Below are 41,002 nucleotides of genomic sequence, written 5' to 3'. Positions count from 1 at the left end.
CAAGTGTCCCAAGGAAAAGACAGTCAAAAACAGTACCGATCAAGCAGCGCTGAAACCTTGTCCAGCACACTCAATCAGCCCGCACGCTGACCATCCAAACACCCTGTTGAGTTCTCAAACAACACGCACTAATCAGATCTGAAACTTCTTGGAAGTTCCTCTCCGACCGGAGCGGCTCCAGTAACTTACCAGACCGGTTTTCGGGCCGTTTTGGCCCCCCGATCGATTCGTTCGGAGTTTTACCCTTTTGGTTCTGGGCCAGGGCCTTTCGGCTTTCCTGTCCGTTTCCCCCTCGGGCAAAGACAAATTTACGGTACTTGGAAACGGGGTTCGCAAGGGGGGTGCGTGCTCGGCGCCACACCCTTGCGAACTCCACGTTTCCGCAGGTCAATCCGCAATCAGGGCTAGCGCTTGCGGCGTTTGCCCCTGGCTTCCTCTTCTTTCGCGACCCTTTCGAGCACTTCGGCGCGGCGTTCCCTGCGCTCGGCGAGGCGTTCGTCGGCGCCCTTGCGGTCGCTGATCTCGAAGCGGGCGTCCGTGCCGCGGGGCGCGACGGTCGCGACGATGTTCGGGTCAGTCGGCTGCCACTCGAATTCGTGGTCGGCGATGCGGACGAACGAGCCGGGCACCGCGCCTTCCTTCACGAGCGCGTCCTCGACGCCGATGGTCGCGAGACGGTCGGCGAGGTAGCCCACCGCTTCCTCGTTCTCGAAGTTGGTCTGGCCGATCCAGCGCTCGGGCTTGCTGCCGGTCACGATGAACTCGACGTCGCCCTCGAAGGCCGGCTTCACACGCTTCACCTTGAAGCCGGAGTCGTCGATGGCGGCCGGGCGGATCACGGTGCGGGTCGTCTCGACCGGCGGCTGCGCCTCGCGGAACTCCACCACTTCCTTGGCGAAGGCGAAGTTGAGCTCCTTCAGCCCTTCGCGGCTGACCGCGCTGACCGCGTAGACGGGCCACCCGTACTTCTCGAGATCGCCGCGCACGTAGTCGGCGAGCTCGCGTCCGTCCGGGACGTCGATCTTGTTGAGGACGATGATGCGGGGCCGGTCCGCGAGGCCGCCGTACTCGGCGAGCTCGTGCTCCAGGGCGTCGATGTCGGAGACCGGGTCGCGGTCGGACTCGAGGCTGGCGCAGTCGACGACGTGCGCGAGGACCGCGCAGCGCTCGATGTGCCGGAGGAACTGGAGGCCGAGGCCCTTGCCGGTCGCGGCACCCGGGATGAGGCCCGGGACGTCCGCGATCGTGTAGGTGGTCTCCCCCGCCGACACGACACCGAGGTTCGGGGTCAGCGTCGTGAAGGGGTAGTCGGCGATCTTCGGCCGGGCGGCCGACATCGCGGCGATGAGCGAGGACTTGCCCGCGGAGGGGAAGCCGACGAGGCCGACGTCGGCCACGCTCTTGAGTTCGAGCACGACCGAGAGCTCGTCGCCCGGCTCGCCGAGTTCGGCGAAGCCGGGGACCTTGCGCTTGGAACTGACGAGGGCGCGGTTGCCTCGGCCGCCGCGGCCGCCGTGGGCCACGGTCACCTCGGCGCCGGCCCCGGTGAGGTCGGCGAGGATCTCGCCCTCGGAGTAGATGACGGTGCCGTTGGGCACGGACACCCGGATGGAGTCGCCGTTGGCGCCGTCCCGGTTGGACCCGGCGCCCTGCCTCCCGTTGCCGCCCTGCAGGCGGGTCTGGAAGTGGAAGTCGAGCAGGGTGTGCACGTTCGGGTCTACGACGAAGACCACATCACCCCCGTGGCCGCCGTTGCCGCCGTCGGGTCCGCCGAGCGGCTTGAACTTCTCACGGTGGACCGACACACAGCCGTTGCCACCTTTACCGGCAATGACCTGGAGATTCACGCGGTCTACGAAACTTGTCACCGTCCAAGCGTAGCCACCTCGGGGACCCCGGGAGTCGGAGCCTGCGGCACATGCTAAAGTTTCTCCTCGTGCGAGGGACACCGGCGTGAAAGCGCGGTGAAGCCTCAAACATCATGCGCCGCTAGCTCAACTGGCAGAGCAGCTGACTCTTAATCAGCGGGTTCGGGGTTCGAGTCCCTGGCGGCGCACCACACAAGAGGTCCTGGTCACAGGGCCTCTTTTTGGTTCTCCGGAAAGCATGGAAAAGGGCCCGGCGGGCCTCTCGGCCGCCGGGCCCTGCTGCTTACGTCAAGTCGGCGAACAGGTCGCCGCTCTGGGTGACGAGGTCTTCCATCGCCGCCGTGGCAGCGGCCTCATCGACGTCCTCGCCCTCCCACAGCGTCGAGGAGACGTAGACGACGAGGCTGCCGACTGCGACGTTCAGGTAGAGGGATTTGGTGCCGCTGGTGGTGCTCGTGTAGAAGCTGCCGGCGTCGCCGTACTCGGTCCACTCGCTGAACTCGTAGTTGGAGTCGGTGCCGTAGTACTCGGCGTCCAGCTCGACCCAATCCACGGCGCCTGCGGCGTCCTCGTAGTCGTTGATCCGCATATTGACGCCGGTCACCGCTTCGTTGTAGAACGCGCAGGACAAGGAGCCGAGTCCGTTGGTGCTGGTCTCGGTCCGGGAGGTCTGATCGGGGTCGACCGGGCCAAAGGCCTCCTCGAAGGCGGTCATGTCGAAGGCGTCGCAGGCTTCCGAGACCAGCCCGGTGGCCGGGGCGTCGCCGCCGTCGTCACCACCGTTGTCGTCACCACCGTTGTCGTTGCCGCCGTCATCGCCGCCGGTGTCGCCGCCCTCGTCGGTGCCCTGGGTCGTGTCGGTGCCGTCGCCGCCGCTGCCCTCGTTGTTCGATCCCTGCGTGCGCTGCACCACGAGCAGGATCACGGTCATGATGATGATGAGGACCGTCAGCACCGCTCCGCCGATCAGCCACAGGTTGTTCTGCTGCGGCTGCGGCGGCTGGCCGCCGTACTGCGGCGTCGGATAGCCCGGCTGCGAGGGGTAGGTCATCTGCTCGGCTCCATAGGGATCGTTCGTGCGTCGACCTCACTCTAACGCCGCTCGTCCAGGCCTGTTCGCCCGGAGTTTGCCAGCGGGGGCGGCCTGCGGCGGTCCCCCGGTGCCTAGACTGGGCGCGTATCCGGCCCCGGCGATCCCGATTGGTCCACTATGGCGAATGTCTTCCACGTGCATCTCAACGAGCTCAACGAGCTTCTGGTCGAGATGGCCCGCAGGGTCGGCGACGCGGTCGAGCAGGCCGGCGCGGCGCTGCTCGAGACCGACGTCGCCGCGGCCGAGGCCGTGGTGGCTGCGGACGATCAGGTCAACGCGCTGCAGTTCCAGGTCGACGACCGGATCGTGGAGCTGATGACGCAGTACGACCCGGTGGCGACGGACCTGCGGTTCATTCTCGGGGCCGTGCGGATCTCGGTCGACCTGGAGCGGATGGGCGACCTGGCGAAGCACGTGGCGAAGTCGGTGTTGCTGCGCGCGCCCGTGCCGGTGATCCCCGATTCGCTGCGGGCGGACTTCGCGGCGATGGGGGCCGCGGCGGTGCACCTCTCGCAGAAGCTCGTGACGGTCCTCGAGGAGCGCGACCACCTCCAGGCCTCGCAGATGGGGCTCGACGACGACGAGCTCGACGCGATCCAGCAGCGCATCCACGACCAGTTGCCGAGCCTGGGCTACGGGCCGCAGACGGCGGTGGACGTGGCGCTCCTGGCGCGGTTCTTCGAGCGGTTCGGCGACCACGCGGTACGCATTTCGCACCAGGTGGTGTACCTCGTGACAGGGGATGTTCACCTGGACCGTTCATAACGGTCCGATCACAGCCGGGGTGATACCCGGTAAAACCGCCTGTTCAGAGGGGTGTCCCCCACAGGTCTCTCTTCACTGTTGCGAATCGCGCTCAGTCGTTCACCTTGAGTTCAACTCCAAGTCAGCGGGTGAACACCGGGTCTGGCTTTGATGGTTGCGGACAGTGAAGCAGTAGCCCGGCCGAGCGCCGGGAGACGGAGTAGAGACCAGCTGTGAACATGAAACTGAACCGCAGAGCCATCATCGGCGGCATCACCGCCGGCACCCTCGCGTTCGGCCTGGCGGCCTGCGGCGGCGGAGGCAGCGACGAAGAAGGCGGCTCGGGCGACCTGGCCTCGGGCGAGATCAACGCCTCTGGCGCGAGCTTCCCCGACGCCTTCTACGCTGCGGCCATCGAGGCCTACGCCGAGGTGAACCCCGACCTCATGGTGAGCTACAACTCGACGGGCTCCGGCACCGGCAAGTCCGAGTTCGGCGAGGGTCTGAACGACTTCGCGGGCACCGACTCCCTCGTCGGCGACGACGACGGCGTCGAGGCCGGGAGCTTCCAGTACATCCCGACCGTGGCCGCCCCGATCACGATCTCCTACAACCTGCCCGGCGTCGACGCGCTGCAGCTCCCCCAGGACGTCCTGGCCGGGATCTTCGTCGGCGCCATCACCACTTGGAACGACGCCGCGATCGCCGAGGCGAACCCGGACGCGACCCTCCCGGACACGGCGATCACCCTCGCGGTCCGCTCGGACGGCTCGGGCACCACGACGAACTTCTCGAAGTACCTCGAGGCCTCCGCCCCCGACGTCTGGACCCTCGGTTCGGGCGACACCATCGAATGGCCGGGCAACGCCGTCGCCGGTGAGAAGAACACCGGTGTCGCGCAGGTCATCCAGGACACCGAAGGCGCGATCGGCTACGTCGACCTCGCCGACGCCCTCGAGGTCGGCCTCGTGACCGCCTCCATCGAGAACGCCGACGGCGCCTTCGTCGCCCCGACCCTCGAAGGCGCGACCGCCGCGCTCGACGGCGCCCAGGTCGAAGCCGACCTCTCCTACAACCCGCTGAACGCGGCCGGCGCCGAGGCCTACCCGATCACCGCGCCGACGTACATCCTGATCCGCACCGAGTACGAGGACGCGAACGTCGCCGCCGGTGTCAAGGAGTTCGTCAACTACCTCCTGACCGACGGCCAGGCCCTGGCCGCCGAGAACGACTACGCGGCGCTGCCGACGAGCCTGCAGGAGCAGGCCCTCGAAGCGCTGAACTCGACGATTGCCGACTAGGAACCCCGGATCCGATCACCCCAACGGCCAGCGCGCCGCTGGGGTTTTCGGCCGTTCCACTGACGAGACCGGAGAGAGAACCTTGACCGCTACGGCAACCCCCGAAGCCCCCGCCGAGGTCGACCTCGGCGGCGAGGCCCGCTCCCGTCGGGCCGACTGGGGCTTCCGAACCCTGGTGACCGCGGCCGGGCTGACCGTCCTGGCCGTGCTGGGCCTGATCCTGGTCACGACCTCGCTGCGCGCGGCTCCCGCGTTCCAGGACGAGGGCGTGTTCGGCTTCATCACCGGCACCCGCTGGGCGCCCAACGACGACGTGTTCGGCACCTTCCCGATGCTGTACGGCACGCTGGTCACTTCGCTGATCGCGATGGTCATCGCGGTGCCGGTGTCGATCGGTATCGCGCTGTTCATCACCGAGGTGGCGCACCGCCGCTCCCGCAAGTACATCGTGACCGTGATCGACCTGCTCGCCACCGTGCCCTCGGTGGTGTTCGGCCTGGTCGCGGTGCTGGTCGTGGTGCCCGCGATCACCCCGGCGTACCAGTGGTTCGCCGATCTGGTGGCGCCGGTGCCCGGCCTGAACGCGATCTTCGACGAGTCGAACACGGGTCGCAACTACATCACCGCGAGCCTGGTGCTGGCGATCATGGCGATCCCGATCATCACCTCGATCGCGCGCGAGGTGTTCGCGACGGTGCCCGAGACCGACAAGCAGGCGGCGTACGCGCTGGGCGCGACGCGCTGGGAGATGGTCAAGGGCGCGATCCTGCCGCACTCCTTCGGGGGCCTGGTGGGCGCCTCGATGCTGGGCCTGGGCCGGGCGATGGGCGAGACCATCGCGGTGGCGCTGGTCATCGGCGGTTCGGTGTCCATCGCCGCCAACCTGTTCGAGCCCGGCAACACGATGGCCGCGATCATCGCGCAGCAGTGGGGCGAGTCGAGCGGTCTGCACCAGGACGCGCTCATCGCGATCGGCGTGGAGCTGTTCGCGATCACCGTGATCATCAACTTCCTCGCCCGCGTGGTGGTCCGCCGCGCCGAGATCAAGATGAAGGGGGCCCACTCATGACGAGCCTCAACACCGCCCCGGATCTGACGGGGCGCAACCTGTCGAAGCGGCGGGCGTTCGCCAACCGCACGGCGACGATCCTGATCGGCCTGTGCGTCCTCATCGCGGCGCTGCCGCTGGTGCTGGTCGCGTGGGAGGTCGTCACGCGCGGCGGTTCGGCGCTCAGCCTCGGCTTCCTGACCGAGGAGATCCCGCGGAACTACCGGACCGAGGGTCCGGGCATGGGCCCGGCGATCCTGGGGACGCTCGCGATCACGGGCATGGCGGCGCTCATCGCGATCCCGATCGGGGTGCTGGGTGCGGTCTACCTCAACGAGTACGGGAAGAACCGGCCGTTGGCGCGGTTCATCCGCACGATGGCGGACGTCATGACGGGCGTGCCGTCGATCGTGATGGGCCTGTTCATCTATGTGGCGTACGTGCTGGTGATCGGCGAGAAGGTCGGCTTCGGCGGTTCGCTGGCGCTGGCGTGCCTGATGCTGCCGATCGTGATCCGCTCGGCGGAGGAGATGCTGCGGCTGGTGCCGGACGAACTGCGGCAGGCTTCGGCGGGGCTGGGTGCGCGGAAGTGGCGCACGACGATGAGCGTGGTGCTGCCGTCGGCTTCGTCGGGGATCACCTCGGGGGCGCTGCTGGCGGTGGCTCGTGCGGCCGGCGAGACGGCGCCGATCATCGTGACGGTGGGCCTGACGTACATCTACAAGCCCGACCTGTTCTACGGCGAGAACACGACGCTGGCGGCGCAGATCTACCGGAACGCGACGCAGCCGTTCGCGGCTTCGCAGGAGCGGGCCTGGGGTGCGGCGCTGACATTGATCGCGATCGTCTTCCTGTTCACGGTGGTGTCGCGGATCATCGCGTCGCGGTTCGCCATCGACAAGCGATAGATCGAACACTGGTCTCTCGGCCCCCGCATCGACGATGCGGGGGCCGCTCTGCATGAAAAAGCCCGTCCCAGGTGGGACGGGCCGGGCCACCGGGGGCCCGTTGAGTGGAAATCTGACAAGGATCGTGAGGAGCTAGTACGACTGCGGAGCGGTACTTGCGACGAGGGATCCGCCGCTCAGATTTTCTCCTGCCGCGCCACGACGGCGCGAAAGCCCTACCCGAAGCGGCCGGTTACGTAGTTTTCGGTCCGCTCGTCGCGGGGGGTGGTGAAGATGCGCTGGGTGTCGTCGAACTCGACGAGGACGCCGGTGCGGGTGTCGCTCTGCTCGTTCACCTCGGTGGAGAAGAACGCGGTCTTGTCGGAGACGCGCGCGGCCTGCTGCATGTTGTGGGTGACGATGACGATGGTGAACTGCTTGGCCAGGTCGACCATGAGCTCTTCGATGCGGGCCGTGGCGATCGGGTCGAGGGCGGAGCAGGGCTCGTCCATGAGGACCACCTCGGGCGCCAGCGCGATGGTGCGGGCGATGCAGAGGCGCTGCTGCTGGCCGCCGGAGAGGGCGAGGGCGCTCTGCTTGAGCTTGTCCTTGACCTCGTCCCAGAGGGCGGCCTTCTTGAGGGAATCCTCGACGATGGCCTCGCGTTCGGCGCGGGGGACGCCGTGGATCCGGGGGCCGTAGGCGACGTTGTCGAAGATGGACTTGGGGAAGGGGTTGGCCTTCTGGAAGACCATGCCGATGCGGCGGCGGACCTCGACGGGGTCGACGCCGGCGGCGTAGACGTCCTTGCCGTGGTAGGCGACCGTGCCTTCGACGCGGGCGCCGGGGATGAGGTCGTTCATGCGGTTGAGGGAGCGCAGCAGGGTGGACTTGCCGCAGCCGGAGGGGCCGATGAGCGCGGTGATCTCGTTCTTGGCGACGGTGAAGTCAACGTCCTTGACGGCGTTGTAGGCGCCGTAGAAGACGTTGACGCCGCGGATTTCGAAGACGGTGGGGGCGCTCCGGCCGAGGGGCGCGTGCGGGGTGCCGGGCGCGGTGTTCGCGCCGATGCGGCGGGGGTCGACGGTGCGTCCGAGCGCCGAGTACGACGGGTCGCTCATGGTGTCTCCTTCTGCGCCGGGCAGGTGTGGAAGCGAATGGGCTGCGGCGACTGTAGGCCGGGCGGGTGGCGCGGGGTTCGATCCCGGGTGAACCGGGGGTGAATCCGCGGGCCCGTCTCGGTCTCGTCCGTGACGGTTCGTTTCCGCTCGTCTCGGCGGAAACTGGACGCGGAGCGACGCGGAAGGCGATACTGGCCGGATGAGATTCCTGGTGCGCTTGGTCCTGATGGCGCTGGCGCTGTGGCTGGCCGCGGTGATCGTCGACGGCATCCACTTGTACGGCGACTCGGTGCTGGAGCGGTTCTTCTCGCTGGTCGTGGTGGCGCTGGTGTTCGCGCTGGTGAACACGTTCGTGAAGCCGCTGATCATGCTGATCGGCTGCGCGCTGTACGTGCTGACGCTGGGCCTGTTCGGGCTGGTGGTGAACGCGCTGATGTTCTGGCTGACCGGCTGGGTCTCGGAGAAGCTCTCGCTGGGGTTCTACGTGGACGGTTTCTGGCCGGCGTTCTGGGGCGCGATCATCGTGTGGATCGTGATGTGGGTGATGGACCTGCTGTCGCCGCGGAAGCCGGTCGAGCAGCAGTCGTAGCGGGCATGGCGAACGGGGGCGGCCTGGGCCGCCCCCGTTGTCGCGTCTCGGCCCGTTAGAAGGGCAGTCCGGTCGACGGTCCTGTGGGGATGTCGCGGACGTTGGCGTCGCGCTTGGCGGCCTTGGTGGAGCTCGCGGCGTTGAAGGGCATGGGGCCCTGCGGTCCGGGTGCTTTGCCGAGGCGGCGGCGCATGATGTTGAGGTTGTGCAGTCCGGCGAGCGCGTAGGTGCGGATGCGGGCGAACTGCTTGGCCTTCTTGGCGGTCTTGAGTCGCTCGACCGCCTTGTAGTGGAGTTTCCTCGCGCGGTCGAGGGCCGCGGCGGCTTCGGTGTCGCCCACGGAGACCGGGGCGATCTTCAGCTGGCTGCCGAGGAGCTCGGTCCAGGCTTCCGCGTCGGTCTTGGCCCTGTTTTTTCGGCGGCGCTTGGTCTCGATGACCGATCGCAGGCCGAGGACGGCTGCGAAGATGAGGACGATCGCGACGATTGCGATGAACGCGATGGTAGAGGTTTCAATGGCGTCTTTCATCGTCACCCCCCGTGACCAGTGCTGATGATGTTGGTACGAATATTATTCCATTCCCGCTCCGCATTTGTGAAAGTCCCCCTGGTTCGGGCGTTTTCATGAGGGCCGCACAGAAAAGCCGCGGATCGGGCGTCCTGCGCGAGCGGATTTCCGGTTGAAGGTACCCGTTCCGTGCGAGGCTGAACCGACCCCGTCGCCATATATGCAATAGTGCGCATGTTAGCATTCGAAGGCGGCGGGGACCCCACCGCCGAGGCCCGGTCCGCCGTGCCGGCACCGAGACGAAGGAGACCGCCCTCCATGGGCCACGACCACTCGCACGCAGGAGCCGCGTCGCTCGGCGCACACCACAGGGGCCGGCTCTGGCTCGCGCTCGGCCTCGCCCTCGTGGTGGCGGCCGTCGAGGCGGTGGCCTCCTGGTACACCCATTCGCTCGCGCTGCTCTCGGACGCCGGACACGTCGCCGGCGACGCCCTGGGCATCGCCATGGCGCTGGCCGCGATCATCGCGGTGCGCCGCGCGGGCGGGCGGCCCCGCCGCACCTACGGGATGTACCGGCTCGAGGTGCTCGCGGCCCTGGCGAACACGGTGCTGCTCTTCGGCGTCGCCGGGTTCGTCATCGTGCAGGCCGTGCGCCGCCTCGGCGAGCAGCCCGAGGTGCAGTCCGGACCCATGCTCGCGGTCGCCCTCTTCGGCCTCGCCGCGAACGTGGCGTCCCTGCTCCTGCTGCGCTCGGCCGCCGCCGAGTCGATCAACGTGCGCGGCGCCTACACCGAAGTCCTCGGCGACGCGATCGCCTCGCTCGGCGTCATCGCCGCGGCCGCGGTCATCGCCTTCACCGGCTGGTACGCGGTCGACAGCCTGATCGCCGTCGGCGTCGGCCTGTTCATCCTGCCGCGCGCCTACCGCCTGGGGCGCGACGCGCTCCGGATTCTCCTCCAGCACGCCCCCGTCGGCGTCGACCCGAAGCGGGTCGAAAACGCGCTCGGTGCACTCGAAGGGGTGAAAGAAGTGCACGATCTCCATCTGTGGACTTTGACTTCGGGTATGGAGGTCGCGACCGTCCATCTCGCACTCGATCCGGGCGCCGACCCCGCGGCCGTGCTCGGCGACGCGCAGCGGACGCTGGCAGAACAATTCGACATCGCCCACGCGACGGTCCAGATCGAGCCCGGCAGCGCGGAGGCCTCCTGCGGCACACCGCATTGGTGAAGCGCGGCAGTGCTTCCGTCCGGTACCCGATATTGACGGATAGTCGACGTTTCTCTTGCCACGCAATGGTTAAGCTCTACATCGTCCTGGGGACTCGAATGCTCCTTGGAAGGAGGAGATCCATGTTGACCCACACATGGAGGAAGAGCAGCAGGTCAGGCCCCAACGGGGCCTGTGTCGAAGCCAGGCTCGCGGAAGCGGCCGTGGAGATCAGGGACACCAAGCTGACGGTGAGCCCTGTCCTGCGCGCCAGCCGAGCCGACTGGCGTTCGCTGCGGCGCCCAGCGGCCTTGTGTTTCCTTATGGCGGGGTCGGGGGGCGCCCCCCCCCCCCGGGCCGGCCCCCCCCCCTTGCGTATGCCCTAGAGCGTCTTGAGGTGCTGGGCCTGCTGCTCGATGAACTCCAGGCTCCGACCCGGGTCGAGCGCGGCCGACCGCAGGTAGCTGAAGATCTCGTGGAAGGGCTGCACGTCGGCGCCCTCCTCGTAGACGTCGCCGTTGTGGCCCTCGATGTAGACCACGTCGGGGTGGCGGTAACCCGGGTCGACCTCGCCCTCCAGCGGGCCGAAGCCGAGGATGGTGAACGAGGAGAGCATCCCCGGGTAGGCCCCGCCCTCGAAGGGCAGCACCTGGAGGTGCACGTTCGGGAGCGAGCCGAGCTCGAGCAGGTTCTGCAGCTGGTCGATCATGACCTTCGGCCCGCCGAGGACGCGGCGGATGGCGGCCTCGTCGATGACGTTCCAGATCTTCAGGTCCCCGCGCAGGCGCTGCTGGCGCTCCATGCGCAGGTCGATCCGCTCCTTCATGAACCGCTGCGACTGCTCCGGGACCATCCCGAAGGTGGCCGTTGCGTACTCGCGGGTCTGCAGGAGCCCGTTGATGATCAGGCCGTCGTAGACGTTCAGGCTGGAGGCGTCCTGCTCCAGGCCGATGTACGTGGCGTACGGCGGGGAGATGGTGTCGGAGTACCGCGCCCACCAGCCGCGCTTGCGGCCGTCGCGGGCCAGGCGCACGAGCTCGTCCACGAGTTCGGAGTCCTGGACCCCGTAGACCTCGACGAGGGCCTGGACGTCCCGGGGTTTGATCCCGACCCGGCCGAGTTCCATCCGGTAGATCGTGGAACTGGTGACTTCAAGGGCCGCAGCGGCGTCGTTGGCGTCCTTACCGGACTTCTCGCGCAGGTCCCGGAGGATCTTCCCGGCGCGGCGGCGGCGGACGGTGGGGCTACCGGTTGAAGGCATCGCCTTGCCTCCCAACTTCTTCGGCAGATCGCTCTCAGCGTTGTCGTTCGATGTACCCATTTGACACCCTGATCTCTCCGGATTCGGTGAGGACGCACCGAGTGGTGGGGGACTTCTGGGCCGCTCACCGGGTAACGTCAGCTGTTCTCAAGTGCGGCCCGCCGGCGTCGCCGAGACCGATCGTCCGGGTCTCGCCTGCGCGGCCGCGGGGCGGGAGGAATCGCCACCCGATCCGGTTATACCTCTTGCATCCAAATTCTGCATGTGCAATTCTACTGTACGGAGGGGCTATCCGCCTCCCCTCGACTGTACCGATTCGACACCGCGACTCGGCATCGACCAGGTCATACCGGAGTCGAACGCCCAGAAACCAAGGGCCACAAGCGATTCCAGCCCATCGAAAGACCGGAAAGGCAGCCCGCGTTGCGAAGCCCGTACACACTCGACAACCCCCCGCCGGATGAGCCGCCCAGCGAAGTGCTGGTGCCGAGCCTCTGGCGCGTGCAGGCGCGCTGGTGGAAACGCCACACCCCCGCCCTCGATCAGCGCAGCGCCAGGCACCCCGTGTGCGGGCACTGCAGCCAGTCCTGGCCGTGCCACTCGTGGGCGTGCTGGGACGGCCAGCTCGGCCAGGCCGTCGGCGGCCCGACCGCTCCCCGTTCACTGCCCGAGCCCGGTCCCGCGACCCCGGTCCGTCCCATCGGCGCCGTCGTCGCCGCGGCGAAGTCCTAGCTGCCGGCGCCGCGGGCGGACGCGGCGCCGAAAATCCTTCGATCGAGCCGAAGTTCGCCCCATCCAGCGCGTAGCCTCAGCCCCCGCCGTTCGTTAGACCCTCAGAACTGGTCCGACACCGGGCAGAGATGATGGCTCGCAAGCTTCGCCAAAGCTGCGGATCCACAGCTCGCGAGCTTCGCCAAGGCTGCGAAACCGCGGCTTGCGAGCTTCGCCGAGAAGGGGAAAGCCGCCGGATGCTGAGCACTCGCAACCTCAAGGCAGGCGTGGTCCTGGACGGGCGGTACCGGCTCGAGCGCCGGATCGGCGGCGGCGGCATGGGCGACGTCTGGGAGGGCGTCGACACCACCCTCTGGCGCACCGTCGCCGTCAAGGTCCTCCTCGCCGACCTCGTCGACGACCGGGGCTTCCGCGAGCGCTTCCGCCGCGAGGCCCGGGCCATCGCCGTGATGCAGGGGCCCGGGGTCGTCGAGGTCTACGACTACGGCGAGATCGAGGACGAGGACGCCCAGCTCGCGTACCTGATCATGGAGTACGTGGACGGCAAGCCGCTCTCGCGGCTGCTCGGCCTCTGGGGCAAGCTCAGCCCGGCCGACTCGCTGCGCGTCATCGGCGGCGTGGCCGAGGCCCTGCACGTGGCCCACTCCGCCGGGATCGTCCACCGCGACATCAAGCCCGGGAACATCCTCGTGCGCGCGGACGGCTCGGTGGTCCTGGTGGACTTCGGGATCGCCCGCGTCAGCCACAACCTGACCCTCACCACCACCGGCGTCGTGCTCGGCACCGTCACGTACATGTCCCCCGAGCAGGCCGCGGGCGAGAACCTCACGGCCGCTTCGGACCTGTACTCGCTCGGCGTCGTCGCCCACCAGTGCCTGGCCGGATCGCCGCCGTTCAAAGCCGACACCCCGCTCGGGGTGCTCTCGGCCCACCTGCGCAACGCCCCGCCGCCGCTGCCCGCCGAAATCCCGTACGAGATCGCCGAGATCGTGCGGCGCTCGCTCCAGAAGGACCCCGCGGCGCGCTGGACCGACGCCGCGGAGCTGGCCGAGGCCTGCAACGAGGTGCGCGCCGCGATGCTCGGCGGCCGCGCACCCGCCCTGGCCCGGACCCGCGTGCAGCCCGCGCGGGCGGCGATCGGCACGGGCACCGGATCCGGCGTCGTGGGCCCGCCTTCGGGTGCGCATCGGCGCCCGACCTTGGAGGGCGACACCGGCCTCCGCTCGTACCAGACCGGGCTGCAACCGGTCTCGCGCGCCGTGCCGCAGTCGCCGCCGCGCGAACCCCACCTGTCCTCACCGCCGCCGCACACGGACGGGCACACGCTGCCGCCGTTCACCGGCTCGCACACCGGGGCGCACGCGGCGGCCCCGCGCACCGGGCCGACCGGCCCGGCCCCGGTACCCGCCGCCGAGAGCCCGCGCGACCGCCCGCGGCGGCGCGGCCTGTGGGTCTCGCTCGCCGCCACACTCGCGGCCGTGGCGGCCATCAGCGCCATCGCGATCACGCTGCCGTGGAACGAGCCTGACCGGGGCGGCGCCCTGCCGAGCGGCGAGACCGGCCTCGACGGCGCCGAGGTCCAAGGCCAGGACGGCGACGGCGGCGACTGGGACGAGGACGGCTACGACGAGGGCGATTCGCCTTCGGCCGACCCGAGCGAGACCGCCTCGGACGCAGGGGCTTCCGAGCCTGTGGCGGGGACGGCCTCGGCCGGGCCCTCGCTGACGCCGAGCGGCACGCCGAGCGCCGCCGAGAGCTCGTCACCGCCGCCGCCCGCGACGACCGCCGTGCCGAACGTGGTCACGCAGACCGAGTCCGACGCCCGCATGCGCATCGAGGAGTCCGGCCTCACCCCGGCCGTGGACTACGAGGGCGAAGGCGAGGCCCGCTGCGGCGTGGTGCGCCAGTCCCCCAGCGCCGGAAGCGAAGTCGACCCGGGCTCGACGGTGCAGCTGACCGTGAAGCGCGCCGCGGACGCGGAAGGGTGCAAGCCCGAGACCGGCGAGACGGAAGCCCCCGCAGAGGAGCAGTAAGGCTCACCGGCGGTTCGGCGAGCGCCGAGAGCGGTGCCTCGCCCGGCGGGCGGGCTGCGCGTGCAGTGTGAGGAGCAGGTTCCCCGGCCGCATTGCGCCGGCCGAGTCGGCAGCCCGCTTGCGGAGCTGCCCGACGGCGAGGACGGTGGCGGAATGCGGACGAGTCGCCGCCGCTGGTGCCGCGCTCGAGACGGCGTTTTGGGGCGATGACGCTGCCGAGGTGAGGGCTGGGTGCGACAGTCGGGATCGCGTCATGTCGGCGATCAGCGCATGCGGCGGCCCCGGCCGCGATCACCGACGACTTGCGCGACGGTCCCGGCCGACTGGCCGCGACCCGCCGGTCGAGGTGTCGCGGCTGCGACCGGGTTCACAGCGGGGTCCTGTCACCAACTCGGCCGGGGAGCGCTCTAGGAGTCGACACAGTTCGACGCGAAGGGAACTCCCCCATGATCATCGTCATCGGCGCCACCGGCCCGGTCGGCCGCTCCGCCATCACCCTGCTCAACGAGGCCGGTCACGACGTCGCCGCCGTCACCCGCGACCCCGGGGCCGCGCGGTTCCCGGAGGGCGTGCGCGTCATCGGCGCGGACCCGTCCGCGCCCGGCTCGCTCGACGCCTATTGGGAAGGCGTCGATGGCGTCCTGCTCAGCCCGCGTGCGGCCGGGGCGGAGGCCGCGAACCTGCTGAAGTCCGCCGCAGCCCAAGGCGTGCGGCGGGTGGCCGTGATCTCCTCTGCCACCGTGGCCCACCCCGCGGGCGAACCGCGGTTCGCCGAAGGGTTCAAGGCCGCCGAGCGCGCGGCCGAGGACTCCGGTCTGGCCTGGACGCACCTGCGCTGCACCGACTTCGCGACGAACACGCTCGCCTGGGCGCCGCAGGTCCCCAGCGGCTCGGTGCGCGGCGCCTACGCGAACGCGGCCTCGTCCACGATCCACGAGCGCGACATCGCCGCCGTGGCGGTCAAGACCCTCACGGAGATCGGGCACGAGGGCCGGTCCTATGTCATCACCGGCCCTGAATCGCTGACGCAGACCCGGAAGGCGCAGTTGCTCGGCGAGGCGCTCGGCCGCGACCTCGCGTATGTCGAGCTCCCACCCGAGCAGGTGCGGGCCGCGATGCTCGCCCAAGGCCTGCCCGCGGAGATCCCCGCGCGCCTGCTCGGCTCGCTCGCCGACTTCGCCCGCGAGGCCGGGCCGCACACCGACACCGTCGAACGCCTGCTCGGACGCCCCGCACTGACGTACCGGGAGTGGGCGGTCGAGCACGCGGCAGCCTTCAGCCGATAGCGGCCAGCGGCCAGCGGCCAGCGGCCAGCGGCGGCAGCATCGCTTCGGCAGCCTGCAGACGCGAAAGCGCCCGGCGACCTTGTGGTCGCCGGGCGCTGCTCGCTTCAGTCGCAGGCCGTTACTGGCCCGCCGCCGCTCTGGCGGCCTCGAGCTCGTCGAGTGCCGCGAGCAGTGCGTCCAGGGCCGCGCCCTCCTGCTCGTTCGAGCCGGAGGCCTGCGCCTCCTCGTACGCCGCCTGCGCCTCGAGGACGCTGGTGATGGCGGCCTCGACTTCCGGCGGGTCGGCCGGTGGCGCCTCGGTCGAAGGCGTCTCGCTCGGGGTCTCCGACGGCGTCTCGGTCGGCTCCTCGCCGCCGTCCGTCTCGCCCTCGTTCTGCTCGGCCTCGCTCGGCGCGCCGGACACGTACTTCTCGACCACCATCGCCACGGCCTCTTCGAACGTCGGCGCGAAGCCGACGTAGCCGCCGTAGCTGATCGCGACGTTCGTCAATCGAGGCAGGTCCTCGCCCTGGCCGCCCGCCTGCCGTCGCAGGTACATCGGCTCGAGGTACAGGATGCCGTCGCCGACCGGCAGCGCGAGCAGGTTGCCCCACTCGACCGTGGTGCCGGCCTGCGTGGCGTCCCTGAGCGTCGTCACCACCTCCGATGTGGACGTGATGATCTGGTGTATCTGCCGCACCGATTGATCGTCGCCGCCGACGACGTCGTAGATCTGGAGCTTCGGATCGCCGTTCTCGTCGTAGTAGCCCGACATGAGGCTCGCCAGCGCGTTCTCGCGGTTCCTCGGCGTGAAGGTGCTGGTGAGCTGGAAGTACGGCTGCGTCTGCTCCGGGTAGGTCGCGTACACGTAGTAGGCCGGCTGGATGACCGGCGACTGCTGCGACGGGTCCTCGGGGGTCGCCCAGGCCTCGCTGCCCTCGATGAAGGTGCGGGACTCGTCGACGTGGTAGCGCTGGAGCAGGTTGCGCTGGATCTTGAACAGGTCCTGCGGGTAGCGGAAGTGCGCCTCGAGGGACTCGGGGGTCTCCTCCTTCGGGGTGACGAGGTCGCCGCCGTAGATCTCGTTCCAGGCCTTGAGGATCGGGTCCTCGTCGTCGAACTCGTAGAGCTCGACGGAGCCGTCGTAGGCGTTCACGACGGCCTTGACCGAGGAGCGGATGTAGTTGATCTCCTCGGAGGGCTGGTTCGCGACGCCCTGGCCGGAGTAGGTGTCGTTCGTGGCCTCGGCGAGGTTGACCCGGTCGGAGTAGGGGAAGTCGTTGGTCGTCGTGTAGCCGTCGACGATCCAGACGATCTCGCCGTCGACGACGGCCGGGTACGGGTCGGCCTCGACGGTGAGGAACGGAGCGACCTGCTGGACGCGGTCGCGCACGTTGCGGTTGTAGAGCAGCTGCGACTCGTCGTTGATCTGGTCGGAGAGCAGGAAGCGGGGCTCCTGGAACTCCCAGGCGTAGAGGAGCCGGCGGCCGACGGAGCCGATGTCGATGCCGCCGTCGCCTTCGAAGGTGGTGTACCGGTCGGCGCCGATCTCCTCGGCGTCCTCTTCAGAGGAGTCCTCGTCGGCGACCGCGACGTCGATCGGCCGGTCGTACTCGCGCGGCGTCTCGTTGTCGGGGACGCCGACGATCGCGTACTCGTTGTTCAAGAGCCCGTAGTAGATCTGGGGCTTCTCGACGTCGATGATGTCGTTGCCGATCTGGCAGTTGCCGGGGTCGTCGGAGAGGACGCCCGAGGTGAAGCAGGGCGCGCCCGAGTCGCTCTCGGTGGTCGACGCGGAGACGAAGCCCCAGCCGTGCGTGTAGACGGTGTGGGCGACGGTCCAGTCCTGCTGCTCGTCGGCGAGCTGGCCGGGGTTGAGTTCGCGCAGGCCCACGACGAAGTCCTGGGTGACCTCTTCGCCGTTCTCGTCGGTGTAGGTGTAGCGGTCGATGTCGAGCTTCTCGTTGAAGTCGTAGAAGCTGCGCGGCTGCTGCGCCTGGGTGAACGCGTCGGAGACGACGAACGGGTCGATGAGGCGCACGAACGGGACCGTGGACTGGTCGGCGGCCATGGACTCGGCGTTGGGCTGGGAGGCGACCGGGTAGGTGGTGGTCTCCAGGTCCTCCATGCCGTACGCGTACCGGGTGCCGTCGATGGTGTGCTGGGCGTAGGGGCCTTCGCGCTGGGGGCGGTTGGGCTCGACCTGGAAGTTGCGGACGACGGCGGGGTAGATGCCGCCGGCGGCGATCGCGGTGACCACGACGAGGCCGAGGGCCGCGGCGGGAAGAGCAAGTGATCTTGTGAAGCCCCAGGAGAAGACGAGGATGACGACGGCCGCGATGAGGGAGACCCAGATGAGCGCCTCTTTGGCGTTCATGAGGGCGGTCATCTCGGTGTAGCCGCCGCCGACGATGCCGGTGACCTGGTTGTCCTGGGTGGTGAAGTCGTAGCGGTCGAACCAGTAGGCGACGGCCTTGAGCCCCAGGAAGAGCGCCACGAGCACCGAGAGGTGGATGCGGGCGACGTTGGTCATGCGGTCGCCGGTGCCGGAGAACCGGAGGGCGCCGTACAGGTAGTAGGCGCTGAGGGAGGCGAGGATGCCGACGACGACCGCGGCGAAGCCGAAGCCGATGAGGAACTGCCAGAACGGGAGTTCGAAGACGTAGAAGCCGGCGTCCATGTGCAGGACGGGGTCGGACTCGCCGAAGCTGCCGCCCTGGCGGAACAGCAGCCAGGTCTCCCAGCGGCTCTGCGCGGACATGCCGGCGAAGATGCCGACGATGACGGCGACGCCGCCGATCCACCAGCCGGCCTTGGGGGAGATGAGCTCGCGGTACCGTTCCAGGCCCTCCTGCTCGCTCGTGGCGGGCCAGGTGTCGGGGCGGAACCTGAAGGCGAGGTAGAGGTTGAGGCCGCACCAGGCGGCCATCGCCAGGGTGAAGACCCCGAAGAGCCCCAGGCGGGTCCACATCATGGTGGAGAACACGGCGGTGTAGCCGACCGAGTCGTACCAGAGGTAGTCGGTGCGCAGGCCGACGATCCAGCCCAGTACCGACAAGAGGACTATCGCCCCCACCAGGAGTATCAGGACGTAGCGTCCTCGTCGGCTCATCCGTGGGGGGGTGGGCGTCCGGTTCGCCACTGCAGCAACTCCTTCACGTCTTGCGGTGCAGGCTCGTGATGCTTGCGAGCCGTGGACTGGCAGGTCAGCAGGTGGTGACTTCTCCGCCGGCCGCTAGGGACTCGAGCGCCGAGACCGCGTCTGCGAGCGTCTCGACTCTGACAATAGTCATGTCTTCGGGGGCGACGGTGACGGCGTCCGAACAGTTCGAAGCCGGTGAGAGGAAGACTTCGGCGCCGGCTTCGTCCGCTCCGTGGATCTTCTGCTGGATGCCGCCGATGCCGCCGACGTTCCCTTCGGGGTCGATCTCGCCGGTGCCGGCGACGACCTTCCCGTCGGTCAGATCGCCCTCGGTGACCCGGTCGACGATGCCGAGCGCGAAGATCAGGCCGGCCGAGGGGCCGCCGATGTCGAGGGCCTCGGTGTCGATCTCGATGCCGTACGGATCGTCGTGCGTGGACTGCAGATCGGCGTCGCCGAGCGTCACTCCGGGGACTTCGACGCTTGCTCCGGCGCGCGTGACGGTCACCGTGGTTTCGCTCTCGGCGTAATCGGCGAGCCCTTGGAGCGAGGTGACGGCGGTGCCGTCGACGGCGGTGATGACGTCACCGGCGAGCAGGCCCCCGGAGTCGGCCACGACCTCGATGACGGCGGGCTCGCCCAGGTACCCGAGGGCGGCCTGCTCGGCGTTCGACTGGGACTCGGCCCAGTCGGCCTCCTGCTCCTCGGCGATCTCCTCCTCGGACTCGCCGGGAGGGTAGACCAGGTCGCGCGGGACGATCGCGTACTCATTGGACGTCCAGTAGCGCAGGGCCTGAACGAGGGTCACCGACTGCTTGACGCGCACCGTGGTGAGGCGCAGCTGCCCCTCGGAGGGGTATTCGGTGTCGGCCGTGATGATCTGGTGCTCGACGCCGTCGACCTCGCCGGCGCCGAGGACGTCCTCGGTGGGACCGTCGCTGAAGACCACGTAGGCGACGTCCATCATCAGGGCCTGCCAGGTCAGCACGGCCACCAGGACCGCACCCAACAGGACGGTGATTCCTCGCCTTCGCATGCGCGGAAGCCTACATGCCCTAGCCCACAGGCGCGTTCGGCCCGCAGCGAACAGGGCGCTTCAGTTCGGCGGGCCGTGGCCCGGGACCCCTACTCTGACGTACGGTTGGCCCATGGGCTCCGACATTCCTTTCGGCTTCGGCAACCTGGGCGGCGATCTGCCCGACCCGAACGACCCGCGGGTGCAGCAGATGATGCAGCAGCTGCAGCAGATGATGGCGCAGTCGCTGTCCTCCGGTCCGGTCAACTGGCAGCTGGCCAAGCAGCTCGCCGAGTCCGAGCTGAAGGCCGAGAACACCGTCGGCCCCGCCGAGCAGGCGCAGGTCGCCGAGGCCGTGCGCCTCGCCGACCTCTGGCTCGACTCGGCCGTGAACTGGCCCTCGGGCGTCACGGCCACTGACGCGTGGACCCGCAAGCAGTGGATCGCGCAGACCGAGAACTCCTGGAAGCAGCTCGCCGAGCCGCTCGCCGCCCAGATGGGCGAGGCGATGCAGACGCTCGTGCCCGAGGAGATGGCCGGGATGCTCGGCCCCATGGCCGACGTCATGAAGGGCGTCGGCTCGGCCCTGTTCGGGGCGCAGATGGGCCAGGCGCTCGCCAAGCTCGCCGGGGAGGTGCTGTCCTCTTCCGAGGTCGGCCTGCCGCTGGGCAAGACGGGCGTGGCCGCGCTGCTGCCGGGGAACCTCGCCGCTTACGCCGAGGGCCTGGAGCTGCCGGTCGAAGAGGTGCGGCTGTACGTGGCGTTGCGCGAAGCCGCGACGCACCGGCTGTTCACGCACGCGCCGTGGCTGCGCGCGCACCTGCTGGGGGCGCTGGAGGCGTACGCGCGGGAGATCCGCATCGACGAGTCCGCGATCGAAGAGGCCATGTCGGGCATGGACCCGATGGACCCCGAGGCCGCGGCGACCCTCGACCTGAGCGAGGTCTTCAAGACCGAGGACACCGAGCAGCAGAAGGCCGCCCTGTCGCGCCTGGGCACGACGCTGGCGCTCATCGCCGGCTGGGTGAACACGGTCGTGGCCGAGGCCGTGGGCGACCGGCTGCCGACGATCGACCGGCTCATGGAGGCCGCACGGCGGCGCCGGGCCACCGGCGGGCCCGCCGAACAGACGTTCGAGGCGCTGGTCGGGCTCGAGCTCGACCCGGCGAAGGTGCGGGCGGCGACCCGGCTGTGGCACTCGCTCACCGAGGCGCGCGGCATCGAGGGCCGCGAGGCGGTCTGGGCGCACCCCGACCTCATGCCGAGCGCGGGCGACCTGGAGCACCCCGAGGGGTTCGCGACGGTCTCCGAGGCGCTCGAGGACCTCGACATGTCGATGTTCGACCAGCTCGCGGTCAACGACCCGAAGGACGAGGACGACGAGGAGCCCGGCGAGAAGTAGCCCCGGCACGGCGCCGGCTCGCGCCTACCGCGGGTCGCTCGCCTCGGCGTCCGCGATGCCCTCGAGGTAGCCGCGGGCCCGCTCGGCCTTGGAGTAGCGGGCCACCATGTCCCAGAACGGGCGCGAGTGGTCGGGGTGGACCAAGTGCGCGAGTTCATGGAGCAGGACGTAGTCGATCACCCATGAGGGCATCATCATGATCCGCCGGGAGATGCGGATCGTGCCGTCCGAGGGGGTGCACGAACCCCACCGGCGCTGCTGGTTGTCGACCCATCGAACGCTCCTGGGGGCGGCGCATTCGGGGTGCTCGGGGTAGTACCGGCGGGCGAGCCTGACGGCTCGGTCTCGCAGGGCGGTGTCGGACGCGCGGCCGTCACGGGCCTCTCGCTTCCGCAGCCTTGCGAGCATGTGGTCGATCCACTCCTGCTCCTCCGTCTCGGAGAAGGCGTCAGGGATCATGACGACCACGCGGCCACGTTCTTCGTAGGCCGCTACGGTTGCCCGGCGTCGGGGAGAGCGCCGCACTTCAACGGGGGGATGCACTTTGCGCGCCATGAACGCACACTAAACCCGGGGGGTGACAATCGCATAACGCGGATGTCGCGATTGCGGTGAGAGCAGTGAAATGCCAAGAAAATCCCCTCGCCGATTTCCCGCAGAATGGGATCAGACGAGGGGGTGGGGCCGTCCGGCCCCGAGGTCACGATTCCTTGCCGAGAATCCGGTTCATCTTGGTGCCGCACACCGGGCAGGTGCCCTTCGCCATCCGGCGGCCCGAGTCGGAGACGACCACGGTGCCCTCGAAGTCACGCTTCTCGCGGCACTTGACGCAGTATCCGGTGTAGGTCTTCGTCGCTTGAGCCACTGGTTTCCCCCTGTTGTGCGCGAGTCTGTGATGCAGACCCTGTTGCCACGATCACTCTGTGCGATCGTTCGGCCTCAGAATGCCACAGATTTCACGCCTGTAAGCCCCGCCTCGCCGCTTCACCCGAGAGGGTGACGTCAGCACAGCACCCGAGAGGGTGACCTTGGCGCAGCACCCGAGAGGTGACGTTGCTGCAGTACCCGGTGGATGGCATGCAGCTCCGGGCCGGCAGGCGTAAGGGACGCCTGGGCCGTTACAGGGACGCCGGGCGGGAGCCGAGACGCGGCGACATGGCGTGCCTGTGCCGTCGCCAACTGCCGCTTCGCCGTGAGAGCATTGGGAACGTGAGCGACAGGCATGGACCGGCCCATTCGGGTGACGACCTCCCGCGCCGGGCGATCGTACGGGGAATGAAACTCGCCTCGCTGCCCCTGGGGCTGGCGGGCCGGGCGACCTTGGGCCTGGGCAAGCGGGTGACCGGGCTGGCCGACGAGATCCTGAGCGAGCAGGCGCAGCGGCGTACCGCCGAGCACGTGTTCAGCGTGCTCGGGCAGCTCAAGGGCGGGGCGATGAAGCTCGGCCAGGCCCTGTCGATCTTCGAGGCGGCCCTGCCCGAACACCTGGCCGCGCCGTACCGCCAGGCGCTGACGAAACTCCAGAACGCCGCTCCCCCGCTGCCGGTGGCCAGCGTCCACGGGGTGCTCGAACGGCAGATGGGCGCCGACTGGCGCGACCGCTTCGACGAGTTCGACGACGCGCCGGCCGCGGCCGCGAGCATCGGGCAGGTCCACCGCGCGGTGTGGCACGACGGCCGCCAGGTCGCCGTCAAGATCCAGTACCCGGGTGCGGGCGACGCGCTCCGCTCCGACCTGCGCCACCTCTCGCGCATGGCCCCCATGTTCAAAGTGCTGCAACCGAACTTCGACGTCAAGAAGATCACCGTGGAGCTGCGGGAGCGGCTCCTCGAAGAGCTCGACTACGAGCTGGAGGCGGCCACCCAGCGGCAGTTCGCCGAGGCGTTCCTGGACGACCCGCTCATCGTGGTGCCGCAAGTGGTGCACGCGAGCGGCGAAGTGCTGGTGACCGAGTGGATCGCCGGACGCCCGCTGTCCGAGGTCATCACCGAGGGCACGCAGGAGGAGCGGGACGCGGCCGGCCTGCGGTTGGCGACCCTGCACTTCTCGGCGCCCAAGCGCGCCGGGCTCCTGCACGCCGACCCGCACCCGGGGAACTTCGCGATAGGCGAGGACGGTCGACTCGTGGTCTACGACTTCGGCGCGGCGGCTCGCATGCCCGGCGGCATGCCGGTGCAGGTCGGGCGGTTGACGCGGCTCACCCTCGACGGGAAGGCCGACGACGTGGTCGCCGGGCTGCGCGGCGAGGGCTTCGTCCCGCCGGGCCTGGACATCGACGCGAAGGCGATGCTCGAACTGCTCCAGCCGATGCTCGAGCCGATCGCGGGCGAGGAGTTCCAGTTCTCGCGCGAGTGGCTGCGCAAGGAGAGCACCCGGCTGACCGGGCAGGGTTCCGAGACGGCGAAGCTGAACAAGCAGATGAGCTTCCCGCCCGCGTACCTGTTGATCCACCGCGTGACCATGGGCTCGATCGGGGTTCTCTGCCAGCTCGGCGCGACCGCGAAGTGGCGCTCGATCCTCGAGGAGTGGCTCCCCGGCTTCGCGGACCCGGAAGGCACCGACCCCAACCGCTGAGCACCGCTCGCATACGCGCACGTTGTCGTACCCGCGAGACACCCTTGGTTCAGGGGCCGTCACGAATGAGCATGCCTCGCATCTCCACTTGGTGTCGCACCCCTGCGAGACCATGGATTCGGGGGTGCCTCCACATGTCCGAATTGCACAGACCCTCCCAGACACTCCCGGTCGCAACCCTGGGCACAACCCTGAGCACAATCCTGGGCACAACAAAAGGGGCCCATCCCCTCTCAGGGATGGACCCCTTCAGCCAACGCGGTTAGTGCGTCGTCAAAGTCGGCCCCGGCGGCGGTGCCGTCCGGTGTGTCGCGGCGTCCGGGCGTAGCCGGCTTCCTTCCACAGGCTCCGCATCCGGAGTCGTCCGACCCCGCTGAACAGCGAGCCCGTCTCGGTCAGCGGCCGGACCGCTTCGATCTCCGCGTTCAGGAGGACTTCGAGTTCCGGCGCGCCGACATCCTTCTTGAGATGGCGGCTCAGGTAGTCGACCGTCATGACACCGTCACCCCCGCGAGCGCGAGTTCCCGGGTCCGCTGGGCGAGCTCCGCCTGGGCGGCCTGCTCGATGAGCGCGGCGTCCTTGCGGGGCCGGCCGCGGGGCCGCTTGCGGGCCACGACGTTCCCCTTCTCGAAGATCTCGCCGCCCCACACGCCCCAGGGCTCGTGGCGCTCGAGCGCGCCGGCCAGGCAGGCCAGCCGCACCGGGCAGTCGGTGCACAGGGACTTGGCGAACTCCAGTTCGGTGGGCTGCTCCGAGAACCACAGGTCCGCGTCGTACTCGCGGCAGGCCAGGTCGCCGCCGGTCTCGCGGGCCTGGTCTCGCAGCTCGGGTCCGATGAGGGTGTCGGTCATGAACTCGGTCTCCTCTCTCATCTCGATGGTCTTCTCGACGTTCGGTCGCATCAGTGCTGTCTGAGGACTCAATTGCTTCGCAATCTGTCTCGTCTGTCTTCTACTGGCGGGCCGCGACCTCGTCGATTGATCCGCAGACGTCTCCCGACGTGCGTTTCAGCCATACAAAAAGGCCGCGATCCCTGGGGCGGGATTCGCGGCCTCGAGAGTTCCGAGCGGGCTTAGCTGTAAGCCCTTTCGATGATCTCGAGGCGGTCTCCCGCGGGTGGCGCCGTGACGCTTCTCGGAGCCGTTGACCGGCTGCCAACCGAGGCCCGCGAATGCACGGCCACGTCCGAGCGCAACGTCAGCGCCCATATCGGTGTTGTCGATGGTCTTCACGGTGCTCAGCGTCGTGATCTGGACGGCGCCGGGCAGAGTGGTGCCACGAACCGGGGCGGAGACGGGCGCGATGTGCCGATAGACGTCGGCTGCGAACGCCACGCCGAGCGGCGTCGTGCTCTGGGTTTCGTTGAGCAGCTTCATCGTCTGTCCCCTCCCTTCGGGTTTCGTGGTCAACATGGTGTCTTCATCTCCTAGTCGCCGGGCGCGGTGACGGCTCGCAAGCTTTGCCGTATTCCGCCTTGAGGCGCACACCTCACCTGGCTCGAGCAACGCTACGCCCGTCTCGCGCGGGAGCGCAACGTCTTTTTCTGCGAGTCTCGCGAGAAAGTTTTTGCCGTGAGATTTACCGGTCAAGTACCGCTCAGGACTCGCTGTTGCACATCTCGATGGCCTCCGTCACCTCTCCGCCGTTGACCAGGTGCAACACCGCCGGACCGTATTTGTCGAGTTTGGACTTTCCGATGCCGTGGAGGGAGGCGAGCTCGCTGTCGGATCCCGGACACCGCTCGGCGATAGCGATCAACGTCACATCCGTGAAGACCGTGAAGGCGGGTTTACCGTCCTGCTTGGCCACGCTGACCCGCCATTCGCGCAGCCGCTCGAACAAGCCCTCGTCCATAGTGGCGGGACAATCGTCGCAATGCCCCAGCTTGCGGTCGCGCGCGTCGGTGAGCGGCTTGCCGCAGCCGGAGCAGTCGAGGACCTTGGCCTTCCTGCGCTCGCGCGGTTTCGGCGCGGCCGCACCGGGGTCGGTCGGGCGCGGGAAGCCGCCGAGGCCGAGCGGCGCGAGGAAGCGGCAGAGCCGCCGCTCGCGCCCGCCCGCGTTGCGGGCGAGCCCGTAGGAGAGCTGCAGGCGCTCGCGGGCGCGGGTGATGCCGACGTACAGCAGGCGGCGCTCCTCCTCCAGCGCGGTCTCGGTGCGGGCGAAGGTGGTCGGCAGCGTGCCGTCGGCCAGGCCGACCAGGAACACCGCGTCCCACTCGAGGCCCTTGGCGGCGTGGAGGCTCGCGAGGGTGACGCCCTCGACGGCCGGCGCGTGCTGCTCGGCGGCCCGCCGGGAGAGCTCGGCGCAGAACGCCTCGAGGTCCGGGTCCGGGCCTTCCTCGTCGGGATTCGCCCGGTGGTGCTCCAAGAACTGTTCAGAAAGGGCCGCGATCGCCGCGACCGCTTCGTACGCTTCGCGTTGCGCCCCACCGGAAGGCGCGGCGTCAGGGCGCCAGCCGACCGCTTCGAGCGCGGCGGGCACCGCCTCGGACAGCGGCATCGCGCCGATCTCGGTCTTGGCGGCCGAGCGCAGGGCGACCACGGCCTGGCGCACCTCGGGCCGGTCGAAGAAGCGCGCGGCGCCGGTGATCACCGTGGGGACGCCGTAGGAGGCCAGCGCCTCTTCATAGGCCTGCGACTGGGCGTTGGTGCGGTAGAGGACCGCGATCTCCGACGGGCTCAGGCCGTCTGCGATGAACTTGGCGCAGCGGCGGGCGATCATGTCCGCCTCCTCGGCCTCGTCCGCGAAGACCTCGGCGGTGACGGCGGGGCCGTCGGGCCGCTGGCCGATGAGCTCGAGGCGCATCTTCGCTTCGCGCCCTTTGGACTCGCCGATGATCTGGTTGGCGAGGCCGACCACCTGCGGGGTGGAGCGGTAGTCGCGCACCAGGCGCACGAGCGAGGCGTTGCGGTACCGGCGGGTGAAGTCGAGGAGGTTCCGGGAGCTGGCGCCGGTGAAGGAGTAGATGGTCTGGCTGGCGTCGCCCACGACGGTGATGTCGTCGCGGTCGCCGACCCAGGCGTCGAGCAGCCGCTGCTGGAGCGGGGTGACGTCCTGGTACTCGTCGACGACGAAGAACCGGTACTGGCTGCGGATCTGGTCGGCGGTGGCGGCGTGGTCGGTGATGAGGTCGGCGGTGTACGCGAGCACGTCGGCGAAGTCCATGACGCCGGCGCGGCGCTTGGCCTCGATGTAGGCGGCGTAGACCTTGGCGACGTCCTCGGGGGCGGCGGGGGCGTCGCGGCCGAGGGCGGCGATGGCGCTCACGTAGTCGTCGGGGCCGATGAGGGATGAGGCGGCCCATTCGATCTCGGTGGTGAGGTCGAAGTTCTTGGCGCGGGAGGTCTGGAGTCCGGCGCGGGCGGCGGCGATGGCGGTGAACTTGAGGGTGGAGTCGACGAGTTCGGGGAGCTGGCCGCCGAAGCGGCGGGTGCCGAAGTAGCGGAGCTGGCGCAGGGCCGCGGAGTGGAAGGTGCGGGCGTTGACGCCGGCGACGCCGAGGCCGCGGAGGCGGTCGCGCATCTCCCCGGCCGCGCGGGCGGTGAAGGTGACGGCCGTGACGTGCTGGCCGCGCATGTCGCCGCGCAGGACCCGCCAGGCGATGCGGTGGGTGACGGCGCGGGTCTTGCCGGTGCCGGCGCCGGCGAGGATGCAGACCGGCCCGGGCGGGGCGGTCACCGCCTCGCGCTGTTCAGGGTCGAGTCCGGTGAGGAGTTGTTCGATGGCCTGATCGCGTGCGGTCATCCGACCAGTGTCCCAGAGGCGTCCGACAAGAACTGGCGGGCCGCTGTCGAAAGCTTTCGGCTCGCACGTCCCGCGGGACGTGAGGACCGCCACGATGATCTGCGTCGGGAAGGAATGCCCCTGGGCGGTACCGCGTTAGTGTCGATAGACGAAGGAGGATCGATGATCACCATGTACAGCACCACCTGGTGCGGTTACTGCAAGCGGCTGAAGTCGGCGTTCGACCGGGAGGGTGTGCTCTTCAAAGAGGTCAACATCGAGGAGGACCCCGAGGCCGCGGCGTTCGTCATGGGGGTCAACGGCGGCAACATGACCGTCCCGACCGTGCTGTTCGAGGACGGCAGCGCCCTCACCAATCCCTCTCTCGCGCAGGTGAAAGCGAAGATCAGCGCTTGACCTGTGCCACATACCGAGACTATGGTCACGTTTAGGACACAAAGCCGGTACGATGCCCTATAGTTGACTCGTCAAGCTTGCTTAGCGACTTCGAGGGGTGGTCGCTAAGCATTCAGGCCCGGGATGGATCCGTCCCGGGCCTTTTTTCATGTGCATTGTCGTTCGTGTGCACTGTCGTGAGCAATGGAGCCCCCATGTCGTCACCTCGCGCCGCCCTCGGCGTCACCCTCGTTCTGGCCGCGTCGCTGTTCTTCGGCGTCTGCGGCCCCTTCGGCAAGGTCGTGATCCAGGCCGGCCTCACCCCGATCCAGGTCACGTGGCTGCGCATCTGCGGTGTCGGCCTCATCGCGGTCGCCGCCGCCGTCGTGCCGCTCCTGCGGCTGCGCGGCAAGGACGAACGCCTCCCCTGGGGCGGGCTGGTCCTGTTCGGCCTCACCGCCATCGCCGCGGTGCAGGCCTTCTACTTCATCGCGGTCGAGCGCCTGCCCGTCGGCATCGCGCTCCTGCTGGAGTTCATGGGCCCGATCGTGGTCGTCGCCTGGGTGCGGTTCGTGCGGCGCACCGTGTTGCCGCGCGCCGCGGTGATCGGGACGCTCCTGAGCATCGCGGGCCTGTGCATCGTCGTCGAGGTCTGGTCGGGCCTGCGGCTCGATGCGGTGGGCCTGGTCGCCGGTTCGGCCGCGGCCGCCTGCCAGGCCACGTACTTCCTCTCGGGCGAGAAGCTCACCGCGAAGGTGGACGTGCGGGTGCTGCTCGCGGTCGGCTTCGCCGTCGGCGCGGTCGCGTTGGCGCCCTTCGCCGCTCCGTGGGCGCTGGACTGGTCGGCGCTGTCGTCGCAGGTCGCGCTCGGCGGCGTCGAGACGACCGGGATGGCGAGCGTGCTGCTGCTCATCGGCTGCACGGCGCTCGCGTACGGGCTGGGCCTGAGTGGGCTGCGCTTCATCACGGCGCCCGTCGCCGGCGGGATCGGGTACGCCGAGGTCGTGGTGGCCTCGATCTCCGCGTGGGCGCTGCTCGGCGAGGCGCTGACGGTGCCGCAGGTCATCGGCGGGTTCGTCGTGATCGCCGGGGTGTTCACCGCGCAGCGCGCCGTGTCCGCCAAGGCGGGAGTGCCGGACGAGACCGCCGAAGCGGCCGTCACGAAAGTCTTATGCTGCGGCGAGCCAGCCGTCGATCAGGAAGCGCGCGATGGAGATCCGCACGGCGCTCGGCGTCGTGTCCTCGGTGTCGACCCACATCTGCCGCACCTCGTCTCGTGTGAACCAGCGCGCGTCCGTGATCTCCTCCGCCTGGAGGAGCAGCTGCTGCGCGGGGTCGGCGGTGGCGCGGTAGCCGAGCATGAGCGACCGCGGGTAGGGCCACGGCTGGCTCGAGACGTACTCGAGCCGGTCGATCTTGATGCCGATCTCCTCGCCCACCTCGCGGTGCACGGCGGCCTCGGCGGACTCGCCGGGCTCGACGAACCCCGCGATGCACGCGTACCGGTTACCCCTCGTCGACGCTTGCGGAGACGTAAATTTGCTGGGCACCGCGGCCGGCCCGGTCTTCGGGGTGCCGGAGTAGCGGCGGTGCTGGGCGAGCAGCACGCGGTCGGCGCCGTCGTCGATGAGGACGATCACGGCCGGGTCGGTGCGCGGGAAGACCGGGCGGCCCGACACGGCTTCGAGCTCCCAGCCCGCCTGGCGGGCGCTGAGCGGCTCGCCGGTGGTCGGGTGGAACCGGTAGGTCGCGTGCCAGTGGCCGATCGCGATGGCCTGCACGGCGATCGCGAGGTCGCGGCGGTCCCAGTCGGGCCTGATCCAGCGGCCGGGGAGGCCGTCGGGCAGGTCGGCGAGGACGGTGAACACGGGCGGGCCGTCGCCGCCGAGGTAGATCCGCTGGCCTTCGGGCGCGGTCGCCGCGTCGAAGTAGTGCAGGCCGTCCTCGTCCGCCGCGATGCGCTCGTTCACCGGGTCGCAGACGACGATCTGCGCCTGCTCCCAAGCGGTGGTGAGCCATTCGTCGTCGCCGCGGTGCTCGCCGAACCGGTCGAGCACGTCGATCGCCAGGGGCGGGTGGCTCATGCGGTCTCGATCTCCCCGAACGCGTCGAGTGCTTCGCGGATCTCCCCGCCGTCGCCGAGCACGACCGTGACGGCGCGGTCGGGGTCGAGCCGCTCGGCCGCGACCCGCTGGATGTCGGCGGGCGTGACCTCGCGGATGCGCTCGGAGTGCTCCGAGAGCCAAGAGAGCGGCAGGCCCGAGGCGGCGAGCACGGAGATGTAGTTGGCGATGCCGGCCTGGGTCGCGGTGGCGAGCTTGACGGAGCCGAGCGCGTAGCGGCGGGCGAGGTCGAGTTCGTCGGCGGCGGGCGGTCGCTCGGCCATGCCGCGCAGTTCGGCGCGGACCTCGGCGAGCGCGGGGCCGGTGACCTCGGTGGCGACGTCGACGGCGGCGAGCTGGATCGAGCCGGCCGGCGAGTGGTCCACGCGCGAGCGCGGCGAGTAGCCGTAGCCCTTGGTCTCGCGCAGGTTCATGACCAGGCGCGAGGAGAAGTAGCCGCCGAAGACCATGTTCGCGAGGTGCTGCGCGGCGTTGTCGGCGTGGGTGCGCTCGACGGCCGGGTAGGCGACGCGGATCGCGGACTGGACCGAGCCGGGCCGGTCGACCAGGACGAGCGGTCCCGGGACGAGCACTGGCAGCGGCTCCATGAGGCGCGGCTCGCCCGCGCCGTTCCAGTCTCCGAGGGCCTTCTCGACGGCGGCGAAGGCCGCGTCGGTGTCGATGTCCCCCACGATGACCAGGCGCGCGCCGACCGGGTGCACGCGCGAGGCGTGCAGGGCGAGGACCGCGTCGCGTTCGACGGCCTCGACCTCGGCGGCGGTCGGCTGCTGGTGCCCGTACGGGTGGCCGCTCCACAGGCGCGCGTCGAGGACGCGGTTGACCTGGAAGTCCGGCTGCTGCTCGGCGACCGAGAGGCCGTCGATGATGCGCGAGCGCTCGACCGAGAGCGGGCCCTCGGGGTACTCGGCGGCCTTGAGGAGGTCGCCGAGGACCTCCAGGAGTTCGGGCAGGCCGGTGGCGAGGCTGTTGCCGGACACGGCGATCCGGTCCGGGTCGGCCCCGGCGCCGAGCGCGCCGCCGACGCCTTGGAGGCGCTGGGCGATCTCGGTCATCGAAGCGGTCTCGGTGCCGGAGAACAGGGCCGCGGAGAGCAGGTCGGCCGCGGCGAGGTCGGCGTGCGCGGCCGGGATCGAGAGGCGCACCTCGGCGAGCGGGACGCCCGGGCGGCGCGTGAGCAGCACCCGGAGCCCGTTCGGGAGGGTCCGCTCGACCGGGACCGGCAGGGACAGCGGGACTTCCGGCGCGAGACCGGGAATGACGTTGCTCACTGCGCTCCTCCAGGAATGACTTCGAGAACGGCTCGGCGGTTCGGCGTCAGCGCCGCCGCCGCTCGGGCGACGGCCTCGGCGGTGACCTCGCCGAGCAGGACGGGGAAGCGGGTGGACATCGCGGCGTCGCCGTGGAAGATCTCGGCGGTCGCGAAGCGGCGCGAACGGCCCATCACCGAGTCGTCGCCGCGCAGCAGCTGGGCTGCGACGCGGGCCTTGACTCGGTCGAGCTCGGCCTCGTCGACGCCTTCGGCGATGCGCGCGAGCTCCTCCTGGATCGTGCCGAGCACGGTGTCGACGGCGTTGCCCGGCGGCAGGAACGCCTGCACGAGCATCACCGTCGGCCCGCGGGACGCGAACGGCTCGGCCATGAACGTGGTGTGCGCGGCCACGGCCGTGGCGGTGCGGTCGGTGTGGATGAGCCGCTCGACCAGGCGCGAGGCGTCGCCGTCGGTGAGGAGCTCGCCCAGGACCACGTACGGCAGGAAGTCGTCGAGCTTGGTGACCGGGTCCGGTACGCGCCAGGCGACCGCTACGGCCGGGAGGGTCGCGCGCTCGTCGGTGTACGAGACGCGGCGTTCAGTGCTGAGGTCGGGTTCCGCGAACGACGGGAGCGCCGGCGCGGTGCGGGCCTCGACGCTGCCGAAGTGGCGCTCGACCAGCTCGCGGGCCTGCGCGGGATCGAAGTCGCCCGCGACCGAGAGGACCGCGTTCGAGGCCGGGTAGTAGGCGTTGAAGAACGACTGCGCGTCCTCCACCGTGGCGGCGTCGAGGTCGACGAACGAGCCGTAGCCGTCGTGCGAGTTCGCGAAGGTGTCGAACATGACCGGCGGGAGCTTGATCCACGGGAAGCCGCCGTAGGGGCGGTTGAGGACGTTGACCCGGATCTCCTCCTTCACCACGGAGACCTGGTTCGCCAGGTTCTCCTCGGTGATCGCCGGACCGCGCATGCGGTCGGCCTCCAGGAACAGCGCGAGTTCGAGGCCGTTGGACGGCAGGAGGTTGAAGTAGTCGGTGTAGTCGATGTGGGTGGAGCCGTTGAAGGTCCCGCCGGCGGACTGCACGTGCCGCATGTGCTCGGCCTTGCCGACGTTGTGCGAGCCCTGGAACATCATGTGCTCGAACAGGTGGGCGAAGCCGGTCCGGCCCTCGGGCTCGGAGCGCATCCCCACGTCGTACACCACCGCCACGCCGACCACCGGTGCCCCGGGGTCCGGCGCGAGGACCACCCGCAGCCCGTTGCCGAGCTTGAACCGCTCGATCGCGAACGCCGGAGCGGGAATCGTCGCAACAGTCATGGCCGAACCCTATCTCAGCTCGGCGTCCAGGCCCCGTCATGTTGCGGCCCGCCGGCCGCTTTGGCCGAGCCGGGGACCGCGCGGCCTTCGTCACAAGGACTTGGATTCGGCACGAATTCCTGCTTGACTTCTAGGCTATGAACTCGGAGCACCTCGAACGCCTCAGCGACGCCCACCGCGCCGCCGCGTCGTGCTGCCGAATGTGCGCCTGCTGAGGGCTCCTGCACCGCCGCGCCCCGAAGCGGCGATCTCCCCAGCGAAAGCGACCTTCCTTCCTCATGGAACCAAGACCCGGTATCCGCCTGTCCGGCGTGACCAAGCGCTTCGGCGACCTGGCCGCCCTTGACGGCGTCGACCTCGACGTCGCCCCCGGCGAGATCTTCGGCATCCTCGGCCGCTCCGGCGCGGGCAAGTCGACGCTCCTGCGCACCGTCAACCTCCTCACCAGGCCCGACGCGGGCACGGTCGAGGTCGACGGCGTCGAACTCACCGGCCTGCGCGGTCGCGAGCTGCGGGCGTCCCGGTCCAAGACCGCGATGATCTTCCAGCACTTCAACCTCCTGTCGAACCGCAACGCGGCATCCAATGTGGCCCTTCCGCTGCGGTTCCGGGGCGTGCCGCGCGCCGAGCGGCGCGAACGCGCCCTCGAACTCCTCGACCTCGTGGGCCTCTCCGACAAGGCCAAGGCCTACCCCGGGCAGCTCTCCGGCGGCCAGCGCCAGCGCCTGGCGATCGCCCGCGCACTGTCGACGGCGCCGGCCGTGCTGCTCTCCGATGAGGCCACGAGCGCGCTCGACACCGACACGACCGACGAGATCCTCGACCTCCTCTCGCGGCTCAACCGCGAGCTGGGGCTGACGATCCTGCTCATCACGCACGAACTCGAAGTGATCACCCGCATCTGCCACCGCGCCGCGGTGATGGAAGCGGGCCGGTTCGTCGAGATCGGCGCCGTTCCCGAACTCCTCGCGGACCCGGACTCCCGCCTCGGGGGTCAGGCCCGCCGCCTCGCGGCCCGCCTGCTCGGCGAGGAGGTGGCCCGATGACGGACCGACTCGTCGAACTGCTGACCGAGGCGTTCTGGGAGACCCTGCACATCGTGGCGGTCGCCGGCGTGTGGACGATGCTGGGCGGGCTGCTGCTCGGCACGATCCTGTACATCACGTCCAAGCCCGGCCCGAAGCCGATCGCGGTGGTGAACGCGCCGCTCGGCCTGATCGTGAACATCGGCCGGAGCGCCCCGTTCGTGCTGCTCATGGTCGCGGTCGTGCCGCTCACCCGGCTCATCACGGGGACGAGCATCGGCACGGAGGCGGCGATCGTGCCGCTCGCCGTGGCGTCCATCCCGTTCTTCGCGCGCCTCGTCGAGGGCGCGCTCCTCGAAGTCCAGCCGGGTCTCATCGAGGCGGCCCGCTCGATGGGCGCGGGGACTCCCGCGCTCGTGTGGCGCGTCGTGCTCCCCGAGGCCACGCCGGGCCTGATCCGCGGTTTCACCGTGACGCTCGTCGCGATCGTCTCGTACTCCGCGATGGCGGGCATCGTGGGCGGCGGCGGCCTCGGCGACCTCGCCTACCGCTACGGCTACCAGCGTTTCGAGACCGAGTACATGATCTGGCCGCTGGTCATCCTCGTCGTGCTCGTGCAGCTCTTCCAGATCCTCGGCGACCGGTGCGCCCGCACCCTCGACCGCCGCTGAAGTTATTTCCCTACCTTCCTTAGGAGCCACACCATGTTCAATCGTCGTACCCTCGTGGGCGCGTCCGTAGCGACCGCAGCCGCTTTGACCTTGGCCGCCTGCGGCGATGACGCCGGCTCGGAGGCCACCGAGACCAACGGCACGATCATCGTCGCGGCGACCTCCGTCCCTCACGCCCAGATCCTGCAGTTCGTGCAGGACGAGCTGGCCGATGAGGCGGGGCTGACGATCGAGATCGAGGAGTTCAGCGACTACCTCCAGATCAACCCGTCGACCGCCGACGGCTCGACCGATGCGAACTTCTTCCAGCACCTGCCTTACCTGGAGGAGGACAACGCGAAGAACGGCACCGACCTGGTCGAGATCGCCCCGGTCCACATCGAGCCGCTGGCCCTGTACGCCAACACCGCCGCCTCGATCGAGGACATCGCCGACGGCGCCCAGATCGCGATCCCGGCCGACCCGTCCAACGGCGGCCGCGCGCTGGCGCTGCTGCAGGACGCCGGCCTGATCACGCTCGCCGACGGGGTGGAAGTCACCACCGCCACCGAGGACGACATCGCCGACAACCCGCGCAACCTGGAGTTCGTGGCCGTCGAGGCCGCTCAGCTCCCCCGCACCCTCGAGGACGTCGACGCCGCCGTCATCAACGGCAACTACGCCCTCGAAGCCGAGCTGAGCCCGGCCGAGGACGCCATCGCGAGCGAGTCCGCCGAGAACAACCCGTACGCGAACTACCTGGTCACCACGTCCGCGAATGCTGAGAACGAGGACATCAAGAAGCTCGGCGAGCTCCTGCAGTCCGACGAGGTGAAGCAGTACATCCTCGAGACCTGGACCGACGGCTCCGTCATCCCGGCCTCCTAACCAGCGCGGATCCACGCCTCGGCAAGCCATCGCCGAGACTCGTTACACCCGGTCCAACCCGGTTGCACCGGCCCGGAGGCGACACGTAAGATAGTTGCGGCCAGGCCGGGCAACCGGACGGGTGAAGGAGTGTGGCGCAATTGGTAGCGCATCGGTCTCCAAAACCGAGGGTTGCAGGTTCGAGTCCTGTCACTCCTGCAGATGCATTTTGAGCGGCCCGGATCGAAGGATCCGGGCCGCTTCTTCGTTTTTCCGGGCTCACCAGATCGGCGGCGATCGGACGTCGAACAAGGGCGCTTTCTGGATTCGGTCCCAGTCACCGGCGATGAACTGCTGAACGGCAGACGGTTCCTACTGAGCTGCTGCCCGTCCCTTGGTCTTACGGAGTTTCGGCACGGTACTCCCCCACGACTTCGATGGGACCGTTGATGTGGCGGTTGAAGTCGCCGAGGTCTTCGGCGGGCACCCAGAGTTCGAGGATCGTGCTGCCACCGACTTGCTGGACCGGGTAGCGTTCGACGAAGGCGCCGTCGACTTCGAAGCGGGTCACGTACCCGACGCCGTCTCGGGGCGCATTCCAGTCTCGGGCGATCTTCACCGCGTAGTCCTCGTTGAGAACGGGGTAGAAGATCGGCTGATCGGGCAGGCGAGGAGGCCAAGCGGCCCACCCGGACTCGCGGACCAGCGCAAGCTCGGCCGGACCGCATGGGCGCCACAGGGTCAACGTCTTCAGGTCGGTCATCGCAGGTTCCATTCAGTGAGGGAGCGGTCCGACTCTGACATGCCCAGGTCTCGCCGCGCATCTGGTTTGTGCGTGGGGCGGGTCCTGGGCAAGGCCGATCGTGCGCGATCTACCGGTCCGGTTGCGTTCGGGCCGACTGTGTTCGCCCTGCTCGTCGCCCTCGCAGCGGGTCTCGCCGGATTCCCGCCGGTCGCCCGCCGGGATTCCGCCTGGTGACACGGGTCGCCCGCGAGAAGACTGTCCTGGAGGGGATGCGCGACGGCATCCACGACCCCAGCGCGAATCCGGCGGTGCAGCTCACGGCGGTTCGCGGCAAAAGGAGTGATATCCCAATGTCCCAAACCCTGAAGGGCCGCATACGGACCGCCTCGGCGACCATTGCCGCGCTCACACTCGCGCTCACGGGATTCGCCGTCTTCGGCACCGCCACGGCGGCATCGTCCCAGCCCGTCGACGACGCCGCGGTCACATCCGCCGAGGACGCTGGGATCCTGGGCATCCCCTGCGAAACGGGCACCGGCTGGAACGGGGACAACCCCACCTCACAGATGTACGCCTGGGCGAGCTGCGACGAGCCCGGCTCCGACGACATCAACCTGTGGGCGTTCAGAGTCAAGTACAGCTGCACCAGCGAGTCGTACTTCCGCTACAGCTACTGGTACAGGGCCGACGGCCGGACCATTCGCGGCTACTGCCCCAGGGGCAAGCGCGTCGACATCTCGTCGGTGGAGACGCTCTACAACGGTGGCCTGGACGCCGCGGGAACGCTCGACGGGACCCGGTAGGCAAGCACGTCACGCGATAGTGGGCCGGAGCTGCCACTCCGGCCCATGTCCTTGCGAGTTGTCCACGGGTGCATGCACCATGTGGACCTGGGCCCCGGCGACACCGTCGGCGCAACCGCGGAAGCCGCGCGGACGCCGTCCCAAGCGACCCAACTACAGGCGCCGACCTCCGCAGTGGTTGCCAAGCGTCAGAAGCGACAGCGGAACATCAAGGACCCTCGGGCACGGCATGTGGGTCACTGAGGGCCCGCCTGATCAGGGCACGATCGCACGGATTCGCGATCAGCCCAGTGTGGTGAAGAAGTCGCGGAGGTCGCCGGCTAGGACCTCCGGGACTTGGTGGGCGGCGTAGTGGCCGCCGGCGTCGTGGGTGCGCCATTGCGTGATGTTGGTGTAGTCGCGTTGGGCGAAGCGGCGGATGGATTGGAAGTCGCCGGCGAAGCTGGAGTTGGCGATCGGGAAGTCGGCCGGCGTGGTGTCGATCGGGTGGTGCTTGTTCTCGAAGTAGAAGCGCATCGAGGAGGCGATGGTGTCGTTGAGCCAGTGGATGATGACGTTGTCGATGACGAACCGGTCGTCGAGCTCGTCCCCCAGCAGCTGGTCCATCCAGGCGAGGAGGCCTCGGGGCGAGTCGGCCAGGGCGTGGGCGAGCGTCTGCGGCTGCTGGGATTGCAGCTGGTCGTAGGAGCTCTTGTTCTCGTAGAACCACTGCAGCACCTGCAGTGCACCCATCTCCTCCTCGGTCATGCCCTCCATCTCGGACGGGTCGCCCGAGGGGAACGAGAAGATCTGGTCGACATGGACGCCGATGACGTGCTCGCCGTCGATCCTGCCCAGTTCCGGGGCGATGAAGGCGCCGGCGTCGTTGCCGTGTGCGCCGTACCGCTCGTAGCCGAGGCGCGCCATGAGCGTCGCGAACGCCTTCGCCGTGCGGGCGGCGCCCCAGCCGGCCTCCGTGGTCGGGCCGGAGAAGCCGAACCCCGGCAGTGAGGGGATGACCAGGTGGAACGCGGGGCGGCCTTCGCCCGGCCGGGTGAGCGGCTCGATCAGGTCGACGAACTCCATGATCGTTCCGGGCCAGCCGTGGATCAGCAGCAGCGGCACCGCGGCGGGATCGGGTGACTCGATGTGGAGGAAGTGCAGGCGCTGGCCGTCGATCTCGGTGACGAACTGCGGGTATCCGTTGAGTCGGGATTCGGTCTCGCGCCAGTCGTACCGCTGGAGCCAGTAGTCGGTCAGCTTGTCGACGCGGGTGCCGCTCACGCCGTACTCATCGCCGGCGCCGGGGATCTCCTGGGCGCGGCGGGCTCGCGAGAGGCGGTTGTGGAGGTAGTCGAGCTCGGACTGCGGGATCTCGATCGTGAAGGGCTGGATCGTCTCGTGCTGGGCCATCGCCGTCATCCTCTCGCTGGTTCGGGAGCCGGTGCTCCTGAACTCACATAAGCATATCAGAACGGAATGATCTATTCCAGTGATGGGACGGATGAAGCCGTTGGATTTCTGGCGGAAGACCCGGAGTCTGGGTGAGGCGAGGCCCGGACCCTCAGGTCCGGGCCGTTCGTACGGTGCGTCGGGGCGGGGGTCACTCCTCGTCCGGGTAGCCCCAGTCGAGGTCGATGCGGGCCTGGGGGGCGAGGGCGTGGATCTCGGTTTCGACGTCGCGTTCGAACTGCTTGCTCCACTCGCCGAAGCCGCGGACGATGATCGGGTGGGGCTCGCTGCGGGCGGCGATGGAGGGCGGGTCGTGGACGACGCTCACCCGCATCCACGAGTCGATGCCGTGTTCCTTCAGGACGAGGTTCACGACCGTCCCGAGGCGGTCGGCTTCCGCCGGGGATTCGAGGCCGTTCACGTCGAGGTACAGATGCACGTTCACTGACATGGGCGTCATCGTAGGGCTCGCCTGCAAGCGATCTCGTGACTGGAACGAAGCGAGGCCGCCGCGGTGTCGCGGCGGCCTCGACAAGTGCGGCATGCCGCCGCCCCGTCCGCTCGGTGCACCGAGCGTGAGGGCCGACCCGAGGCGGCGGGCCTGTCCGTGGCTTCTCGGCCGCTACAGGGTCGCCTCCTGGGGTTGCGGCGTGGTCCCGCGGAGGGCTTCGAGCCGGTCGTCGGCCGGGCAGCGGCCCGGGTCGGTGAAGCGGCTCCGGAATTCGGCGAGGCGCGAGCGCAGCCGCTGCGGGGCGGCCATGCGCTCGAGGGCCTCCGCCGAGGCCGCGAAGCACGCGAGGGCCGCGTCGTGGAGTCCCCGGTCGGCGAGGCCGCTGCGCGCGGCCTGCTCCCACACCGATGTCGGCGGTTGCGGCCGGCCGTCGCACAGCGCTGCGGTCGCCTCGTACGCGGCGGTGGCGGCGCGGGGGTCGTCGATGAGCGTGGTGGCGACGATCGCGGGGACGATCCAGCCGTCGCCGTCCTGCTGGTCGATCATGCGGAGCTCGAGCCAGCCGCGCGGCCGCACGGGCGGGAAGAGCGTGCTCATGTGGTACTCGACGTCATCGCGTGTGGGGCGCCGGCCGTCGTGGCCGCTGCTGATCCAGTCGCGCAGGGTCATGCCGGGCGGGACGTCCCATTCGCGGGGCGGCTCGCATTGGGCGCACACCATCTCGGCGTCGAGCACCCACTTCGCGAAGTCGCGCCGCAGGTCGCCTTCCTCGGAGACCGGGTCGCCCCATCCGGGCAGCTGGTGCCAGAGGGCCTGGCGGGTGGACTTCCAGCCGCTGGGGCGCCCGTCGAGTTCGGGCGAGTTCGCGAACGCGGCGATCAGGACCGGCCCGAGCCGGTGCGCGAGGTCCCAGCGGCGGCGCAGCTCGGCGTCGTCGTCGCCCGCGTCGAGGTTGATCTGCACGGATGCGGTGCCGCACATGACCATGCGGCCCCAGGGCCCCTTGCGGTCGTAGTAGGCCTCCATGGCCCGGTAGCGCGGTTCGTCGAGGTGGCGGACCGGGTTGCGGACGCCGTCGAAGCCGCCGCCGCGGACGGTCTGGCCGCGCGTGGCGAGGGCCGCTTCGAGCGCGGCCTGGTCGGTCTCGGCGGAGGCGATGCACGCGGCGAGGTCGTCGGCGGGTGCGGAGCTCATCTCGGCCTGGCCGCCGGCCTCGCGGCTGACGGTGCCGCCGTTGGGCAGGTCCCAGCCGGTCTCCAGGTCGCCGCGGGGGTCGACGAGCCATTCGAGTTCGACGCCGACGCGGCGGGAGGGGCCGGTGGTGAAGCCCCACCGCCCGATGAAAGCGGCCGCATCGTCAGCGGAAAGAAACGTGTCCATGCCACTGCACCTCCTCATCCCCAGGATGCCGGGCGCCCCGCGCGGGCGCAGGCTTTCCTGGCGGCCGGAGGATGCCCAGAACAGCGCGGGTTAAGCAGTCCGGGCCGCGTTCGCCGCCGTTCCGGCCGCCGGGGGGCCTCCTGCCGCTTGTGCGTCGTTGCGGCGGGGTTTCCCGGTTCGGCGTCGGGGAAGCCCAGGGATACAGCGACCACAAGCGACGAAGGAGTGCGCAATGAGTCGAGCGAAGGATGGAAACACCGAGGGGTTCGCGGGCGCCGGTCAGGTGCTGGTGGGCTCGTATGCCGATTACGCCGCCGCCGAGCGCGCAGTCGATCACCTCTCCGATGCCGGGTTCCCGGTGGAGCGCACGGCGATCGTGGGCCGCGGGCTCAGCTCCGTCGAGCGGGTCACCGGCCGCTTGACGATCTGGCGGGCCGCGGGCCAGGGCGCGGTCACCGGCGCGGTGCTGGGCGCGGTGCTCGGGTGGCTCTTCGGCATGTTCAACTGGATCGACCCGCTCATCGCCGGGCTGCTGCTCGCCTTCTACGGCGTGCTGTTCGGTGCGCTCGCGGGCGCGGTCATGGGGTTGGTCGCGCATGCGCTGACCGGCGGCCGGAGGGACTTCTCCTCGGTGAGCGAGCTCCGCGCCGACAGCTACGACCTCCTGGTCGACGCCCCCACCGCGACGGACGCCGGACGCCTGCTCGACGCGGACGACGGCCCCGGCCGCAGCGATGCCGCGGCCACCCGCCGCGAGGCGCCCGTCCGCGACACCGACCGGAACACGCCCGGTACCCAGCGGGAGCACGTGAACGACGACCGCCCCGAGTACGAACGCGCCGAAGCGGAGCGCAGTGTCGAGGAGCGCGCTGATGCGGAGCGCCGCCGGGTCTAGTCCCCCACGGCGAGCTTGTCGCTCGGCTGGGAATCACTGACGGTTTCGCTTCGGCGGAACCTCGAGCGAGCGGCGGGGGGGGGGGGGGGGGGGGGGGGGGCGCCCCGCCCCCCGGGGGGGGGGGCGGCGCGGGGGGGGGGGGGGGCGGGCGGCCG

At 69.6% G+C, this 41,002-nt stretch carries 37 protein-coding genes, 2 tRNA genes and 2 pseudogenes; 21 read left to right on the top strand and 20 right to left on the bottom strand.

Features of this window, described 5'->3' with window-relative positions; all coding sequences use genetic code 11:
* Positions 1-404: 404 nt before the first annotated feature.
* Positions 405-1,868: a GTPase ObgE gene (gene obgE / locus O2L52_RS23390; protein WP_270118531.1), complete on the bottom strand. Its 1,464-nt coding sequence runs from the start codon at positions 1,866-1,868 to the stop codon at positions 405-407.
* Between the two features lie 115 nt (positions 1,869-1,983).
* Between obgE and O2L52_RS23385 the strand changes: the two genes are divergently transcribed.
* Positions 1,984-2,059, top strand: a tRNA-Lys gene (locus tag O2L52_RS23385).
* 92 nt (positions 2,060-2,151) lie between these two features.
* On the opposite strand, the gene O2L52_RS23380 is transcribed toward O2L52_RS23385, so the two are convergent.
* Entirely contained in the window at positions 2,152-2,919 is a 768-nt protein-coding gene (locus O2L52_RS23380) for a hypothetical protein (protein ID WP_270118530.1), read from the bottom strand.
* 177 nt (positions 2,920-3,096) lie between these two features.
* On the opposite strand from O2L52_RS23380, the gene phoU reads away from it, so the two are divergent.
* The 4 genes from phoU to pstA all read left to right on the top strand — a co-directional run bounded on the left by phoU (position 3,097) and on the right by pstA (position 6,962).
* Positions 3,097-3,726 carry a phosphate signaling complex protein PhoU gene (phoU, locus tag O2L52_RS23375; RefSeq protein ID WP_270118529.1) on the top strand — a complete coding sequence of 210 codons (630 nt, stop codon included), beginning with the start codon at positions 3,097-3,099 and terminating at the stop codon, positions 3,724-3,726.
* 218 nt (positions 3,727-3,944) lie between these two features.
* Positions 3,945-5,006: a phosphate ABC transporter substrate-binding protein PstS gene (gene pstS, locus O2L52_RS23370; protein ID WP_270118534.1), complete on the top strand. Its 1,062-nt coding sequence runs from the start codon at positions 3,945-3,947 to the stop codon at positions 5,004-5,006.
* Between the two features lie 82 nt (positions 5,007-5,088).
* On the top strand, positions 5,089-6,075 hold the full coding sequence (gene pstC / locus O2L52_RS23365; protein WP_270118527.1) for a phosphate ABC transporter permease subunit PstC: 987 nt from the start codon (positions 5,089-5,091) through the stop codon (positions 6,073-6,075).
* Positions 6,072-6,962: a phosphate ABC transporter permease PstA gene (gene pstA / locus O2L52_RS23360; RefSeq protein WP_270118526.1), complete on the top strand. Its 891-nt coding sequence runs from the start codon at positions 6,072-6,074 to the stop codon at positions 6,960-6,962. The genes pstC and pstA overlap by 4 nt, the downstream gene beginning before the upstream one ends.
* Before the next feature lie 215 nt (positions 6,963-7,177).
* Here pstA and pstB read toward each other — a convergent pair whose 3' ends face one another.
* Positions 7,178-8,062, bottom strand: a complete 885-nt coding sequence (gene pstB, locus O2L52_RS23355) for a phosphate ABC transporter ATP-binding protein PstB (RefSeq protein ID WP_270118525.1) — start codon at positions 8,060-8,062, stop codon at positions 7,178-7,180.
* Between the two features lie 199 nt (positions 8,063-8,261).
* Between pstB and O2L52_RS23350 the strand changes: the two genes are divergently transcribed.
* Positions 8,262-8,651, top strand: a complete 390-nt coding sequence (locus O2L52_RS23350; RefSeq protein WP_270118524.1) for a phage holin family protein — start codon at positions 8,262-8,264, stop codon at positions 8,649-8,651.
* 55 nt (positions 8,652-8,706) lie between these two features.
* Here O2L52_RS23350 and O2L52_RS23345 read toward each other — a convergent pair whose 3' ends face one another.
* Positions 8,707-9,180 carry a hypothetical protein gene (locus tag O2L52_RS23345; protein ID WP_270118523.1) on the bottom strand — a complete coding sequence of 158 codons (474 nt, stop codon included), beginning with the start codon at positions 9,178-9,180 and terminating at the stop codon, positions 8,707-8,709.
* A 297-nt stretch (positions 9,181-9,477) separates the two neighbouring features.
* On the opposite strand from O2L52_RS23345, the gene O2L52_RS23340 reads away from it, so the two are divergent.
* Complete coding sequence (locus O2L52_RS23340) at positions 9,478-10,389, top strand: cation diffusion facilitator family transporter (protein WP_270118522.1); 912 nt, start codon at positions 9,478-9,480, stop codon at positions 10,387-10,389.
* 65 nt (positions 10,390-10,454) lie between these two features.
* Positions 10,455-10,754 (top strand): DUF397 domain-containing protein, encoded by a 300-nt coding sequence (locus O2L52_RS23335; protein WP_333490225.1) that lies wholly within the window; start codon positions 10,455-10,457, stop codon positions 10,752-10,754.
* On the opposite strand, the gene O2L52_RS23330 is transcribed toward O2L52_RS23335, so the two are convergent.
* Positions 10,751-11,629, bottom strand: a complete 879-nt coding sequence (locus O2L52_RS23330) for a helix-turn-helix domain-containing protein (RefSeq protein ID WP_270118521.1) — start codon at positions 11,627-11,629, stop codon at positions 10,751-10,753. The genes O2L52_RS23335 and O2L52_RS23330 overlap by 4 nt on opposite strands.
* A 423-nt stretch (positions 11,630-12,052) precedes the next feature.
* Here O2L52_RS23330 and O2L52_RS23325 point away from each other — a divergent pair, with 423 nt between their 5' ends.
* The 3 genes from O2L52_RS23325 (at position 12,053) to O2L52_RS23315 (ending at position 15,680) form a co-directional block, all read left to right on the top strand.
* Positions 12,053-12,361 carry a hypothetical protein gene (locus O2L52_RS23325; protein ID WP_270118520.1) on the top strand — a complete coding sequence of 103 codons (309 nt, stop codon included), beginning with the start codon at positions 12,053-12,055 and terminating at the stop codon, positions 12,359-12,361.
* Between the two features lie 236 nt (positions 12,362-12,597).
* On the top strand, positions 12,598-14,394 hold the full coding sequence (locus O2L52_RS23320) for a serine/threonine-protein kinase (protein WP_270118519.1): 1,797 nt from the start codon (positions 12,598-12,600) through the stop codon (positions 14,392-14,394).
* Positions 14,395-14,840: 446 nt separating this feature from the next.
* Positions 14,841-15,680 carry an NAD(P)H-binding protein gene (locus O2L52_RS23315; protein ID WP_270118518.1) on the top strand — a complete coding sequence of 280 codons (840 nt, stop codon included), beginning with the start codon at positions 14,841-14,843 and terminating at the stop codon, positions 15,678-15,680.
* Positions 15,681-15,798: 118 nt separating this feature from the next.
* On the opposite strand, the gene O2L52_RS23310 is transcribed toward O2L52_RS23315, so the two are convergent.
* The gene (locus O2L52_RS23310; protein WP_270118517.1) at positions 15,799-18,771 is read right to left on the bottom strand and encodes a UPF0182 family membrane protein; all 2,973 of its coding nucleotides are present in this window, start codon (positions 18,769-18,771) and stop codon (positions 15,799-15,801) included.
* A 94-nt stretch (positions 18,772-18,865) separates the two neighbouring features.
* Positions 18,866-19,837 carry a YlbL family protein gene (locus tag O2L52_RS23305; RefSeq protein WP_270118516.1) on the bottom strand — a complete coding sequence of 324 codons (972 nt, stop codon included), beginning with the start codon at positions 19,835-19,837 and terminating at the stop codon, positions 18,866-18,868.
* A 112-nt stretch (positions 19,838-19,949) separates the two neighbouring features.
* Between O2L52_RS23305 and O2L52_RS23300 the strand changes: the two genes are divergently transcribed.
* Positions 19,950-21,218: a zinc-dependent metalloprotease gene (locus tag O2L52_RS23300; protein WP_270118515.1), complete on the top strand. Its 1,269-nt coding sequence runs from the start codon at positions 19,950-19,952 to the stop codon at positions 21,216-21,218.
* Positions 21,219-21,242: 24 nt separating this feature from the next.
* Here O2L52_RS23300 and O2L52_RS23295 read toward each other — a convergent pair whose 3' ends face one another.
* Positions 21,243-21,773 (bottom strand): M48 metallopeptidase family protein, encoded by a 531-nt coding sequence (locus tag O2L52_RS23295; RefSeq protein WP_344473657.1) that lies wholly within the window; start codon positions 21,771-21,773, stop codon positions 21,243-21,245.
* Between the two features lie 145 nt (positions 21,774-21,918).
* On the bottom strand, positions 21,919-22,083 hold the full coding sequence (locus tag O2L52_RS23290; protein ID WP_205327395.1) for a DUF5679 domain-containing protein: 165 nt from the start codon (positions 22,081-22,083) through the stop codon (positions 21,919-21,921).
* A 410-nt stretch (positions 22,084-22,493) separates the two neighbouring features.
* Between O2L52_RS23290 and O2L52_RS23285 the strand changes: the two genes are divergently transcribed.
* Complete coding sequence (locus O2L52_RS23285; RefSeq protein WP_270118514.1) at positions 22,494-23,792, top strand: ABC1 kinase family protein; 1,299 nt, start codon at positions 22,494-22,496, stop codon at positions 23,790-23,792.
* Between the two features lie 273 nt (positions 23,793-24,065).
* On the opposite strand, the gene O2L52_RS23280 is transcribed toward O2L52_RS23285, so the two are convergent.
* From O2L52_RS23280 to O2L52_RS23265, 4 genes are all read right to left on the bottom strand, one after another.
* Positions 24,066-24,287, bottom strand: a complete 222-nt coding sequence (locus O2L52_RS23280; protein WP_270118513.1) for a hypothetical protein — start codon at positions 24,285-24,287, stop codon at positions 24,066-24,068.
* Positions 24,284-24,643 (bottom strand): WhiB family transcriptional regulator, encoded by a 360-nt coding sequence (locus O2L52_RS23275; protein WP_309299879.1) that lies wholly within the window; start codon positions 24,641-24,643, stop codon positions 24,284-24,286. Before O2L52_RS23275 ends, O2L52_RS23280 begins: the two co-directional genes overlap by 4 nt.
* A 156-nt stretch (positions 24,644-24,799) precedes the next feature.
* Entirely contained in the window at positions 24,800-25,168 is a 369-nt protein-coding gene (locus tag O2L52_RS23270; RefSeq protein ID WP_270118511.1) for a hypothetical protein, read from the bottom strand.
* Between the two features lie 220 nt (positions 25,169-25,388).
* On the bottom strand, positions 25,389-27,536 hold the full coding sequence (locus O2L52_RS23265; RefSeq protein ID WP_270118510.1) for an ATP-dependent DNA helicase UvrD2: 2,148 nt from the start codon (positions 27,534-27,536) through the stop codon (positions 25,389-25,391).
* A gap of 162 nt (positions 27,537-27,698) precedes the next feature.
* Here O2L52_RS23265 and O2L52_RS23260 point away from each other — a divergent pair, with 162 nt between their 5' ends.
* Complete coding sequence (locus O2L52_RS23260; RefSeq protein ID WP_270118509.1) at positions 27,699-27,932, top strand: mycoredoxin; 234 nt, start codon at positions 27,699-27,701, stop codon at positions 27,930-27,932.
* 194 nt (positions 27,933-28,126) lie between these two features.
* Positions 28,127-28,948 (top strand): annotated as a pseudogene (locus O2L52_RS25520) (EamA family transporter); the annotation flags it as partial.
* 132 nt (positions 28,949-29,080) lie between these two features.
* Here O2L52_RS25520 and nudC read toward each other — a convergent pair.
* Genes nudC through O2L52_RS23240 form a run of 3 tightly spaced genes read right to left on the bottom strand, consistent with a single transcriptional unit; the run spans position 29,081 to position 32,600 of the window.
* A complete protein-coding gene (gene nudC, locus O2L52_RS23250; protein ID WP_270118507.1) occupies positions 29,081-29,995 on the bottom strand; it encodes an NAD(+) diphosphatase in 915 nt (304 codons plus the stop codon).
* The gene (locus O2L52_RS23245; RefSeq protein ID WP_270118506.1) at positions 29,992-31,302 is read right to left on the bottom strand and encodes a M16 family metallopeptidase; all 1,311 of its coding nucleotides are present in this window, start codon (positions 31,300-31,302) and stop codon (positions 29,992-29,994) included. Before O2L52_RS23245 ends, nudC begins: the two co-directional genes overlap by 4 nt.
* Entirely contained in the window at positions 31,299-32,600 is a 1,302-nt protein-coding gene (locus O2L52_RS23240; RefSeq protein WP_270118505.1) for a M16 family metallopeptidase, read from the bottom strand. Before O2L52_RS23240 ends, O2L52_RS23245 begins: the two co-directional genes overlap by 4 nt.
* A gap of 278 nt (positions 32,601-32,878) precedes the next feature.
* Between O2L52_RS23240 and O2L52_RS23235 the strand changes: the two are divergent.
* From O2L52_RS23235 to O2L52_RS23220, 4 genes and pseudogenes are all read left to right on the top strand, one after another.
* Positions 32,879-33,589 (top strand): annotated as a pseudogene (locus O2L52_RS23235) (methionine ABC transporter ATP-binding protein); the annotation flags it as partial.
* A gap of 53 nt (positions 33,590-33,642) precedes the next feature.
* Positions 33,643-34,296 (top strand): methionine ABC transporter permease, encoded by a 654-nt coding sequence (locus O2L52_RS23230; RefSeq protein ID WP_270118503.1) that lies wholly within the window; start codon positions 33,643-33,645, stop codon positions 34,294-34,296.
* 33 nt (positions 34,297-34,329) lie between these two features.
* On the top strand, positions 34,330-35,163 hold the full coding sequence (locus O2L52_RS23225; RefSeq protein ID WP_270118502.1) for a MetQ/NlpA family ABC transporter substrate-binding protein: 834 nt from the start codon (positions 34,330-34,332) through the stop codon (positions 35,161-35,163).
* 125 nt (positions 35,164-35,288) lie between these two features.
* Positions 35,289-35,361: transfer RNA gene (locus O2L52_RS23220), tRNA-Trp, on the top strand.
* 181 nt (positions 35,362-35,542) lie between these two features.
* Here the strand turns inward: O2L52_RS23220 and O2L52_RS23215 are convergent.
* Positions 35,543-35,905, bottom strand: coding sequence for a hypothetical protein (locus O2L52_RS23215; RefSeq protein WP_270118501.1), 363 nt, complete (start codon positions 35,903-35,905; stop codon positions 35,543-35,545).
* A gap of 332 nt (positions 35,906-36,237) precedes the next feature.
* Between O2L52_RS23215 and O2L52_RS23210 the strand changes: the two genes are divergently transcribed.
* Positions 36,238-36,690, top strand: coding sequence for a hypothetical protein (locus tag O2L52_RS23210; protein WP_270118500.1), 453 nt, complete (start codon positions 36,238-36,240; stop codon positions 36,688-36,690).
* 282 nt (positions 36,691-36,972) lie between these two features.
* Here the strand turns inward: O2L52_RS23210 and O2L52_RS23205 are convergent, their stop codons facing one another.
* The 3 genes from O2L52_RS23205 to O2L52_RS23195 form a co-directional block, all read right to left on the bottom strand.
* Positions 36,973-38,082, bottom strand: coding sequence for an epoxide hydrolase family protein (locus O2L52_RS23205; protein WP_270118499.1), 1,110 nt, complete (start codon positions 38,080-38,082; stop codon positions 36,973-36,975).
* Positions 38,083-38,272: 190 nt separating this feature from the next.
* Positions 38,273-38,572, bottom strand: coding sequence for a hypothetical protein (locus O2L52_RS23200; protein WP_270118498.1), 300 nt, complete (start codon positions 38,570-38,572; stop codon positions 38,273-38,275).
* Positions 38,573-38,743: 171 nt separating this feature from the next.
* The gene (locus O2L52_RS23195; protein ID WP_270118496.1) at positions 38,744-39,952 is read right to left on the bottom strand and encodes a glutamate-cysteine ligase family protein; all 1,209 of its coding nucleotides are present in this window, start codon (positions 39,950-39,952) and stop codon (positions 38,744-38,746) included.
* A 232-nt stretch (positions 39,953-40,184) separates the two neighbouring features.
* Between O2L52_RS23195 and O2L52_RS23190 the strand changes: the two genes are divergently transcribed.
* On the top strand, positions 40,185-40,847 hold the full coding sequence (locus tag O2L52_RS23190) for a general stress protein (protein WP_270118494.1): 663 nt from the start codon (positions 40,185-40,187) through the stop codon (positions 40,845-40,847).
* Positions 40,848-41,002: the final 155 nt, after the last annotated feature.

The sequence above is a fragment of the Glycomyces algeriensis genome, assembly GCF_027622855.1.
In the GTDB taxonomy this organism is placed as follows: domain Bacteria; phylum Actinomycetota; class Actinomycetes; order Mycobacteriales; family Micromonosporaceae; genus Glycomyces; species Glycomyces algeriensis.
This window is presented reverse-complemented; position numbering and strand designations above follow the sequence as displayed.

Excerpts from the sequence above, each read along its gene's own strand:
- O2L52_RS23195 (WP_270118496.1), bottom strand. The coding sequence starts at position 39,952 with ATGGACACGTTTCTTTCCGCTGACGATGCGGCCGCTTTCATCGGGCGG.
- O2L52_RS23210 (WP_270118500.1), top strand. The coding sequence starts at position 36,238 with ATGTCCCAAACCCTGAAGGGCCGCATACGGACCGCCTCGGCGACCATT.
- O2L52_RS23275 (WP_309299879.1), bottom strand. The coding sequence starts at position 24,643 with ATGACCGACACCCTCATCGGACCCGAGCTGCGAGACCAGGCCCGCGAG.
- O2L52_RS23270 (WP_270118511.1), bottom strand. The coding sequence starts at position 25,168 with ATGAAGCTGCTCAACGAAACCCAGAGCACGACGCCGCTCGGCGTGGCG.
- O2L52_RS23230 (WP_270118503.1), top strand. The coding sequence starts at position 33,643 with ATGACGGACCGACTCGTCGAACTGCTGACCGAGGCGTTCTGGGAGACC.
- nudC (WP_270118507.1), bottom strand. The coding sequence starts at position 29,995 with ATGAGCCACCCGCCCCTGGCGATCGACGTGCTCGACCGGTTCGGCGAG.
- O2L52_RS23200 (WP_270118498.1), bottom strand. The coding sequence starts at position 38,572 with ATGTCAGTGAACGTGCATCTGTACCTCGACGTGAACGGCCTCGAATCC.
- O2L52_RS23265 (WP_270118510.1), bottom strand. The coding sequence starts at position 27,536 with ATGACCGCACGCGATCAGGCCATCGAACAACTCCTCACCGGACTCGAC.
- O2L52_RS23315 (WP_270118518.1), top strand. The coding sequence starts at position 14,841 with ATGATCATCGTCATCGGCGCCACCGGCCCGGTCGGCCGCTCCGCCATC.
- O2L52_RS23305 (WP_270118516.1), bottom strand. The coding sequence starts at position 19,837 with ATGCGAAGGCGAGGAATCACCGTCCTGTTGGGTGCGGTCCTGGTGGCC.
- O2L52_RS23285 (WP_270118514.1), top strand. The coding sequence starts at position 22,494 with ATGAAACTCGCCTCGCTGCCCCTGGGGCTGGCGGGCCGGGCGACCTTG.
- O2L52_RS23240 (WP_270118505.1), bottom strand. The coding sequence starts at position 32,600 with ATGACTGTTGCGACGATTCCCGCTCCGGCGTTCGCGATCGAGCGGTTC.
- O2L52_RS23350 (WP_270118524.1), top strand. The coding sequence starts at position 8,262 with ATGAGATTCCTGGTGCGCTTGGTCCTGATGGCGCTGGCGCTGTGGCTG.
- O2L52_RS23340 (WP_270118522.1), top strand. The coding sequence starts at position 9,478 with ATGGGCCACGACCACTCGCACGCAGGAGCCGCGTCGCTCGGCGCACAC.
- O2L52_RS23335 (WP_333490225.1), top strand. The coding sequence starts at position 10,455 with ATGGTTAAGCTCTACATCGTCCTGGGGACTCGAATGCTCCTTGGAAGG.
- O2L52_RS23345 (WP_270118523.1), bottom strand. The coding sequence starts at position 9,180 with ATGAAAGACGCCATTGAAACCTCTACCATCGCGTTCATCGCAATCGTC.
- O2L52_RS23330 (WP_270118521.1), bottom strand. The coding sequence starts at position 11,629 with ATGCCTTCAACCGGTAGCCCCACCGTCCGCCGCCGCCGCGCCGGGAAG.
- O2L52_RS23310 (WP_270118517.1), bottom strand. The coding sequence starts at position 18,771 with ATGAGCCGACGAGGACGCTACGTCCTGATACTCCTGGTGGGGGCGATA.
- O2L52_RS23380 (WP_270118530.1), bottom strand. The coding sequence starts at position 2,919 with ATGACCTACCCCTCGCAGCCGGGCTATCCGACGCCGCAGTACGGCGGC.
- O2L52_RS23190 (WP_270118494.1), top strand. The coding sequence starts at position 40,185 with ATGAGTCGAGCGAAGGATGGAAACACCGAGGGGTTCGCGGGCGCCGGT.
- O2L52_RS23215 (WP_270118501.1), bottom strand. The coding sequence starts at position 35,905 with ATGACCGACCTGAAGACGTTGACCCTGTGGCGCCCATGCGGTCCGGCC.
- O2L52_RS23205 (WP_270118499.1), bottom strand. The coding sequence starts at position 38,082 with ATGGCCCAGCACGAGACGATCCAGCCCTTCACGATCGAGATCCCGCAG.
- O2L52_RS23280 (WP_270118513.1), bottom strand. The coding sequence starts at position 24,287 with ATGACGGTCGACTACCTGAGCCGCCATCTCAAGAAGGATGTCGGCGCG.
- O2L52_RS23295 (WP_344473657.1), bottom strand. The coding sequence starts at position 21,773 with ATGGCGCGCAAAGTGCATCCCCCCGTTGAAGTGCGGCGCTCTCCCCGA.
- O2L52_RS23225 (WP_270118502.1), top strand. The coding sequence starts at position 34,330 with ATGTTCAATCGTCGTACCCTCGTGGGCGCGTCCGTAGCGACCGCAGCC.
- pstB (WP_270118525.1), bottom strand. The coding sequence starts at position 8,062 with ATGAGCGACCCGTCGTACTCGGCGCTCGGACGCACCGTCGACCCCCGC.
- pstA (WP_270118526.1), top strand. The coding sequence starts at position 6,072 with ATGACGAGCCTCAACACCGCCCCGGATCTGACGGGGCGCAACCTGTCG.
- O2L52_RS23260 (WP_270118509.1), top strand. The coding sequence starts at position 27,699 with ATGATCACCATGTACAGCACCACCTGGTGCGGTTACTGCAAGCGGCTG.
- O2L52_RS23320 (WP_270118519.1), top strand. The coding sequence starts at position 12,598 with ATGCTGAGCACTCGCAACCTCAAGGCAGGCGTGGTCCTGGACGGGCGG.
- pstS (WP_270118534.1), top strand. The coding sequence starts at position 3,945 with ATGAAACTGAACCGCAGAGCCATCATCGGCGGCATCACCGCCGGCACC.
- O2L52_RS23300 (WP_270118515.1), top strand. The coding sequence starts at position 19,950 with ATGGGCTCCGACATTCCTTTCGGCTTCGGCAACCTGGGCGGCGATCTG.